General features: G+C 58.7%; 50 protein-coding genes, 4 tRNA genes and 1 riboswitch (1 of these 55 cut by a window edge). Of the genes, 32 read left to right on the forward strand and 22 right to left on the reverse strand.

The window, feature by feature from the left end; all coding sequences use genetic code 11:
* Positions 1–23: 23 nt before the first annotated feature.
* Positions 24–1151, reverse strand: coding sequence for a glycerophosphodiester phosphodiesterase (locus tag ACM6I5_RS13395; RefSeq protein WP_017340249.1), 1128 nt, complete (start codon positions 1149–1151; stop codon positions 24–26).
* Positions 1152–1373: 222 nt separating this feature from the next.
* Between ACM6I5_RS13395 and ACM6I5_RS13400 the strand changes: the two genes are divergently transcribed.
* On the forward strand, positions 1374–1700 hold the full coding sequence (locus ACM6I5_RS13400) for a DUF2025 family protein (protein ID WP_150633922.1): 327 nt from the start codon (positions 1374–1376) through the stop codon (positions 1698–1700).
* A gap of 60 nt (positions 1701–1760) precedes the next feature.
* On the opposite strand, the gene ACM6I5_RS13405 is transcribed toward ACM6I5_RS13400, so the two are convergent.
* Positions 1761–2084 (reverse strand): antibiotic biosynthesis monooxygenase family protein, encoded by a 324-nt coding sequence (locus tag ACM6I5_RS13405; RefSeq protein WP_414884049.1) that lies wholly within the window; start codon positions 2082–2084, stop codon positions 1761–1763.
* Positions 2081–2788, reverse strand: coding sequence for a CTP synthase (locus ACM6I5_RS13410; RefSeq protein WP_414884050.1), 708 nt, complete (start codon positions 2786–2788; stop codon positions 2081–2083). Before ACM6I5_RS13410 ends, ACM6I5_RS13405 begins: the two co-directional genes overlap by 4 nt.
* A gap of 15 nt (positions 2789–2803) precedes the next feature.
* On the opposite strand from ACM6I5_RS13410, the gene ACM6I5_RS13415 reads away from it, so the two are divergent.
* Complete coding sequence (locus ACM6I5_RS13415; RefSeq protein ID WP_414884051.1) at positions 2804–3745, forward strand: LysR family transcriptional regulator; 942 nt, start codon at positions 2804–2806, stop codon at positions 3743–3745.
* Between the two features lie 6 nt (positions 3746–3751).
* Here ACM6I5_RS13415 and ACM6I5_RS13420 read toward each other — a convergent pair whose 3' ends face one another.
* The 3 genes from ACM6I5_RS13420 to ACM6I5_RS13430 all read right to left on the reverse strand — a co-directional run bounded on the left by ACM6I5_RS13420 (position 3752) and on the right by ACM6I5_RS13430 (position 6181).
* Positions 3752–4270 carry a DUF1003 domain-containing protein gene (locus ACM6I5_RS13420; RefSeq protein ID WP_017340244.1) on the reverse strand — a complete coding sequence of 173 codons (519 nt, stop codon included), beginning with the start codon at positions 4268–4270 and terminating at the stop codon, positions 3752–3754.
* Between the two features lie 68 nt (positions 4271–4338).
* Positions 4339–5415: a diguanylate cyclase gene (locus ACM6I5_RS13425; RefSeq protein WP_414884067.1), complete on the reverse strand. Its 1077-nt coding sequence runs from the start codon at positions 5413–5415 to the stop codon at positions 4339–4341.
* A gap of 157 nt (positions 5416–5572) precedes the next feature.
* Positions 5573–6181 (reverse strand): TetR/AcrR family transcriptional regulator, encoded by a 609-nt coding sequence (locus ACM6I5_RS13430; RefSeq protein WP_017340242.1) that lies wholly within the window; start codon positions 6179–6181, stop codon positions 5573–5575.
* Positions 6182–6394: 213 nt separating this feature from the next.
* Here ACM6I5_RS13430 and ACM6I5_RS13435 point away from each other — a divergent pair, with 213 nt between their 5' ends.
* The gene (locus ACM6I5_RS13435) at positions 6395–7435 is read left to right on the forward strand and encodes an MBL fold metallo-hydrolase (RefSeq protein ID WP_414884052.1); all 1041 of its coding nucleotides are present in this window, start codon (positions 6395–6397) and stop codon (positions 7433–7435) included.
* A 136-nt stretch (positions 7436–7571) separates the two neighbouring features.
* Complete coding sequence (locus tag ACM6I5_RS13440) at positions 7572–9050, forward strand: amidase family protein (RefSeq protein WP_414884053.1); 1479 nt, start codon at positions 7572–7574, stop codon at positions 9048–9050.
* Between the two features lie 32 nt (positions 9051–9082).
* Here the strand turns inward: ACM6I5_RS13440 and ACM6I5_RS13445 are convergent, their stop codons facing one another.
* From ACM6I5_RS13445 to ACM6I5_RS13460, 4 genes are all read right to left on the reverse strand, one after another.
* Positions 9083–9403 carry a helix-turn-helix domain-containing protein gene (locus ACM6I5_RS13445; protein WP_414879277.1) on the reverse strand — a complete coding sequence of 107 codons (321 nt, stop codon included), beginning with the start codon at positions 9401–9403 and terminating at the stop codon, positions 9083–9085.
* Positions 9396–9542 carry a type II toxin-antitoxin system RelE/ParE family toxin gene (locus ACM6I5_RS13450; RefSeq protein WP_144425321.1) on the reverse strand — a complete coding sequence of 49 codons (147 nt, stop codon included), beginning with the start codon at positions 9540–9542 and terminating at the stop codon, positions 9396–9398. The genes ACM6I5_RS13445 and ACM6I5_RS13450 overlap by 8 nt, the downstream gene beginning before the upstream one ends.
* Positions 9543–9554: 12 nt before the next feature.
* Positions 9555–9872 (reverse strand): helix-turn-helix domain-containing protein, encoded by a 318-nt coding sequence (locus tag ACM6I5_RS13455; protein ID WP_017340239.1) that lies wholly within the window; start codon positions 9870–9872, stop codon positions 9555–9557.
* 82 nt (positions 9873–9954) lie between these two features.
* The gene (locus tag ACM6I5_RS13460) at positions 9955–10722 is read right to left on the reverse strand and encodes an AraC family transcriptional regulator (RefSeq protein WP_414884054.1); all 768 of its coding nucleotides are present in this window, start codon (positions 10720–10722) and stop codon (positions 9955–9957) included.
* Between the two features lie 112 nt (positions 10723–10834).
* Between ACM6I5_RS13460 and ACM6I5_RS13465 the strand changes: the two genes are divergently transcribed.
* A complete protein-coding gene (locus tag ACM6I5_RS13465) occupies positions 10835–11650 on the forward strand; it encodes a sulfite exporter TauE/SafE family protein (protein WP_414884055.1) in 816 nt (271 codons plus the stop codon).
* Positions 11651–11749: 99 nt separating this feature from the next.
* Positions 11750–12922, forward strand: a complete 1173-nt coding sequence (locus ACM6I5_RS13470; protein ID WP_414884056.1) for a hypothetical protein — start codon at positions 11750–11752, stop codon at positions 12920–12922.
* A 7-nt stretch (positions 12923–12929) separates the two neighbouring features.
* On the opposite strand, the gene ACM6I5_RS13475 is transcribed toward ACM6I5_RS13470, so the two are convergent.
* Positions 12930–13919 carry a hypothetical protein gene (locus ACM6I5_RS13475; protein ID WP_414884057.1) on the reverse strand — a complete coding sequence of 330 codons (990 nt, stop codon included), beginning with the start codon at positions 13917–13919 and terminating at the stop codon, positions 12930–12932.
* A 182-nt stretch (positions 13920–14101) separates the two neighbouring features.
* Here ACM6I5_RS13475 and ACM6I5_RS13480 point away from each other — a divergent pair, with 182 nt between their 5' ends.
* Positions 14102–15202, forward strand: a complete 1101-nt coding sequence (locus ACM6I5_RS13480) for an HNH endonuclease (protein ID WP_414884058.1) — start codon at positions 14102–14104, stop codon at positions 15200–15202.
* Positions 15203–15331: 129 nt separating this feature from the next.
* Here the strand turns inward: ACM6I5_RS13480 and ACM6I5_RS13485 are convergent, their stop codons facing one another.
* From ACM6I5_RS13485 to ACM6I5_RS13500, 4 genes are all read right to left on the reverse strand, one after another.
* Positions 15332–15865 carry a Bro-N domain-containing protein gene (locus ACM6I5_RS13485; RefSeq protein ID WP_414884059.1) on the reverse strand — a complete coding sequence of 178 codons (534 nt, stop codon included), beginning with the start codon at positions 15863–15865 and terminating at the stop codon, positions 15332–15334.
* A 407-nt stretch (positions 15866–16272) separates the two neighbouring features.
* Complete coding sequence (locus ACM6I5_RS13490; RefSeq protein WP_017340233.1) at positions 16273–17523, reverse strand: ribonucleotide-diphosphate reductase subunit beta; 1251 nt, start codon at positions 17521–17523, stop codon at positions 16273–16275.
* Between the two features lie 515 nt (positions 17524–18038).
* Positions 18039–18392 carry a hypothetical protein gene (locus tag ACM6I5_RS13495; RefSeq protein WP_414884060.1) on the reverse strand — a complete coding sequence of 118 codons (354 nt, stop codon included), beginning with the start codon at positions 18390–18392 and terminating at the stop codon, positions 18039–18041.
* A 187-nt stretch (positions 18393–18579) separates the two neighbouring features.
* Positions 18580–18843, reverse strand: coding sequence for a DUF2790 domain-containing protein (locus ACM6I5_RS13500; RefSeq protein ID WP_017340231.1), 264 nt, complete (start codon positions 18841–18843; stop codon positions 18580–18582).
* 455 nt (positions 18844–19298) lie between these two features.
* Between ACM6I5_RS13500 and acs the strand changes: the two genes are divergently transcribed.
* The 7 genes from acs to argR all read left to right on the forward strand — a co-directional run bounded on the left by acs (position 19299) and on the right by argR (position 27378).
* Positions 19299–21254 carry an acetate--CoA ligase gene (acs, locus tag ACM6I5_RS13505; protein ID WP_017340230.1) on the forward strand — a complete coding sequence of 652 codons (1956 nt, stop codon included), beginning with the start codon at positions 19299–19301 and terminating at the stop codon, positions 21252–21254.
* Positions 21255–21996: 742 nt separating this feature from the next.
* A complete protein-coding gene (locus ACM6I5_RS13510; RefSeq protein ID WP_010457256.1) occupies positions 21997–22770 on the forward strand; it encodes an ABC transporter substrate-binding protein in 774 nt (257 codons plus the stop codon).
* A gap of 91 nt (positions 22771–22861) precedes the next feature.
* Complete coding sequence (locus tag ACM6I5_RS13515) at positions 22862–23551, forward strand: ABC transporter permease (RefSeq protein ID WP_017340229.1); 690 nt, start codon at positions 22862–22864, stop codon at positions 23549–23551.
* Positions 23548–24246, forward strand: a complete 699-nt coding sequence (locus ACM6I5_RS13520; RefSeq protein ID WP_017340228.1) for an ABC transporter permease — start codon at positions 23548–23550, stop codon at positions 24244–24246. The genes ACM6I5_RS13515 and ACM6I5_RS13520 overlap by 4 nt, the downstream gene beginning before the upstream one ends.
* A 1-nt stretch (position 24247) precedes the next feature.
* The gene (locus ACM6I5_RS13525) at positions 24248–25360 is read left to right on the forward strand and encodes a M14 family metallopeptidase (RefSeq protein WP_017340227.1); all 1113 of its coding nucleotides are present in this window, start codon (positions 24248–24250) and stop codon (positions 25358–25360) included.
* A 27-nt stretch (positions 25361–25387) separates the two neighbouring features.
* The gene (locus tag ACM6I5_RS13530; RefSeq protein ID WP_008154324.1) at positions 25388–26152 is read left to right on the forward strand and encodes an ABC transporter ATP-binding protein; all 765 of its coding nucleotides are present in this window, start codon (positions 25388–25390) and stop codon (positions 26150–26152) included.
* Between the two features lie 245 nt (positions 26153–26397).
* Positions 26398–27378: a transcriptional regulator ArgR gene (argR, locus tag ACM6I5_RS13535; protein ID WP_017340226.1), complete on the forward strand. Its 981-nt coding sequence runs from the start codon at positions 26398–26400 to the stop codon at positions 27376–27378.
* Between the two features lie 8 nt (positions 27379–27386).
* Here the strand turns inward: argR and ACM6I5_RS13540 are convergent, their stop codons facing one another.
* The gene (locus ACM6I5_RS13540) at positions 27387–32102 is read right to left on the reverse strand and encodes a dermonecrotic toxin domain-containing protein (protein WP_414884061.1); all 4716 of its coding nucleotides are present in this window, start codon (positions 32100–32102) and stop codon (positions 27387–27389) included.
* 287 nt (positions 32103–32389) lie between these two features.
* Between ACM6I5_RS13540 and ACM6I5_RS13545 the strand changes: the two genes are divergently transcribed.
* The 7 genes from ACM6I5_RS13545 (at position 32390) to astE (ending at position 40249) form a co-directional block, all read left to right on the forward strand.
* On the forward strand, positions 32390–33610 hold the full coding sequence (locus ACM6I5_RS13545; RefSeq protein ID WP_017340224.1) for an aspartate aminotransferase family protein: 1221 nt from the start codon (positions 32390–32392) through the stop codon (positions 33608–33610).
* Positions 33611–33839: 229 nt separating this feature from the next.
* Positions 33840–34859: an arginine/ornithine succinyltransferase subunit alpha gene (gene aruF / locus ACM6I5_RS13550; RefSeq protein WP_017340223.1), complete on the forward strand. Its 1020-nt coding sequence runs from the start codon at positions 33840–33842 to the stop codon at positions 34857–34859.
* A gap of 59 nt (positions 34860–34918) precedes the next feature.
* On the forward strand, positions 34919–35944 hold the full coding sequence (gene astA / locus ACM6I5_RS13555; protein ID WP_017340222.1) for an arginine N-succinyltransferase: 1026 nt from the start codon (positions 34919–34921) through the stop codon (positions 35942–35944).
* Positions 35941–37410: a succinylglutamate-semialdehyde dehydrogenase gene (gene astD / locus ACM6I5_RS13560; protein WP_414884068.1), complete on the forward strand. Its 1470-nt coding sequence runs from the start codon at positions 35941–35943 to the stop codon at positions 37408–37410. The genes astA and astD overlap by 4 nt, the downstream gene beginning before the upstream one ends.
* 161 nt (positions 37411–37571) lie before the next feature.
* Positions 37572–38918 carry an N-succinylarginine dihydrolase gene (gene astB / locus ACM6I5_RS13565; RefSeq protein WP_017340220.1) on the forward strand — a complete coding sequence of 449 codons (1347 nt, stop codon included), beginning with the start codon at positions 37572–37574 and terminating at the stop codon, positions 38916–38918.
* A gap of 20 nt (positions 38919–38938) precedes the next feature.
* The gene (locus ACM6I5_RS13570) at positions 38939–39226 is read left to right on the forward strand and encodes a hypothetical protein (protein WP_010457234.1); all 288 of its coding nucleotides are present in this window, start codon (positions 38939–38941) and stop codon (positions 39224–39226) included.
* Positions 39227–39238: 12 nt separating this feature from the next.
* Positions 39239–40249 carry a succinylglutamate desuccinylase gene (astE, locus tag ACM6I5_RS13575; protein WP_414879070.1) on the forward strand — a complete coding sequence of 337 codons (1011 nt, stop codon included), beginning with the start codon at positions 39239–39241 and terminating at the stop codon, positions 40247–40249.
* 121 nt (positions 40250–40370) lie between these two features.
* On the opposite strand, the gene ACM6I5_RS13580 is transcribed toward astE, so the two are convergent.
* Positions 40371–40880 (reverse strand): 6,7-dimethyl-8-ribityllumazine synthase, encoded by a 510-nt coding sequence (locus tag ACM6I5_RS13580; protein ID WP_017340218.1) that lies wholly within the window; start codon positions 40878–40880, stop codon positions 40371–40373.
* 102 nt (positions 40881–40982) lie between these two features.
* Positions 40983–41153, reverse strand: a riboswitch (FMN riboswitch).
* 197 nt (positions 41154–41350) lie between these two features.
* Here ACM6I5_RS13580 and ltaE point away from each other — a divergent pair.
* The 7 genes from ltaE (at position 41351) to ACM6I5_RS13615 (ending at position 47320) form a co-directional block, all read left to right on the forward strand.
* Entirely contained in the window at positions 41351–42355 is a 1005-nt protein-coding gene (gene ltaE / locus ACM6I5_RS13585; RefSeq protein WP_414884062.1) for a low-specificity L-threonine aldolase, read from the forward strand.
* Between the two features lie 146 nt (positions 42356–42501).
* Positions 42502–45126, forward strand: a complete 2625-nt coding sequence (alaS, locus tag ACM6I5_RS13590; RefSeq protein ID WP_017340216.1) for an alanine--tRNA ligase — start codon at positions 42502–42504, stop codon at positions 45124–45126.
* Between the two features lie 91 nt (positions 45127–45217).
* Positions 45218–46459 carry an aspartate kinase gene (locus ACM6I5_RS13595; protein WP_031319071.1) on the forward strand — a complete coding sequence of 414 codons (1242 nt, stop codon included), beginning with the start codon at positions 45218–45220 and terminating at the stop codon, positions 46457–46459.
* Positions 46460–46645: 186 nt separating this feature from the next.
* The gene (gene csrA / locus ACM6I5_RS13600) at positions 46646–46834 is read left to right on the forward strand and encodes a carbon storage regulator CsrA (RefSeq protein WP_002554426.1); all 189 of its coding nucleotides are present in this window, start codon (positions 46646–46648) and stop codon (positions 46832–46834) included.
* 62 nt (positions 46835–46896) lie between these two features.
* Positions 46897–46987, forward strand: a tRNA-Ser gene (locus tag ACM6I5_RS13605).
* Between the two features lie 107 nt (positions 46988–47094).
* Positions 47095–47171: transfer RNA gene (locus ACM6I5_RS13610), tRNA-Arg, on the forward strand.
* Positions 47172–47243: 72 nt separating this feature from the next.
* Positions 47244–47320, forward strand: a tRNA-Arg gene (locus tag ACM6I5_RS13615).
* A gap of 19 nt (positions 47321–47339) precedes the next feature.
* Here ACM6I5_RS13615 and ACM6I5_RS13620 read toward each other — a convergent pair.
* Positions 47340–47858 carry a hypothetical protein gene (locus ACM6I5_RS13620; protein ID WP_017340214.1) on the reverse strand — a complete coding sequence of 173 codons (519 nt, stop codon included), beginning with the start codon at positions 47856–47858 and terminating at the stop codon, positions 47340–47342.
* Between the two features lie 320 nt (positions 47859–48178).
* Between ACM6I5_RS13620 and mgtE the strand changes: the two genes are divergently transcribed.
* Complete coding sequence (gene mgtE / locus ACM6I5_RS13625) at positions 48179–49621, forward strand: magnesium transporter (protein ID WP_017340213.1); 1443 nt, start codon at positions 48179–48181, stop codon at positions 49619–49621.
* 98 nt (positions 49622–49719) lie between these two features.
* Here mgtE and ACM6I5_RS13630 read toward each other — a convergent pair whose 3' ends face one another.
* From ACM6I5_RS13630 to ACM6I5_RS13640, 3 genes are all read right to left on the reverse strand, one after another.
* Complete coding sequence (locus ACM6I5_RS13630; protein WP_003178899.1) at positions 49720–50046, reverse strand: Arc family DNA-binding protein; 327 nt, start codon at positions 50044–50046, stop codon at positions 49720–49722.
* Positions 50047–50595: 549 nt separating this feature from the next.
* The gene (locus ACM6I5_RS13635; RefSeq protein WP_017340212.1) at positions 50596–50775 is read right to left on the reverse strand and encodes a PA3371 family protein; all 180 of its coding nucleotides are present in this window, start codon (positions 50773–50775) and stop codon (positions 50596–50598) included.
* Between the two features lie 23 nt (positions 50776–50798).
* Positions 50799–51032, reverse strand: a complete 234-nt coding sequence (locus tag ACM6I5_RS13640; protein WP_017340211.1) for a hypothetical protein — start codon at positions 51030–51032, stop codon at positions 50799–50801.
* 293 nt (positions 51033–51325) lie between these two features.
* Between ACM6I5_RS13640 and ACM6I5_RS13645 the strand changes: the two genes are divergently transcribed.
* Both ACM6I5_RS13645 and ACM6I5_RS13650 read left to right on the forward strand, forming a co-directional pair.
* A tRNA-Arg gene (locus tag ACM6I5_RS13645) sits at positions 51326–51402 on the forward strand.
* A 148-nt stretch (positions 51403–51550) separates the two neighbouring features.
* Entirely contained in the window at positions 51551–52090 is a 540-nt protein-coding gene (locus tag ACM6I5_RS13650; protein WP_414879074.1) for a hypothetical protein, read from the forward strand.
* A 7-nt stretch (positions 52091–52097) separates the two neighbouring features.
* On the opposite strand, the gene ACM6I5_RS13655 is transcribed toward ACM6I5_RS13650, so the two are convergent.
* Positions 52098–56231, reverse strand: coding sequence for a CheR family methyltransferase (locus ACM6I5_RS13655; RefSeq protein WP_414884063.1), 4134 nt, complete (start codon positions 56229–56231; stop codon positions 52098–52100).
* A 241-nt stretch (positions 56232–56472) separates the two neighbouring features.
* Here ACM6I5_RS13655 and ACM6I5_RS13660 point away from each other — a divergent pair, with 241 nt between their 5' ends.
* Positions 56473–56536, forward strand: partial view of a tetratricopeptide repeat-containing response regulator gene (locus ACM6I5_RS13660; RefSeq protein ID WP_017340208.1) — the 5' portion only. The gene runs 1541 nt beyond the window's last position; only the first 64 of its 1605 coding nucleotides appear in the window; the start codon lies at positions 56473–56475; its stop codon lies off the right edge, out of view.

Raw genomic sequence — 56536 nt, forward strand, 5'->3', positions numbered from 1 at the left:
GATACGGGTGCCTCGGTCCCGGATCAATACCCGTTGTTTGTCAGCAACTGCGCAACACTCGCCGCCGCCGGACGTTTATAGAACTTCAACAGCTCGCTGGCGCGGTTGGTGAAAATACCGTCGACCCCGGCGTCCATGACTTTCTGGTAATCCACCGCATCATCAACGGTGTAGACGTGCACCAACAAACCCTGATCATGGGTGTACTGGTTCATCCACGGTTTCACCAGGTCCGAATAGCTCTGATCGCCACCCTTGGTCAGTGCAGCGGAAGGTCCGGTGCCGATCGCGCCCTGGGCCTTGGCGTATTCGACCCATTGCTGGAATTCGGCTTTGTCCTTCGGCTCCTGCTTGGCGTAGTAAGTCGCTTTATCCTTGTCGCCGGACTCGGCGAACGTCACCTTGGACTTGGGCTCGATGCTGCCTTCACCCACCCACAGCAACAGGATCTTCGGCACCTGCGGCATTTCCTTTTCCAGCAGTTCGAGGCTGCTCTTCTCGAAGGTTTGCAGCACCACCTTGCCTTTGCCCTGGCCAACCGCCAGATTGCTTTTCGCCAGTTTGGAGCCCGCCGGACTCAGCCAGCCGCGATCCTGCAATTTATCCTTGAGGTCGCTTTCGATGCCGGGGAATTGCTTGGGTTCTTTGGTTTCGATGTACAAGCCGGGCTTGTGCAGCGGATTGCCTTGGGCAATGTCGATGATCTCGTCGAGGGTCAGGATTTTCAGGCCCGCGTAGGAGGGACGGGCACGATCCGGGTAAGCGCTGTTGAACCAGCTGCCGGCATCGAGGGTTTTCAGTTCGGCGATGGTGAACGCGTTGGCCGGGCTGTCCTTGCGCTCAGGGAATTTGCTGGCGACGTCGGTGGTGCGTTGCAGATTGTTGTCGTGCAGGGCAAACAGCACGCCGTCCTTGCTGCGTTGCAGGTCCAGTTCGAGGTAGTCGGCGCCCAGGTCGCGCGCCAGTTTATAAGCGGCGGCGGTGGATTCCGGTGCATCGAAAGACGCGCCGCGGTGAGCGATGACCGCCGGATGCGGAATGCCCGAACGGGCTGCCAGTGAGGTCGGGCTTGGTTCGCTGGCGGCCTGTGCCTGGCCGAGGCCCAGCAGCACGCTCAGCAGCAGGGCGCTCTTGGTGAAAGTAACGGGCATGGTCGAGATCCTTTCGCAGAGAGTTTTCAAAGACGTCTCTTTTAACAACTGAGCGCCGCCAGCGCTATCGCGAGACCGACATAAACGTGTTTAAAGGCCATTTTTTCGGCACATTTGTGCGGCTCTTTGCAGTACTCTTGGCCCCGGCAGTTTCCCCGGCAGAGGGAAAAGCCGTTCAATTGCCCTGCGTGTAAACCATCGATCACTTGTGTGAGGTTTATCATGCGCATCACTTCCCAGCTCATCTGCCAGGCCGCCGAACAACTCAAAGGCTTCGTCGGCCTCAACCGCAAGACCGGCCAGTACATCGTGCGTTTCAGCGAAGATTCCTTCGGCATGGACGTGGCGGATGACGGCATCATTCCTGCGAGTGAATTCGTCTGGGCGCCGGGGCCGGAGCAGGCCATGACGCTGAAGCGCGAGCTGATCCAGTTGTTGCTGGATCAGAACATCGATGACCGGATCAACATCACCGAGCCGTTGCGGGTGTACATGAATCGGCGGGAAGTGCCGGAGATTTCGGCGGTGCGGAGTTTGGTGCAGAGCTGAGATTGGCAGTGTTTGTGCTGGCCCCATCGCGCGATGGCAGCCTAAGGAACACCGCATCATCTACTGCTTAAACCCATAAGCCCGCTCAACCCTGCACACCCGCGTATTGCACGCCGAATACCAGGTCGAGCGCCCACGCTCACGAATCGCACTGTGCTCGGGATGAAGTTTCCACGCCAGAATCGCTGCCTCACTGGCCCAATAGGACACCGTAATCCCGAGCCCGTCTTCACCCCGCGCTGATTCCACGCCGAGAAAGCCCGGCTGCTCGCGTGCCAGCTCTACCATGCGCTCGGCGGCTTCGGCGTAACCCTGGTCACCGTCGGTTCGCCGCGAAGTAAAAATGACCGCGTAGTAAGGCGGTTCCGGCGTCCGGGCCATCATGATGTCTGCCTCACGCACGCTTCGATCAACGCACTGACCAGCGGCGGTAACAGACCTTTGAGCGCGGCACGTTCCGGTTGAAACAACGTGGCCACAAAAAACGGATGCCCACGCAATTCCACTGCCCGCAGCTCCCCCGTCGAATCATGTCCTGTGGCGCACAACCGTTCGCTCAGTAACGCCCGCTCGAATTCAGGATTCACACCGTAACGGCAGCGATAGCCTTCGCGAATCTCGGAATGTTCATACGCCTTGGCGATCAACGAACCTTCAACCAGCTGAATGCTGTCGACGGCTTCCACCAACGAACAGGTCAGTGGTGTGAGCAGCGCTCGCGTCGCATCGGGTGCTGTCTCACCGTGCTCGGCATCTTTCCACCCCAGAACGTTGCGGGCGTATTCGAGTACGGCGTGCTGAAAACCGCCACACGTGCCGAGGAAAGGTCGCTGTTGTTCGCGGGCAAAGCGGATCGCTCGCAACGCACCGCCCTCATTACGGTAGGGACTGGCTGGCACGCACCAGAAGCCATCGAAGTCTTCCAGCGGTGTGTCGTTGTCGATGCGATCGGTGGCCAACCACTGGAACTGTACGTCCAGGCCTGCGTGTTCGGCTGCCATGCCGAGGGCGACGGGAATCGCCTGGTGGGCGGTGACTTGCGGGTCGTAATCGCCGATCAGGGCGATGCGGATGACGGTGTTTTCCATGAGTGCTCTCCACGCTTGTTGATTCCTGGAACCCACTATAGATTGGCGTTCACGCACTCAATATTGGCGTTATCCCAAGTGATCAATGCAGCCGCGCACTATCGACTGGAGTACCCCGACCTGTCTCTGATCCTCGCCCTGGTGCGTGGCGGCTCGTTGGCCCGGGCTTCGGCGTTGTTGAAAGTCGACGTCTCGACCGTGTTCCGCGCCGTGCGCCGACTGGAAGCGGCATTGGGTCAGCAATTGTTCGAAAAGAGCCGCGCCGGCTACTTGCCCACCAGCCTGGCGCAGACCTTGGCCGAACAGGCCGAGCGCGCCGAACAGGCGCTGGAGGCCGCGCGCATCGGCGTGGAGCAGGGCGGTGAAGTCATCAGCGGCACCGTGCGCCTGACCTGTACCGATTCGGTCCTGCAAGGTTTGCTGTTGCCGGCGCTGGCGCAATTCATGCCCGGTTACCCGGCGCTGACGCTCGAGCTGAGCACGTCCAATGACTTCGCCAACCTCAGCCGCCGGGATGCGGACATCGCCTTGCGCCTGACCCAGGCGCCACCCGAGCATTTGGTAGGACGACGCCTGGCGCAGGTGTCATACCGTGTGTGTGCGAGTACGGCGTATCTGAAATCGGTCGATGCCCAAGACCTGGCCTCGCTCACGTGGATCGCCCCGGACGACTTCCTCCCCGATCACCCCACTGTCGCCTGGCGGCGCCAGCACTTGCCTGGCGTCACACCGGGTTATCGCTGCAACAGCATGTTGTCGGTCACCGAACTGGTGCGGGCCGGGTTGGGCGTTGCGGCATTGCCGGACTTTCTGATCGGTGACGGGCTGCAGCCGTTGAGCGAGCCGCTGCACGGTTACGACACCGCGTTGTGGTTGCTGACCCGTCCGGATTGTCGCGCCTTGCGTTCGGTGGTGACGTTGTTTGATGAGTTGGGGCTGGCGTTGAAACTGCCTTGAACAGTGTCAGGCCTTGCGCACGAAATGCTGGTGCATTTCCGACGTCAGGACTTCGATGCGTTCCGTGAGGGTTTTGGTCATCTCGGTGAGGCGGGTGTTTTGCTCGAGCAACTCGAGCAATTGCGCGGTGTTCTGCGCCGCCTGGGCCTGACGTTCGCTGTTGGCGACGGCCAGGTCTTCGCGGTGCCGCGCATCGGCCTCGGACTGGGCTTTGTCCCGTGCTGCCTGGCGGGTCTGGGCCAGCAGAATCAACGGTGCGGCGTACGCCGCTTGCAGGCTGAACGCCAGGTTGAGCAGGATGAAGGGGTAGGCATCGAAGTGGGTGATGCCCGCCACGTTGAGAAAAATCCATATTGCGACGATCAGCGTCTGCGCCCCGAGAAACATCGGCGTGCCGAAGAACCGCGCAAAGGCCTCGGCGCGCAGGGCAAACTTGTCAGTGCCGAAGGTCGGCGCCAGGTGAGCGTGAGGACGCTGGAAACGCAAGTGATCGACGGTCGCGGTGGTTTTGGTTTCGGTGGTCATGATGCTCTCTGCAGCGCTGGACTGAGGTCCACTATAGCGCCACTGCCCGGCAAGCCGCGCAGCTTTGGCTAAATCGCCAGCGTGACAGCCGTGTTGCGCTCGGTATCGCGGGTGGCTACACAGATTTTATTGCGACCGGTGTTTTTGGCGGTATAGAGGGCTTTGTCCGCGTCATCGAGCCAGGCGATGGCATCGGTGAAGGACGGGTGAAAAGCGGCCAGGCCGATGCTCAGGCTGACCCGCAGTCCGGGAATCTCCTGATGCCGGTAGTCATGCAGCACCTCACGTAGGCGTTCCATGACATCCCGCGCCTGATGCAACGGCATGCCGGGCAGGATCACGCAGAATTCGTCACCGCCATAGCGCCCGGCCAGATCGCATTCGCGCAGGTTGCGCTTGAGCTCGGCGCTCAACTGGCGCAGCACCGAGTCACCGACGATGTGCCCGTAAGTGTCGTTGATGGGTTTGAAGTGATCGATGTCGATCAAGGCAATCGCGGCGGGTTGTTGGTGTTCGCGACAGTGGTGGAATTGCAGTTGCAGCAGGTCTTTCCAGGCGCCGTGGTTGAGCAGGCCGGTCAGACTGTCAGTGCGGCTCAGGGCACTCAAGGCGCGTTTGTGTTCGGACAGTTTGATCGCCAACCGATAGCAGACCATACCCACCGCCCACGGGTAGAGCGTGAGGATCGGCAGGCACGCCCAAATCTGTACATTGGTGGTCGTTGGGTTGAACATCGCGCCGAACAACAGCCAGGCAATCATGACGCCCGTCGCTTGGGTCAAGGTGCCGAGCATGAACAACCGCAGGCCTCCCGTGGCGACGTTGTTCATCGCCATCATCGCCAGGATGGTCACTGTCGTGAGCGGGTTGAACTGAACCGTCGCCGCCCAGAAACCGCCACACAGCGAATCGAAAAGCAGGTTGCGGCGTTCGGTCTTGTAGGGAAAGTTCGCGCGGATCGACAGTTGATAGGCAACGTGGGGCCAGACAAAGGCGTTCACCAGCATCCACGCCCACATCCAAAACGGCATGTTCAATGGAGACAACGCAGCGGCCACGCTGATGCAACCGACGCCAAGGCCAATGGTTCGGGGCAGGTAAATGCGTCTGGCAAATGACAAGCCCTTGCCGCGTTGGTTTTCCATAGTGTCCTGCGCCAGATTCATTCTGAAACACATTGCCGTGTTTTATTCAGAGCTACCGTTCATCGGTCAATCGCGGACATTGTCATTTATTCCAGCGGGAATAATCAGTGTCCTTCCAAGCCATTTAATAGGGGCCAGGGCGCAGTGAACGCTTGATTCAGAGCTGATAGCAGGCGAGGAACATGTCCAGCGCAGAGTCCACGACGGTGGTCTGCATCTCGGGCGAAAGGCCGGGCAGCCCCATGGAAATCTGCGGCCAGAAGGCAAAGGATTTAAGCATTCCCTGAATCTGTTGGCCGGCAAACCCCGGGTCGACCGGCTTCAAGCGTCCATCGGCCTGAGCGGCACGAATCCACACGGTCAGGCCTTCTTCGCGCTCGCCCATTCGCGCGACCATGTTCTGCGCCCGCTCCGGGGAATGGATGGTGGCTGCGATCGCGACCCGCGCCAGGTCGAGAAAATTGTCATCGCCCATCATCTGCAATTTTGCCATCAGAATCAGGCGCATCTGATCGCGCAGCGGCAGGTCAGGGCGGTAGGACGTTTCTTGTTCGGCCGTCACCCGCGCCCATAACTGATTGAGGATTTCGGCGAACAACTCTTCCTTGCTGGGGAAGTGGTTGTACACCGTGCGCTTCGACACGCCAGCGGTGGCGGCAATCTTGTCCATGCTGGTGATGTCGAAACCGTTGGCACGGAATTCGGCAATCGCCGCTTGGATGATCGCTTCGCGTTTTCGGTCGGTCAGGCGCTGTGGAGCTGTCATAAGTACGCTTCGGCAGAAGAATTCAGGAATTACACTCAGCAGTTTACTTGTGATCGGCTTTGATGCAACCTAGAAACTACACTGTGCAGTGTAATGTTTGGTTAATCCTGCACAGCCAAAAATAGAGTGTTCGGCTGATGCGTGCGTGCCTTGGCCATTTATCGTCCCACCGCAGAAACTGCCGACTGTGCGGTTTCCTGGAGTCATTCCGTCATGGCCAATTCCACCAACGCCTCTGCGCCTGAAGCTTCCCGTCAGGTCGACGGGGCCTTCAAAAACCATGCGCCCGTGCAGCGAGAAGGCTTTCGCAAAATGGTACGCATCATGTGGAGCATGATCTTCCACAAACCGCGCAACACCCGCCCAACCACGGCTGTCCCGGTGCAACGCCTGACCCACGATGCGTTGATCGCCGCGCCTAATCACAGCGTCTATCGCCTCGGCCACTCCACCGTCATGCTCAAGCTGCGGGATAAATTCTGGATCACCGACCCGGTCTTCGCCGACCGCGCTTCACCCGTGCAATGGGCCGGTCCGAAACGCTTTCACCAACCGCCCATCAGCCTCGAAGAATTGCCACCGATCGAAGCGGTGATCCTGTCCCACGATCACTATGACCATCTCGATTATGAGGCCGTGCTCAAACTGGCGGACAAGGCCAAGTACTTCCTTACGCCGCTGGGCGTCGGCGACACCCTGATCAAGTGGGGCATCGAACCCAGCAAAGTGCGCCAGCTCGACTGGTGGCAGGGCACCGAAGTCGACGGCATCCAGTTTATCGCCACCCCGTCGCAACATTTTTCCGGCCGTGGCCTGTTCGATGGCAACAGCACACTGTGGGCCTCGTGGGTGATGATCGACGCCCACACGCGCATCTTCTTCAGCGGCGACAGCGGCTACTTCGACGGCTTCAAACGTATCGGCGAACAGTACGGCCCGTTCGACCTGACGCTGATGGAAACCGGTGCTTACAACGTTGAGTGGCCGCATGTGCACATGCAGCCTGAGCAAACCCTGCAAGCACACATCGATCTCAAAGGCCGCTGGTTACTGCCGATTCACAACGGCACCTTCGATCTGTCGATGCACGCCTGGTTCGAACCGTTTGACCGGATCCTGGCACTGGCCTGGGAGCGCAGCGTGTCGATTACCACGCCGCAGATGGGTGAGGCATTCAACGTGATGTATCCGCAGCGGGGGAGTGTTTGGTGGTCCGAGGTCGAGCAGCAGGTGTATCAGGAGAGTGTTGGCTGAGCGGCTACAGATGGGCGCGAATATTCATACGTGATGCAGTGCCAGGAGATGACGGACATTTCCAGCGGCCTCTGTAGGCTTGAAAAGCGAGTGAGCTTATTCACTCGCTATCAGTCATCACAAGGAGCTTGATCACATGGATGAAACGCTAAACGACGCTACGCAAAGGCTGACACCCCGGTTGGGGCTGGAATATTCAAGTGTCGACGAACTCGGCCAAAGAATGGAGCGCAATCAGCTGAGTGCTGTAGCGCTCGTGCAGCACCTGCTGCACCGGATCGAGGCGCTGGATAAACAGGGACCGGCGATCAACGCGATCATCGAACTCAACCCTGATGCATTGGCCATTGCCGAAGTGCTCGATCAAGAGCGACAACGAGGGCACGTACGGGGCCCTCTGCATGGCATTCCCGTCTTGCTCAAAGACAATATCGACACGTCCGATCAGATGCAGACCAGCGCCGGTTCATTGGCCATGGTCGGTCAGCCGGCCGCTCAAGATGCTTTCATCGTGCAACAGCTCAGAACAGCAGGGGCGGTGATACTCGGGAAAACCAACCTCAGTGAATGGGCGAATTTCCGCGATCCTGCCATCCCCGATGGGTGGAGCAGCCGAGGTGGGCAAACCAAAAACCCGCACGTGTTGAGCGAATCACCTTACGGCTCAAGCTCAGGTTCCGGCGCGGCGGTTGCCGCAGGTTTCGCGCCGCTGGCACTCGGAACGGAAACCGTCGGCTCGATTATCGCCCCGGCGTCCGTCAACGGCGTGGTCGGCCTCAAGCCTACCGTGGGCTTGCTCAGCCGCAGCGGCATCGTCCCGGTGAGTCAAAAAGTCGATACGCCCGGGCCCATGGCGCGCACCGTTCGGGAGGCGGCACTGCTGTTGAATGCCATGTCCGGCAACGACGACGCCGAACCGGTCAAAAAGCCGCACGCCATCAGCGGCGTGGACTATACGGCTTTGCTGGTCCCGAATGCCTTGGTGGGACGGCGCATCGGGTATCCCGTCAAGTTCGAGACCAGCGGCGAGGCCGCACAAAGCGACCCTCAGTTTTCCCGTGCGCTGGAAGTCATGCAGGCCGCAGGGGCGACATTGATTCCGGTGGTGTTCGATGATCCTCAATCCCTGTCGCCGGAGGAGGTGGAAAACGGATTCTGGATGGGTATCAAGCGTGATCTGCCGCGATACCTGGCCACACGAACCGGTCTTGCAATCCAGAGCCTGGAGGATCTCCTGCAATACAACGAGCATTGCCCCGACGCCGAGGCGTATGGGCAAACCACGTTGAGCGCGGCCAACAACGTTGATTTTGACGAGAACACGTACAACGAGTTGTGGCAAAAAATTCAAAGCGAAAATGCGGCTGCCATCGACAACGTGATGCTTGAGCATCAGCTGGATGCCGTAGTGTGGGACGTGGGCTCCCCAGGGTTGAACGTCACTGCGTTGGCAGGTTATCCCGGCGTCATGGTGCCTTCCGGAGCGGACGATCACGGAGTGCCGACCTCGGTGTTCTTCTTCGGGACTCAGTGGAGCGAGGCCCATCTGCTGGCAATTGCTTATGGGTATGAACAAGCTTCCAACGCAAGGCCAACGCCTGCGTTCAAGCTGTAAAGGCTTCTAACGCAAACACTGGGATTTTTACTTCAGGTGAAAACCACCTCAATTCGCCCCTCTTTTCTCGATCGAGGGGCTGACTTGACCACGATCTGCACGTCTCGCCCGAGCAGGGATAAGCATTCCATCATCTTTGCTTCACTAATGCCGCGAAACTTCCCGCGCAACATTTCAGAGAGCTTGGGTTGGGACAGACCCAAAATTTCAGACGCTTGAACCTGAGTCAAATGGCGAGCCTTTATGATTTCGCCAATTTTTGCGGCCAGTTGGGATTTGACGCGCATTTCATTGGCGTTGGGCGCCGAGAGGTCTTCGTAGACGTTGCCGCTGCTTTCTTCGATTTCAATCATGATCTGATCCTTTTGCGTGGTCTTGCGCCGCCTGAAGTCTCTCCTTGATCAAATCGATGTCGGACTGCGTGGTTCTGATACCCGAAGTCGACTTCTTCTGAAAGCAGTGCAGAACATAAATGGCAGAATAATCATCAATCGATGATTTCTTTCACTCGACCATCGCGAAATCAGTGCGCCCCATCGGTTCCGCTGCCGACCCTTTCATATTCATCCCCCGCCCCGGCGCAAACCCCGGGAAGAACACCAACCCCTCCGACTCAAACCGATAAGCCAGCGCCAGTCGATCAGCCTCCGGCACATCACGCCGGGCCTCAAATCGCTCAATCGCGTCGACCGAAACGCCAGACTCCCGCGACAACTCATCAACACTCCAGCCCAGCATCGCCCGGGCCTGGGCGCAGTGAGCGGGGGTGAATTGGAAGAGGGCGATACGTTCCAGGGTGATTTTCATCGCATAAGAGGCCATGGTGTTCTCCGGGCTCAAGAGTGCTTATTCAAAAAGTACTGTGATTTTGTACAGTTGTTTTGCGCCCGGATCAAACTCATTTTTATTTCGCCCCCTCCAACCAGACGGACGGCGCCTGACCCAACACCCGGCGAAACATCGTCGAGAACGCCGCCGGGCTGTCATAGCCAAAATCCAAAGCAATCCGCGTCACCGGCTCACCCACCGCCAACCGCGCGAGGGCCAACACCACACAGGCGCGCTGCCGCCACTGGCTGAAACTCAGGTCGGTCTGCTGGCGAAACAGGCGATTGAACGTGCGCAAACTGATGTGCAACTGATCCGCCCATTGCTGCGGCGACTGATGAGCATCGGGCCGCTGCAAAAAGCCCCGGCACAACGCAAGCAACCGCGCATCGACAGGCAGCGGAATGTGCAACGGCAAGTGAGCACTGCGCGCCAGTTCATGCAGCAGCAAATCAACCAGCGCCCCGTCGCGCCCGACCTCGTCGTACGCCAGCGGAACCTCCACCGCCTCCATCAGCAAATGCCGCATCAACGGCGAAACGCTGATCACCTGACAACGACTCCCCAGATCAACCGCCCCCGGTTCGATGTACAAACTCCGCGTGCTCACCCCCAGCATCAACACCTCATGCGCCACCCCCGGCGGAATCCACACCGCCCGCTGTGGCGGCACCACCCAATTGCCGTCATGCGTGCTGACCTGCATCACCCCGGTCGCGCCGTACAACAACTGCGCCCGTCGGTGCGTATGAAGAGGCAACACCTGACCGTAGGAATAATCCGTACCGATCGCCACCACCGACCGTGGCGTGTCATCCAGCCCATTAATCGAAACATTGCGCATCAAGCGGCTTCCAGCAGTTGGCTTAAACGCAAACAATATTGGCTGACTTGCTGAAGCAGGCCAAGCTGCATCGCTCTATCGTCGACCGCTCCCACCTAATGGACGACGCGCGATGTTCTATCTCTTGCTGGCACTTTTCGGCTGCATGACCGGCGTCACCGCCGTGCTGTTCGGCTTCGGTGGCGGGTTTGTCGTCGTGCCGTTGCTGTACCGCATGCTCATGGCCAGCCATGGTGCAGACGACCCGATTGGTCAATCGGTGATGCACATCGCCGTCGCCACCTCGACCTGTGTGATGATCGTCAACGCACTGGTCGCCACCGGAAAACACCACCGCGCGGGTAATCTGATTCGCCATTACCTGTGGCCGTTGGGTGGGTTTATCGGAGTGGGCGCTGTGGTCGGCGCAGTGGCAGCGATGTGGGTCAGTGGCGAGGTGATTCGGTATGCCTTTATTGCCTACCTGGGCGTAACCATTGTGGATTGCCTGTTCAGACGTGGATTTCTGACGCACACCGATAACGCAATCCCACGGCGATTGGGGAGGGCGGAAGTGTCCGGTGGCGGTGTAGGAATCGGCGCCATCGCCACATTCCTCGGCGTGGGCGGTAGCGTCATGACCGTGCCGTTGTTGCGGCGTTGCGGGTTGAGCATGTCTCAGGCAACGTCCATGGCCAATCCACTAAGCCTGCCCGTGGCGCTGGCCGGGACGGTGACTTACATGGCGATGGCGGGGTTCACTGAGTTTGATCTGGGCGCGTGGTTTGTCGGTTATGTGGATCTGCTGGCGTTTGCGGTTTTGACGATGGGATCGTTGGTGGGCATTCGACTGGCCACGCCGTGGATCGGGCGGATTCCGGATCGGATACATGCGCGGGTTTACATTGGTTTGCTGGTAGTGGTGATGATCAGTATGTGCCTGAGTTGATGGCTATCAAGTCAGCTTTTTATCGATTCTCGCAAGCGGGTTCGCCATAATCCGCCCACTTTTTGCGAGCCAACGCTCGCTGTATTCAAGGATGATTTGATGTTCAAAGGATTGTTTCGTCTCACGGGCATTGTCGTGTTGGTGTGCTCAACGTTTCCTACAGTGTTGTGGGCCGACAGCGGCAAGCAGACCTACACCGGAATGCTGGGCAAAATGCCGATTGTGCTGGAGGTGAGCGCCGACGGCAGTGAGGGGCGGTACTTTTATCAAAAGTACCGCAAGGACTTAGTGCTCAGTGGCACGAAGGAAGGGGAAACGCTGGTGCTCGAAGAGGGTGACCAGCGTTATGGAGAGTACAAACCTTTTCCGACAATTCGCTTACAACCCGAATCCAACGGTTTTTCCGGTGAATGGGTCAGCCCTAAAGGGAAGGTCTTGAAGATCCAGTTGCAGCCAGCAAACCTTCCTCCGGTTCCCGCCGAGACCTTGCCCTATCTCGTCAGACTTCACGACAAGGCGCCTTACGAATACCTGCGCTTACAAGGTATGAAACTCATCCAAGGCAAGACCGAAACCTTCATGGGATACACGCTGCAATGGTGGCGTGAGCCACAATCAAACGCCGAGCTATTTGAAGTGATTTCGGGTTACAGCGCCGAAGAGCGTCAGCAAATCAACCAGCAATTGATGGGCCGTTTGTGGCGAGAAGTCGTGGGGTATTACGGATGTTTCGCCAATTACGCTGACGCCTATTACTCACAGATCAGTCAGCCTCTGTGGATGACGCCGTCCGTGATGAGCGTTCGGGTGTCAACCGAGTACTTCTGTGGCGGTGCTTATCCGGATCAGATCAATGACTCAATCAACTTCGATACCAAAACGGGCAAATCCCTGACGCTTGAAGATGTGCTGTGGGTGGGGCAGGGCAAACCACTGCATTACGAGGAAGACTACGACGTCTATAACTCTTCGTCCGAGTCATCCACTGCTTATTCTGATTACCGCAATAAAGAGCTGGCGCCGTGGCTGGTGGCACAACTGCTTAAGCTCTATCCCACTGAAATGACGACAACGCCAGAGGGCGAGAACGATTGCGGCTACAACGATGATTACCCTTGGCACTATCCGCGCTGGTACTTCACCGAGAAAGGCATCAAGTTAGAGCCATCCTTCCCTCACGTGGCTGCCGTGTGTCAAAACATTGGTTGGGGCGTCCTGCCTTACAAACTCGTCAAACAACACCCCGGCGGCGTCGCGCTGCAGCTGCCCTGAGACGAGTTTACTTATCAGCCAACCCCGGCGCTTCCCGAATAATGAAGTGATCCAGGTTCTCGATATTCGCACTGAACACCCCGAACGTCTGCTCGGGGTTTTTCTTGCTCGGCACCTGCTTCAACTCCGGCGTCACGCCATAAAAGAAGCAATACAACTGCGCCTCGCTGTCGATGGCGTGCTTGATCTCCTCAAGAAACGCTTTGCGCTTGCGGTAGTTCTCGATCAACTTCTTGCTCAGGTAAACGTTGACCGAATAAGGCTTCTTCTTCGCCTCATCCGCCTGCTTGAACCAGACCTTCTGCTCGAAGTCGATGCGAAAGCTCTGGGTGTAATCCTTGATCTCCTTGATCTTGCCCCAGTAAATCAGCCCCTTGTTGTCCGTCAGGTACTCGATCTTCTTGAAGAACGACCCATAAGGCGCCGTGTGCTCGCCAATCTTCAGCGGCATGCGCTTGAGCAGGTCCTTGTCCTCGAAGTTCGACACGAAGCACTCCACCGGGTGAGCGAAGATGCTGGTCTTGTCCGGTGCTGATTCGTGGCTTGGGTGCTCGACGTCACTGGCCTTTGTCGCCGGTTGCAGGTCCGCTCGCATCACATCTGCCGCGACCGCCGGGTTCGACGGCTTACGCACATACTGACGCCGAGTCAGCAACAACTCCGACGGAAAATGCTCCTCACGGCTGTCATCCGTTTCCGCACCGTCCGCGTCCACACCTGACGCCGGCGTCTTGAGACTGACATAAGGACAATCCGCCACATGCCGGGTGCTGGGCGTGTTCTTGAAGTGCGGGGTGCGAACGTAGTTCACGTTCTTGGCGTTGAAGGTCGTCAACACATTCGCCGCATCGAAGGCCAAGCGGCAAGCGTCGTTGGGACACTGGAAGTGTTCCTTGGCGGAATCGAACTCCATGGTTTCGTCGAAATTCAGATCCCGCACGTCATAGATCGACAACTTGTCGTCGAGGCTGAGGCAGTAGGCGAGGTCGAATTTCATGGTGGGCTCGGGTCCTTGAGTGGGGGAGGTATTAATAACGGGTAGCGAGTTATGGCGCACGCACTATTGAGCAATAGCGCTTAGAAATAGTGGCTTTTCGCCCTGTTCCGTATTGAAACCCTTTGGTACTTTGGCTGCGGTAGGAATTTTCCTACGGAAATTGTCGATAAAGGGCAGCGCTCGTGGCGATCAAAGCGGTTTCGAAGGAACGAATAGACAAAGCGATGCTGGAGTTTGATCGTAAGTATCGTAGTAGGCGTGAGTGGCAGGGCTGGGAAAATAACCTAGCTCACCGTTACGCCGTTCACTCGGGTGGTGAACTGTATCCAGCGAAGAAAATCGTCTCTTTGGCGACCGGCATTGCCGTAGGCGAATTCTCCGGTGGGCGCCCGACCAACAGTTACCTAGAAAAGCGAGGCTTCACTATTGTGGAGTTACCGCGTGGGGACGGCGAGCCGCTGTTGCAGTTCACTCCGGGGGCTGTTTACGACCGAAAAACTGAAATCAATGGACCGTTCGGTGGGAGCCTACAAAGCGGCATTGCAGCGTCCGCTACCTACCCTGCGATATTTTTGTTCACGGGCGATAGTGGTGAGCAATACGGGTATGCCGACGATTGGGACAACGGCGCCTACCTTTATACCGGTGAAGGACAACGCGGGCCGATGACTTTGATCCGAGGCAACCGAGCCATCGCTGAGCATGCAGAGGATGGCCGAGCGCTACACTTGTTTAAGTCCCTCGGCAAAGGTAAAGGCAACGCTTACTTGGGCGAGTTTTCTTGCGCCGACATGTTTGAGCGGACCCAGCCGGATGTGAGCGGCCAGGACCGGACTGCGATTGTTTTTCGGTTAGTCCCTGTGGGCATTCCTGGTGAAATAATTGAAGCTGAAGAACAGAATGAAGATGAAGCTGACCTTTCCGAGTCTCTGGCTGCTGCACGGTTGGCTGCGCTGGCTGCATGTAAGCCTACCAACGATGATTTAGGGCAATCCGCTCCGCGTAAGATCTACCAACGCAGCCGTAAGGTTGCGCACTATGTGCTGATGCGCGCCGAGGGTGAATGTGAGAGCTGTGAGAAGCCGGCTCCTTTTATGAAAAAGGATGGCACACCTTACCTAGAGCCTCATCACGTAAACCGGCTTTCCGATGGTGGGTTAGATCACCCACGCTATGTGGGGGCTGTATGCCCAAGTTGCCATCGGGAAATTCATTCTGGTGTGCACGGGGCGTTGGTGAATGAGCGGCTTAAGCAGCGGTTGGAAGCAATTGAAACTGATTGAGCGATGCGCCAAGTTCCATTGGCTTTAATTTCAACGCAGTCCAGTCGCTTTCTTGCTTCTTTACGCTCATAACGTCGCCGAGGGTTAAAAACCCTCGGACGATACGGGGCGGGCGGTCTACGAGAAGCGCTAACCGACCGAATGCTTCGAAGGGTGAAACACCTCTAGGACCCTGCGCCACCAAGGCTTAGCCGCTGAAACGCGCCTTCGTGTTCGATTCAGCAACAGATAAGGCATATCCCGCAGCCGAATCCAGCCTTCATCCTGCCAATGCAGCAGACTCAACGACATCTCCGGCCAATCCAACAAACTCAACATCGGCCGATCTGCATTCTTCGAAGGCCCCGCATCGCGCAACGCCGGGACTACTTGATGAGTCAGCCACTCACGCAATAACCGATTCCCGGGGGCGTAGTGATACACCAGCAACGCATAGGCACCGGATTCACTAAGCATGAGTCGCCGCTCAGATTGTCCGTAGTACTCAATTAACAACGTATGGCGCTGATCCTCGTCCAGTTTGCTGACCACACGATCACTTAGATGGAAACCCATTAGACGACCGAGATCGCGGGCGCAGAACCATGGCTGGTTTTCCAGAAGGAGGGCATGGAGGTGGAGGTTGTGGCGTGCAAAGCGTGTTGGAATGATCGGATCAGGCATGACCGATCTCCGAGAGGGAGGGGGAGCGGAGGGGGCTTTGTGTCGGCATATCCATTACCTCTACGTATGAATGTTGAGAGGGCCAAAACCCGACGTAGAGGACTTAAGGACATCCCAACAAGCATTATCTTCAAACACAAAGTCGTGCGTATGTCCTTTTAGACATGCGCGATCATTGTGTGATTGAGTAGCTTCTACGTTGGGCGTTTCTTAGGCACCTGCAATGGAGCTTAGAAGCGCTTTAATTTTTCATCAATGCAGAAAGATCTGGAGTTGCTGTAGGAGTTTTGGCGGCGAGCGTCAGATAAGTAAGTCTTTTCCTACCCAATAAAAAGCCCCGATCAGATCGGGGCTTTTCGTATTTCGATTTGTCGATTTACATCGTCAAATCACGGCGAGCTCGGGAATCAATCCCAGCTCAACGCCCCACCAGTCTGATACTCAATAACCCGAGTCTCAAAGAAATTCTTCTCTTTCTTCAAGTCCATAATCTCGCTCATCCAAGGGAACGGGTTAGTCGTCCCCGGATACTCTTCCTTCAACCCAATCTGCGACAGACGACGGTTAGCGATGAACTTCAGATAGTCCTCCATCATCGCCGCGTTCATGCCCAACACGCCGCGAGGCATGGTGTCGCGAGCGTATTCGATCTCCAGCTGAGTGCCCTGCAGAATCATCTGCGAAGCTTCTTCCTTCATCTCGGCATCCCACAGGTGTGGGTTTTCGATTTTGATCTGGTTGATCACGTCGATGCCGAAGTTCAGGTGCATGGATTCGTCGCGCAGGATGTACTGGAACTGCTCGGCGACGCCGGTCATTTTGTTGCGGCGGCCCATGGAGAGGATCTGGGTGAAGCCGCAGTAGAAGAAGATGCCTTCCAGAACGCAGTAGTAGGCGATCAGGTTGCGCAGCAGTTCTTTGTCGGTTTCGACGGTGCCGGTTTCGAACTTCGGATCGGAGATCGAGCGGGTGTATTTGAGGCCCCAGGTGGCTTTTTTCGCGACCGATGGGATCTCGTGGTACATGTTGAAGATCTCGCCTTCATCCATGGCCAGCGATTCGATGCAGTACTGGTAGGCGTGGGTGTGGATCGCCTCTTCGAAAGCCTGGCGCAGGATGTACTGGCGGCATTCCGGGTTGGTGATCAGGCGGTACACGGCCAGGACCAGGTTGTTGGCAACCAGGGAGTCGGCGGTGGAGAAGAAGCCGAGGTTGCGCATGACGATGCGGCGCTCGTCGTCGGTCAGGCCTTCCGGGTCTTTCCAGAGGGCGATGTCGGCGGTCATGTTGACTTCTTGCGGCATCCAGTGGTTTGCACAACCGTCCAGATACTTCTGCCAGGCCCAGTCGTACTTGAAAGGCACGAGTTGGTTGAGGTCGGCGCGGCAGTTGATCATGCGCTTTTCGTCAACGGCGACACGGGCGGAGGCGCCTTCGAGTTCGGCGAGGCCTTCAGCGATGTCGAGGTTGTCCAGGGCTGCTTTGGCACGGGCGATAGCGGCAGAGTCGTTCGCGGTTACGGCGCGAGCTTCTTGAGCGGCGACACCACCAGCGGTGTCGAGTCGGTCCATGTTGGCTTCAGTCGCGTGGCCGGCGTTGGCGCCTTTTACCACGGTCTCGCCGCTGTCTTCTTTGTCGAATTCGTCCCAGCTCAGCATGACGTGTCGTCTCCTGCGTGAGGGCCAGATGCCCGTGTGATGGTTTTTCACACGGTCGGTCTGACCGCGTTGGATCTATAGAAATATCGTTTTTTGCAACAGCTATACGCAGGCATCAAACAGAATTTTGTACGGGTATTCCGAAGCCGCTGATGGGCGCAGATAGCGTGAACAGTTCTGCGTGGGCTTCAGACTGGCTTTTGACCCCTGTAAGGGAATATTGCAGGCCCGTTTAAGCCGGCATTATAGGGAAATTTTTACGGCCGTGGTGGGGCGAATCCGCGCATGGAGCGGTCGAGAAGGAGGGTTTTTCGGTCGGAGCGAGGGTTTACAGGGCTTTGGCTGGATATCGCGGGTGAAGATTTTTTTTCTTAAATTTTGACGCACTACTTTTTTGTTCAAAAAATAGCCAGAAAAACGGGTTTTTCACTACATCTTGTGTTTTGAGTCGGTTTTCGGTGGCTGCAGACACAACTAAGCCCGACCGAAGTCGGGCTGTCAGTCACGCTCGATGATCAGCTCAGGCGAGCGGCACCGACGTGGTCTGCACCATCGGAAGCGAGTTTGCCTGCGCCGACGTGGTCGGCACCGTCGGAAGCGAGTTTGCTTGCACCGACGTGGTCTGCACCATCGGAAGCGAGTTTGCTTGCACCGACGTGGTCGGCGCCGTCGGAAGCGAGTTTGCCTGCACCGACGTGATCGGCACCATCGGCGGCGACTTTAGCCGAGCCGGTGTGGTCGTAACCGTCAGAAGCGACAGCCGATGCAGTGGTGAATGCTGCCGAACCGGTGCGGTCGTAACCGTCAGCGGCGAAGGTGTTGGCGGCCAGCACGGACAGGGTCAGGGCGATGATCAGTTTGGCTTTCATGGTAGTGGCTCCAGGTTCGTTGGCGTTGTGTGCCTTGGTGTGGAATTCATACTACGCCGACTAATTTGATTAAAAAGCGCAAATAAACGCTTGAAGCTATCGATATAATCGATCTTTACGGTTCGGCGCTTCATCTGCCTTGTACAGCGGGCGGGTGGGTCGAACCGTTAAAGGGGAGTGCGGGTGATTAGCCGTTGGAGCAGCCGTTACCCATGATGCTGTAGCGCAGAATGTGGCGTTGGCCTTTGGAGTCGTCGTATTCCATTTTCATGGGGACCACTTCGCACACATTGGGGATTTCACTCATGGAGATAACTTTGGCGATGTCCAGGTGAGTGGAGTAAGTGTATTCCTCGATGGCCGGTTGTTGCTGTGCGACATCAGTCGGGACCTCGTCTGCCATGGCGGTTGCGCACAGGCTGGAGAGGGCCAGAACTAATAAAGCTTTCATTTCGGTTTTACCTTTTAGAGGTCGAGTGGGGTCACGCAACCTTTTTGGGGTTGCGTGTGGAACTTGATTACCGGTGTTTTTTGATTAACTGCCTTCGTGGGGGCTGCAACTTGGTTAATCAGGGTTTGCCTTGTTGGCGAGGCTGATTTTAGGCGTGGGGGCGGCGTTCATATAGGTGGGGTTTTGATAAACACCTTTGACAGATTTCGTAACAATCGCGGAATAGCATTCGTAATGGCCGGCTTATTGGTGATCGTTCGACGGGGTTTTTCAGGTAGACCGCGTGATCGTTCTTCGCGGGCAAGCCACGCCCCCACAGGGGTTGCGGTGTGTTCGAGAGGCTTATCACGATAATTTGTAGGGGCTTGTTACTACCATCGTCGAATGGTTCTATAGCCCCGGCCCGGCTACAACTGGGGTCATACAAAAACAACTATTCCACCGAGGTAAGAAAGATGAGTGCGGCTTCCCTGTATCCCGTTCGTCCCGAGGTTCTGGCCAATACGCTGACTGACGAGGCGACCTACAAGGCGATGTACCAGCAGTCCGTCGTCAACCCGGACGGCTTCTGGCGCGAACAAGCCAAGCGCCTCGACTGGATCAAGCCTTTCACCACGGTGAAGCAGACGTCCTTCGACGATCACCATGTCGATATCAAATGGTTCGCCGACGGCACCCTGAACGTTTCCTACAACTGCCTCGACCGTCATCTGGCCGAGCGCGGCGATCAAGTGGCGATCATTTGGGAAGGGGATGACCCTGCCGAAAGCCGCAACATCACCTACCGCGAGCTGCACGAACAAGTCTGCAAGTTCGCCAACGCCTTGCGCGGCCAGGATGTGCACCGCGGCGACGTGGTGACTATCTATATGCCGATGATCCCCGAAGCCGTGGTCGCCATGCTGGCCTGCACCCGGATCGGCGCGATTCACTCGGTGGTGTTCGGTGGTTTCTCGCCGGAAGCCCTGGCCGGTCGCATCATCGACTGCAAATCCAAAGTGGTGATCACCGCTGACGAAGGCATCCGTGCCGGCAAGAAGATCCCGCTCAAGTCCAACGTCGACGACGCGCTGACCAACCCGGAAACCAGCAGCATCCAGAAAGTCATCGTGTGCAAGCGCACCGGTGGCGACATCAAGTGGAACCAGCATCGCGACATCTGGTTTGAAGACCTGATGAAAGTGGCGGGCAGTGTCTGCGCGCCGAAAGAGATGGGCGCCGAAGAAGCGCTGTTCATCCTTTACACCTCCGGCTCCACCGGCAAGCCTAAAGGCGTGCAGCACACCACCGGCGGCTACCTGCTTTACGCGGCCATGACCCATGAGCGCGTGTTCGACTACCGCCCGGGCGAAATCTACTGGTGCACCGCCGACGTCGGCTGGGTCACCGGCCACAGCTATATCGTCTACGGCCCATTGGCCAACGGCGCGACCACGCTGCTGTTCGAAGGCGTGCCGAACTACCCGGACATCACTCGGGTGGCGAAGATCGTCGACAAGCACAAGGTCAACATTCTCTACACGGCGCCAACCGCCATTCGCGCGATGATGGCGTCGGGTCAGGCCGCTGTCGAAGGTGCTGATGGCAGCAGTTTGCGCCTGCTCGGTTCGGTGGGTGAGCCGATCAACCCGGAAGCGTGGGACTGGTACTACAAGAATGTGGGCAAGTCCCGTTGCCCGATCGTCGATACCTGGTGGCAGACCGAAACCGGCGGCAACATGATGAGCCCGCTGCCGGGCGCTCACGCCCTCAAGCCGGGTTCTGCGGCGCGTCCGTTCTTCGGTGTGGTGCCGGCGTTGGTCGACAACCTGGGCAACATCATCGAAGGCGTGGCCGAGGGCAACCTGGTGATTCTCGATTCGTGGCCGGGTCAGGCGCGCACGCTGTACGGCGACCATGACCGCTTCGTCGATACCTACTTCAAGACCTTCCGTGGCATGTACTTCACCGGTGACGGTGCGCGTCGTGACGAAGACGGTTACTACTGGATCACCGGTCGCGTGGACGACGTGCTCAACGTGTCCGGCCACCGTATGGGCACCGCCGAAATCGAAAGCGCGATGGTCGCTCACCCGAAAGTCGCCGAGGCTGCCGTGGTCGGCGTGCCGCACGACATCAAGGGGCAGGGCATTTATGTCTACGTGACGCTGAACGCTGGCGAAGAGACGAGCGAGCAATTGCGTCTGGAACTGAAGAACTGGGTGCGTAAAGAGATCGGCCCGATTGCTTCGCCAGATGTGATTCAGTGGGCGCCGGGGCTGCCGAAAACGCGGTCGGGCAAGATCATGCGCCGGATCCTGCGCAAGATTGCGACGGCCGAATATGATGGGTTGGGGGATATCTCCACCCTGGCGGACCCAGGTGTGGTGCAGCATTTGATTGATACACACAAGACGATGAATGTTGCGTAAGTAACGTTCCGAGTCATCGAAGCCCTGCCAGGTGTTGAGCCTGGTGGGGTTTTTTTTGTCTGCGGATTTTGTATTGCCTGACCGGGCCTCATCGCTAGCAGGCTAGCTCCCACAGGGATCTCCGGTGGATTCACAATGTGCATCGAGCGCAGCTCCTTTGTGGGAGGTGTTGAGCTTGGTGGGGTTTTTACTGCCTGGGTTTTGTGTTGGCAGGTTGGGCCTCTTCGCTAGCCTGCTAGCGATGGCGATCTGTTCAACCAATAATTATCGGCTTCCCCCGTAAGCCATTTCCCACTGTTACCCGCCACCCTTCAAGTAACCGAATGTGTAACCGCTTGCGCCGATACGGGGCATTGAGAAACGCCATAAGCCTGCAACGGTGCGCTTCAGCTCGGCAAAAAAATAAGAACCCACGCTATGCTTGCCGGATTAGAAGGCTTTGCCAATAATAGGCCCGCAATTTGCAATATAGATCGGTTCACTGTCTTTTGCTCTTGCATGAAATTGCAAGGCTGTCAACGTGCCCAAACGGCTTTCTCGGTGCTTCTGTAATTTGTTGTCGCATTGAAGAAATATCGGCTTCGGGCCTGTCGTTAGAATGCCGATCACTCGCTCGTCGTTGCCTGTGTTGAAAATTCGCACAGGCACTGTAGGACGCAGCAACGCTTTCCGGTTCCACTCATTCGCATATTGGGCTGTCGCTCACTCTGCCGTTTTAGCCCTTTACCGATGGAGTCCCAAGATGAAGAAACTCGTGCTGCTTGGCGCCCTGGCACTGTCCGTGCTGTCCCTGCCAACCTTCGCCGATGAAAAGCCTCTGAAAATCGGTATCGAAGCGGCTTACCCTCCGTTCGCTTCCAAGGCACCGGACGGCAGCATCGTTGGTTTCGACTACGACATCGGCAACGCCCTGTGCGAAGAGATGAAGGTCAAGTGCACCTGGGTCGAGCAAGAGTTCGACGGTCTGATCCCGGCACTCAAAGTGCGCAAGATCGACGCGATCCTGTCGTCCATGTCGATCACTGAAGACCGCAAGAAGTCCGTGGACTTCACCAACAAGTACTACAACACCCCGGCTCGCCTGGTCATGAAGGCCGGCACTCAAGTCAGCGAAGGCCTGACCGAGCTCAAGGGCAAGAACATCGGCGTGCAACGTGGTTCGATCCACGAGCGTTTCGCCCGCGAAGTCCTGGCCCCGCTGGGTGCCGAGATCAAGCCGTACGGTTCGCAGAACGAAATCTACCTCGACGTGGCTGCCGGTCGCCTCGACGGCACCGTGGCAGACGCTACGCTGCTGGATGACGGTTTCCTGAAAACCGACGCCGGCAAAGGTTTCGCCTTCGTTGGCCCGGCCTTCACCGACGTCAAGTACTTCGGCGACGGCGTTGGTATCGCGGTTCGCAAGGGTGACGCGCTGAAAGACAAGATCAACACCGCGATCGCCGCCATTCGCGAGAACGGCAAGTACAAGCAGATCCAGGACAAATACTTCGCCTTCGATATCTACGGCAAGTAACACGTCCAGGCGACAAGTCCGAAATGGCGCAAGCAGCAGGATCTCTGAGGTTTGCGCCATTTTTTCATCCCAACTTTCGAGGACCTGAATCATGTTGAAAGGCTACGGGGCTGTCATCCTCGATGGCGCATGGCTGACGCTTCAGCTCGCCTTGTCGTCCATGGCCCTGGCCATCCTTCTGGGGCTGATCGGCGTTGCGCTGCGTCTTTCCCCGGTGCGCTGGCTGGCCTGGCTGGGCGATCTGTATTCCACGGTCATCCGCGGGATTCCCGACCTGGTGCTGATCCTGCTGATTTTCTACGGTGGTCAGGACCTGCTCAATCGCGTCGCGCCGATGCTCGGCTATGACGATTACATCGACCTGAACCCGTTGGCCGCCGGTATCGGCACCCTGGGCTTCATCTTCGGTGCGTACCTGTCGGAAACCTTCCGTGGCGCGTTCATGGCGATCCCGAAGGGGCAGGCAGAAGCTGGCATGGCGTACGGCATGAGCAGTTTTCAGGTGTTCTTCCGGGTGTTGGTGCCGCAGATGATTCGTCTGGCGATTCCGGGCTTCACCAACAACTGGCTGGTGTTGACCAAGGCCACCGCGCTGATTTCGGTGGTGGGACTGCAAGACATGATGTTCAAGGCCAAGCAGGCGGCAGATGCCACCCGCGAGCCTTTCACCTTCTTCCTCGCAGTGGCGGCGATGTACCTGGTGATCACCAGTGTCTCGTTGCTGGCATTGCGTCACCTTGAGAAGCGCTACTCGGTAGGCGTAAGGGCGGCTGATCTATGATCTTCGACTACAACGTCATTTGGGAGGCCTTGCCGCTGTACTTCGGCGGCCTGGTGACCACCCTCAAATTGCTCGCGCTGTCGCTGTTTTTCGGTCTGCTGGCGGCCTTGCCGCTGGGCCTGATGCGCGTCTCGAAGAACGCAGCCGTCAACATGACGGCCTGGCTCTTCACCTACGTGATCCGCGGCACGCCGATGCTGGTGCAGCTGTTTTTGATCTACTACGGGCTGGCGCAATTCGAAGCGGTACGTGAAAGCTTCCTGTGGCCGTGGCTGTCCAGCGCGACGTTCTGTGCGTGCCTGGCCTTCGCGATCAACACCAGTGCCTACACCGCTGAAATCATCGCCGGCAGCCTGCGCGCTACGCCGAACGGTGAAATCGAAGCGGCCAAGGCCATGGGCATGTCGCGCTTCAAGATGTACAAACGCATCCTGCTGCCGTCGGCCCTGCGCCGTGCGCTGCCGCAGTACAGCAACGAAGTGATCATGATGCTGCAGACCACCAGTCTGGCCTCCATCGTGACCCTGATCGACATCACTGGTGCCGCGCGCACGGTCAACGCTCAGTTCTACCTGCCGTTCGAGGCTTACATCACCGCTGGCGTGTTCTACCTGTGCCTGACGTTCATTCTGGTGAAGCTGTTCAAACTGGCCGAGCGCCGCTGGCTGGGCTATCTGGCCCCGCGGAAGCACTGATATGGAACGCATCGATCATCCATTGCCGTGGAGCCACCTCGGAAGCGAACGCCAGATTTCGGTGTTCCGCTTCGGCAGCGGCGAGCGCAAGGCTTACATCCAGGCCAGCCTGCACGCCGATGAACTGCCGGGCATGCGCACCGCCTGGGAGCTGAAAAAGCGCCTGACCGAACTCGAAGCTAAGGGCTTGCTCAACGGCGTGATCGAGCTGGTGCCGGTGGCCAATCCACTGGGCCTCGGTCAGCTGCTGCAAGGCAATCATCAAGGACGTTTCGAAGCGGGCAGCGGCAAGAATTTCAACCGCGATTTCGTCGAGCTGAGCGCGCCGGTGGCCGCCGAGCTGGAAGGGCATCTGGGCGACGATCCGCACGCCAATATCCGCTTGATCCGTCAGGCCATGAGCGATCATCTGGCCGCATTGCCTGAGGCGAGCAGCCAGTTGCAAGGCATGCAGCGCGTGCTGCTCAGCCACGCCTGCACCGCCGACGTCGTGCTGGATCTGCATTGCGACGCCGAAGCTGCGCTGCATATGTACGCCTTGCCGCAACACTGGCCGCAATGGCGTTCGCTCGCCGCGCACCTGAATGTGAAAGTGGGCCTGCTGGCGGAAGATTCCGGCGGCAGTTCCTTCGACGAAGCCTGCTCGTTGCCGTGGCTGCGTCTGTCGCGTCAGTTCCCGGACGCGCAGATTCCGCTGGCCTGTCTGGCGACCACCATTGAACTGGGTGGTCAGGCCGACACCGGTCGCGCTGATGCCGAGGCTTACGCCGAAGGCATTCTGGCGTTCCTCGCCGAGCAAGGCTTGATCAGCGGCGAATGGCCGAAACCGGCGCAAGAAGCTTGCGAAGGCATGCCGTTCGAAGGCACCGAATTGCTGTTCGCGCCGCATCCGGGCGTGATCAGTTTCTTGCGTAAACCCGGTGAGTGGATCGAAGCCGGCGACGAGATTTTCGAAGTGATCGATCCGTTATCGGATCGGGTCAGCACGGTGTGTGCTGGTACGTCCGGGGTGCTGTTTGCCATTGAACGGCTGCGTTATGCCCAACCCGGTTTCTGGCTGGCCAAGGTGGCGGGGCGCGAAGCGCTGCGTCACGGGCGCTTGCTCAACGACTGACTGACTGTTTTTGTGAGAACCGACCGCATGTACAAACTTGAAGTCCAAGACCTGCATAAACGCTATGGCAGTCACGAAGTGCTCAAGGGCGTGTCCCTGAAAGCGGCGGCTGGTGATGTGATCAGCATCATCGGCTCCAGTGGCTCCGGCAAAAGTACTTTCCTGCGCTGCATCAACCTGCTGGAGCAGCCGCACGCGGGCAAAATTCTGCTCAACAACGAAGAGCTGAAACTGGTGGCCAACAAGGACGGCGCGCTGAAGGCCGCCGACCCGAAACAGCTGCAACGCATGCGTTCGCGCCTGTCGATGGTGTTCCAGCATTTCAACCTGTGGTCGCACATGACCGCGCTGGAAAACATCATGGAAGCGCCGGTCCACGTGCTCGGCATGTCCAAGGCCGAAGCCCGCGAGAAAGCCGAGCACTACCTGAACAAGGTCGGCGTGGCGCATCGTAAGGATGCCTACCCGGGCCACATGTCGGGCGGCGAGCAACAGCGCGTGGCGATTGCCCGTGCCCTGGCGATGGAACCCGAGGTGATGCTGTTCGACGAACCGACCTCGGCCCTCGACCCGGAACTGGTCGGCGACGTGCTGAAGGTCATGCAGGCCCTGGCGCTGGAAGGCCGGACCATGGTGGTGGTCACGCACGAAATGGGCTTCGCCCGTGAAGTGTCGAACCAACTGGTGTTCCTGCACAAAGGTGTCGTCGAAGAAAGCGGCAACCCGCGTGAGGTGCTGGTCAATCCACAGTCCGAACGCTTGCAACAATTCCTCTCGGGCAGCCTGAAGTAAACCGAACTCCCGTTGCGCACCGGGATAGTGCATGCTTCGCAACCTGAAGGCCGGCTCCGATCCCTGAGGGAGCTGGCCTGCCAGCGATAGCGGTGGGACAGTTTACATATCTGGCACCGACACGCCGCCATCGCTGGCAGGCCAGCTCCCACAGTTTGATCTGTGCTGGTTTTGAGATATGCGTTCATTTACGGGCTAGCATTGGCCCATGCCTTCATCACTGTTTTCGTTTCGGATTGCCCGCCATGACTGCCCATCGAATTGGTTTCCTGATTTGGCCCAGCACTAAAGCACTGACGCTTGCGCTGGCTGAGGAGGCCTTGCGTGTTGCCCAGCGTGTGCATCCGGACGTGGTCTACGAATTGTCGTTCTTGCAGGCCGAACCGCCGACCGAGGGCGCCTGGCAATTGCCGGGTGAACCCTGGGCCGGCAAGCTCGAACATTTCCAGAAGCTGTTCCTGCTCGCCGATGAGCCGCCGACCGCACTTGCGCCGGCGCTCAGCAGTTCGCTGAAACAATTGGTGCGTGCCGGTTGTGTGATTGGCGGTCTGTCGGCCGGTGTCTACCCATTGGCCCAACTCGGTTTGCTCGACGGTTATCGCGCTGCCGTGCACTGGCGCTGGCAGGACGATTTCGCCGAGCGTTTCCCGAAAGTCATCGCCACCAGTCATCTGTTCGACTGGGATCGCGATCGCCTGACCGCGTGCGGCGGTCTGTCGGTTCTCGATCTGTTGCTGGCCGTGCTGGCCCGTGATCACGGCGCCGAACTCGCTGGCGCCGTGTCGGAGGAGCTGGTGGTCGAGCGCATTCGCGAAGGCGGCGAGCGCCAACGCATTCCGCTGCAGAACCGCCTCGGTTCCAGCCACCCGAAGCTCACCCAAGCGGTGTTGCTGATGGAAGCCAACATCGAAGAACCGCTGACCACCGACGAAATCGCCCAGCATGTGTGCGTGTCCCGTCGGCAGCTGGAGCGCATCTTCAAGCAATACCTCAACCGGGTGCCGAGCCAGTACTACCTGGAACTGCGTTTGAACAAGGCCCGGCAGATGTTGATGCAAACCAGCAAGTCGATCATTCAGATCGGCCTGTCGTGTGGCTTCTCTTCGGGGCCGCATTTCTCCAGTGCCTACCGCAACTTCTTCGGCGCCACGCCGCGGGAAGATCGCAACCAGCGGCGCAGCAGCAGTCCGTTCGAGTTGTCGTCGGTGCCATCGGAACGAGGCTGACGGCGGCCTTACTCGTCGACTTCGGACCCCTCCGTGGATGAAACCTGAATCTCACCTCGATTGATCACTTCTTCCACACCGAAATCCGTGCCTGTGCTCTGGTAGTAGTCGATCAGCCGTAACACGCTTTCCTCGGAAAAAGGATTGCCTCGAAGACTGATGTTCTCTGCCACTTCCACGGGCACTTCCATGATGTCGCTCGGGATGTCGGTGATGGCGTTATCGCTCAGGTCGGCCCAATCCAGTTCCTCCAGCTGCAGCAGGCCTCGGGGCAATTCGGTGATGCCGGTCTCGGCAAGGAGGACGGTGGAGAGCTCCTTCATTTGACTCAGATCGGGTGCTCGACCCAAAGGGTTGAGGCTCAGGTCCAGATAGTCCAGCTGCTCCATTCCCGCCAATGCGTTTGCCGATTCCGCTGACAAAGTGATGCGGCAGTCAGACAGTGACAGTGACCGCAGTCGACCCATCTTGAACACGGCCTCGGGAAGGGTGCCGAGGTCACACTCACGCAGTCTCAGGCTTTTGAGATTGGGGAAGGCGTCGAGAAAGTGGCCGATCCGGGTCACGCCATCGACACTTTGCAGTTCCAGCGTCGAGACATGGCTGAAGTCGGCGCTGAGGGTGGGCAGCTCTCCCGTTATCCGGGAACTGATGATCAGATCAAACGTGGGCTCGAGCGCTTCATTGAAGTCGTCCAGTTCGCTCTGATGCCGCCAGCATTGCTGCAGCGTTTGCATGAATTCATTGCGGTTGGCGTGCTCGACAGACACCTGGAGTTCGTTGAACGGTTCGCCCGTGCGTGGGTGAAGCGGCGGCAGGTCGGTGGTCCATGCCGCCAGGTCGCTGCTCAATTGAGCGAGCTCTGTTTCCAGCCTGGTCAGTTCTACTCGGCCATCCTCCAGGGTTCCCGGCAATTCGTAGACGAAATCGCTGGCCTGCTCGATCTCCATGTTCGGGTATAGCGCCCTGACACGCACGATATCTGCCTCGGGGGCATAGACACCCAGATCGTATGAGGTTTCGAGGTAATGCAGCTTGATGAGATGTCGATCGCTGTCGACGAGCGGATTGTCCGCGAGGTGGATGCCACGCTTGTCGTAGACCTTGCTGTCGAACAACCCGGCAGGCAGCTCGGTGATTCGGTTGTCGATCAGCATGAGCGTGTCGAGCCCGTGGTGCGTGATGGCGCTGGCGGGGAATTCAGTCAGACCTGTTTCGCTCAGGTCCAGGTGCACCAGTTCCGGCATGAACTCGATGCTGGGTGTCGTGGTGAATGGGTTCCGGAACAGGTCCAGCATCACCAGTTTATTCAATGACGTCAGCCTTGTCCAGGTGGCGGCGTCGAACGTGATTGCACAGTCGTTGAGCAGCAACGCATCGAGGTTGGCCATCCGTGGAATCGCCTCGGGCAGGGTGGTCATCGAAAACCGGCGCAAATCGAGGCGACGAAGGTCATTGAAACGTTGCAGAAACCCGTGAATGCCTTGCTCTGCACGACTGCCTTCAAGGGCCAGCAGGGAAACGTGGCTGAAGTCCGCCGTCAGAACCGGCAGGTCACCCAGAATCGGTTCCGCGAACCGCAGTATGTATCGGTCACTGCTGTCCGCAGCGCCCAGGTCCCGGTCTGACTGCCTGCGCCAGCCGCGCTGGATTTCATGGGCCAGCAACCGTCGGTTGTGCTGCTGGGCCTGTTGTTCCAACTCGCTCAATGGAAGCCTGGTTTCGGGGTGGACGGTGGGCGCTTCGTTTATCCAGCGGCCCAGATCCTCGTGCAGCCGTTCCATTTCATTGCGCAGGCGCGAAAGCTCCACGCGAGCACCATCGGGGTGGCGTTGCAAGCGGGCAACGATGGCGCTGATTTCATCCTGGGGCAGGCCTGGATACACCTCGCGAACCCTGTCATTGAGTGTCGGTGTCGGGCGACCGATGCGTTGGTAACCCGCCGTTCCTCCGGGCAGGCGCATGGTCGTCGGGTCATAGAAGGGTTTTCGGTTGGGGTGCTTGGCCAGAAGCGCGCGCAACTCCGGTTTGTGCTGTGCTTGCCGGACAATGCGTTGTTTGAGTATCGGCCCGTCGTCGACAGAAAGGCCCATCGCGTTGCGCTCCGTTTCAGGCAATGCCTGAAGGATGGCCTGATAAAAGTCGCCCGGCAGTTCAGTGTTGTCATGGACCTTGTAAGTGCCGTCCTCGGCGTACACCAATGTCCTGAGGAGGGGCGCGTCGGGTTCGCCGATGCTGTCGCGCAACGTCCCTTCATGGGAAAACTCCCTGACCTCGATGCGCAGGCGAGCGGGCCAGCCGGGCAGTGACTCAAGCGTGTGCAGGGCCAGACGATGGGTATCCGCCGTTTCCATGCCCTCCAGATAAAACCCCTCGTAGGCTCTGGCGACACGCACCGCGTCCAGGGCTTTCAGTGCTACATCCTTGAGCCGTTGCGGCAAGCGCCCGCTGTGCATTTGTTTCAGCTCGGTGCCGGTTGCGTTGCTCACCAGTTCTTGGGCGATATCCGTGGGCAGTCCGCGCACTTCGCCTTGCAGCAGTTGAACATGGCGGTCGTCGGTTTTTTCGAGTTCGCGGTAGCGAGACTGGAACAACGATGAGCGCTGATTCAACGCCTGATAGCGATCGGGATGTTCGCTGCCGGTCTGCTCGACCAGTGCCTGAATGTCGCGGTCGATGTTGAGGCGCTTGATCGTGTCGGTCAGAAGCGAAGGCGGGCGCTGATTCTCGACATGCATCTCGCGCAACACGTTGTCGTGAAAACCGCTGATCTGCAGGATTTGCTCGCGCTCGGCAGTGTTGAACGACTCGACGCTCTGGCCAAGTCGGCGCAGTACGGTTTCCCGGTCCCACGTCAGCGGTCGCTCCAGCAGGGTCTGCCAGGCGCCATGATGGTTGTGGCGCAGAGCGGGCTGATAGGCATCGGCCCGGTTCGGATGTTGAATCTGAAAGCGGCCAGTCTTGCTGTCCAGCTTGACCGAGTAGAGCTTGTCTTCAACGCGAGCCAGGGTTTTGCCCTCGTGTTGATATAAACCGAGATGATCGCGTGGGGCAGGGTCCGGCAAATCAACAGACTGTTCGTAAGGGGTCAGGTCCTGTTTCCAGTATCGGGTTTTGCCTGGGGCTGTTTCGACCGGTTTGAGCGGGGAAATCAGCGTCACCGCCTCGCGAGACATGAGGCCGTTGAACGCATTGGCTGCCATGGCGCCGCCCACCACGAACGTGCCGAGTTCCACCACCGTCTCAACGATCGTCATCAAGTGCCCGAACGCTTCGGTTTTCAGGCCTTCGGCCCAGGCAATGATGCCTTCGAAGGCGTCGTCGAGCACTTGGTAGGCCATGTAGCCCAGCATTATCTCGCCCAGAAACGGCACAAAAGGCAGGGCAGCGAACGACGCCACTTCAAGGATCTTTTTGGCGATATTGCTGAAGGCGTCCCATGCCGCCCACCGTGCCGCTCGGTCGGCACTGGCGGTAGAGACCGCAAGCGTGCGCCCGTCATTGAGGATCTTGTTCAGTTGCTGCTGGTAGAGGTGTGTCCCCAGGTCGTGACTGATCTGACTGACCGAGAACTGCAGGTTGGGCGTGTCGATGGGGGTATCGCGCCAGCTCGGCAGCGGATCACCGCGCTGGTGTTCATGCCAGGTGACCGCGCTGAGACGGCTGTTGAGGTCGGCGAAAAAGTGTCCTCGTTCCTGATGATCGATGAACCGGCTGAAGAACGCCTGATAAGCCGGAGCGCGCAGTTTGCGGGTCAGCTCGGTCATGAACGCCAGGGTGTCGGGGTACTGTTTGAGCGGATGTTCCGGGTCGTCGGGGATGTAGGCGATGATCCGCGAGCGCTGGGCGGTGAGCTCAAGCCTCGGTGCGAAAATGACGATGCCCGTCAGCAATGAAGACATGATTTTCAGGTCGTGGCAGTGCAGTCGCCAGTTGTCCAGCCCCACGTTTTCCCGGCCCTCGAGAATGTCGAGAATCGACTGACAGGCGTCCTGCGGCAGGTCGGCCCGGAGCTGGGCCAGTTGCAGGGCTGAAAGCAGGGCGGCTTTGTGTGTCTTGATCACGCTCGACTTCAACACGGCAGCCGCCACCGGGTTGGTAAATCCCAGGTTTTCCTTGAGGTATGTCTCGTATCGAGCGCCGATATCCAGCTCTCTGCATAACCGGGTGAAGTGCTGAATGGAGAGTTGGCGCTTGATCGCCGGTAACGTCTCGAATTGCCCCGTGGGCGAGGGTTCGGTGATGAACGTCGAGGCTGATTCGTAGGCCTCGGTTTCGGTTTCCGACTCCTGAAAGTTGTGCAGGGCGGCGTCGAGCAGCGATACCGTCCAGGTGCGCGCTGCACCGGTCTTGATCGGGAACCATGGAATGGTCTGCGGGATGTACAGGCGCAGGAAGGTCGTCTTGACGTCCAGTTCCAGTCCGTACCGGGTTCTCAATGCGTCTTGCAGAAGCGGTTCGGCAAAGTCCCGGGCGTTCTGCAATTTATCCAGCATGGATTCCAGGTGGTTGCGCTGGGTCAGGTAGTGCGTGTTGGCTGCTTTCAGTGCCTCATGCTGTTGGCGGGTTGCTGTGGTGTGCCAGCCAGGAATATCCAGCGGTGCGCTCTTGAGCGCGCGCCGGGTGGCGGGCGATGCTGTTATTACCCAATCGGGCAGATTGTGGAATACATGCTGAAAATGCGTGTCTGGCTGAGCCGTGAGCTCGGGGTGATGCTGGGTCATTGCGCTAATCCCTTAGCGTTTGGATGGACGCGCAGCAAAACAGACGATGAAGCATGGCGTGCGGTACATAATTACCGCACCGCTTCACAAGCCTGCCTATAACCTGTGCCGCCGGTTTAAACTGCGCCTTTGCGACGCTATATGTCGCATTGCCGTAAACCCGGCTAAAACCGGGGTTTGCGCTATAAGAAGTTGTCGCTTGGCGGCAAGGCCGGGCTGAAAACTGTCCTTACAATCCCCCCATCGCTCGCCAGTTTCAGGCGAGTGTTCCTTTTCAGGAGACTCCGATGTCCGTTGAGCACGCTGCGGTAGAACGCGCCGATTTCGACCAGGTAATGGTTCCCAACTATGCGCCTGCCGCCTTCATTCCTGTGCGTGGCGCCGGTTCCCGCGTGTGGGACCAGTCTGGCCGCGAGCTGATCGACTTCGCTGGCGGGATTGCCGTTAACGTATTGGGCCATGCGCACCCGGCGCTGGTCAGTGCCTTGACCGAACAGGCGAACAAGCTGTGGCACGTGTCCAACGTGTTCACCAATGAGCCGGCCCTGCGCCTGGCGCATAAGCTGATCAACGCGACCTTTGCCGAGCGTGCGTTCTTCTGCAACTCCGGCGCCGAAGCCAACGAGGCCGCGTTCAAGCTGGCCCGTCGTGTCGGTTTCGACCGGTTCGGCAGCGAGAAGTACGAAATCATCGCCGCGCTCAACAGCTTCCACGGCCGCACCCTGTTCACCGTGAACGTCGGTGGTCAGTCGAAGTACTCCGACGGTTTCGGTCCGAAAATCACCGGCATCACCCACGTGCCGTACAACGATCTGGCCGCGCTGAAAGCCGCCATTTCCGACAAGACCTGCGCCGTGGTCCTGGAGCCGATCCAGGGCGAGAGCGGTGTCATCCCGGCCGAACTCGAATACCTGCAAGGCGCCCGTGACCTCTGCACCGCACACAACGCGCTGCTGATCTTCGACGAAGTGCAGACCGGCATGGGCCGCACCGGCAAGTTGTTCGCCTACCAGCAATACGGCGTGATCCCGGACATCCTGACCAGCGCCAAGAGCCTGGGCGGCGGTTTCCCTATCGCAGCCATGCTGACCACCGAAGACCTGGCCAAACATCTGGTCGTCGGCACCCACGGCACCACCTACGGCGGCAACCCGCTGGCGTGCGCCGTGGCCGAAGCGGTGATTGACGTGATCAACACCCCTGAAGTGCTGGCCGGCGTCAACGCCAAGCACAACAAGTTCAAGGCGCGCCTGGAACAGATCGGCGAGAAATACGGCCTGTTCACCAAGGTCCGCGGCATGGGCCTGTTGATCGGTTGTGTGCTGAGCGATGCCTGGAAAGGCAAGGCCAAGGACATCTTCAACGCTGCCGAGCGCGAAGGCCTGATGGTCCTGCAAGCCGGCCCGGACGTGGTGCGTTTCGCGCCAAGCCTGGTGGTAGAAGATGCTGACATCGATGAAGGCCTGGACCGTTTCGAGCGCGCTGCGGCGAAACTGACGCAAGCCTGATAGACCCTTCGACGCCTGACATTTTCAGGCGTCGAACCAAATTTTTGTTTCGGGCTGGATCAAACGTGTGGGAGCTAGCCTGCTAGCGATGAGGGCCTGATAGCCAACATCATTGTTGCCTGACAGGACGATATCGCCAGCAGGCTAGCTCCCACAGTTGACTCTGAGTTGTTTCAGGGGCAGCCCGGGATTTTTTCTTCTGTAAGTTCTGAGATTAAGGAGTGACACCATGCTGGTGATGCGCCCCGCGCAAATGGCTGATCTGGGCGAGGTACAGCGTCTGGCTGCGGACAGCCCGATTGGTGTCACTTCCTTGCCGGATGACGTTGAACGCCTGAGCGACAAGATCGCCGCGAGCGAAGCTTCGTTCTCCGCCGAAGTCAGCTTCAACGGTGAAGAGAGCTATTTCTTCGTCCTCGAAGACTCCGTCACCGGCAAGCTGGTGGGCTGTTCGGCCATCGTGGCGTCGGCCGGTTATTCGGAGCCGTTCTACAGTTTCCGCAATGAAACCTTCGTGCACGCTTCCCGCGAGCTGAAGATTCATAACAAGATCCACGTGCTCTCCCAGTGCCACGACCTGACCGGCAACAGTTTGCTGACCAGTTTCTACGTGCAGCGCGAGTTGGTGGGTTCGCCGTGGGCCGAGCTCAACTCCCGTGGTCGCTTGCTGTTCGTGGCCAGCCATCCGGAGCGCTTTGCCGATTCCGTGGTGACCGAGATCGTCGGTTACAGCGACGAAAATGGCGACTCACCGTTCTGGGATGCCATCGGCCGTAACTTCTTCGACCTCAACTACGCTGAAGCCGAGCGTCTGTGCGGTCTGAAGAGCCGCACCTTCCTCGCCGAGCTGATGCCGCATTACCCGATCTACGTGCCGTTGCTGCCGGACTCCGCGCAAGAAGCGATGGGCCAGGTGCATCCCCGGGCGCAGATCACTTTCGACATCCTGATGCGCGAAGGCTTCGAGACCGATCACTACATCGACATTTTCGACGGCGGCCCGACCCTGCATGCACGTGTCTCGGGGATCCGTTCGATCGCCCAGAGCCGTGTGGTCCCGGTGAAAATCGGTGAGCCGGTCAAAGGCGCCGGTCGTCAATATCTGGTGGCCAATGCCCAGTTGCAGGATTACCGCGCCGTGTTGCTCGAGCTCGATTACGCGCCGGGCAAACCGGTGACCCTGGACCTGGAAGCAGCCGAAGCCCTGGGCGTCGGTGAAGGTGCCAGCGTGCGCCTTGTAGCGGTTTGATTGCCTAGAAAGCAGCGAAGTTTCGCGGGTGGCGTTGGCGGCCCGTTTGAGGAGATAGCATGATCGTTCGTCCCGTACGCAGCAGCGATTTACCCGCTCTGATCGACCTGGCCCGCAGCACCGGCACCGGCCTGACCACCTTGCCGGCCAACGAAGAGCGTCTGGCCCATCGGGTCGGCTGGGCCGAGAAGACCTTCCGCGGCGAAGCCGGGCGCGGCGATGCGGACTACCTGTTCGTGCTCGAAGATGACAACGGTCGTGTGGTGGGGATTTCCGCCATTGCCGGCGCCGTCGGTCTGCGTGAGCCCTGGTACAACTTCCGGGTGGGCCTGACGGTCAGCGCGTCCCAAGAGCTGAACATCTATCGCGAGATCCCGACGCTGTTCCTGGCCAACGACCTGACCGGCAACTCCGAACTGTGCTCGTTGTTCCTGCACGCCGACTACCGCACGGGCCTCAACGGTCGCATGCTGGCCAAGGCGCGGATGCTGTTCATCGCCGAGTTCCCGCAGCTGTTCGGCAACAAGATCATCGCCGAGATGCGCGGCGTGTCCGACGAAGCCGGGCGTTCGCCGTTCTGGGAAAGCCTGGGCCGACACTTCTTCAAGATGGAATTCAGCCAGGCCGATTACCTGACCGGCGTGGGCAACAAGGCGTTCATCGCCGAACTGATGCCGAAGTTCCCGCTGTACACCTGCTTCCTCTCGCCGGATGCGCGCAACGTGATCGGTCAGGTTCACCCCGACACCGAGCCGGCGCTGTCGATGCTCAAGAGCGAAGGTTTCAGCTACCAGGGCTACGTCGACATCTTCGACGCCGGCCCGGCGGTGGAATGCGAAACCGGCAAGATCCGCGCGGTGCGCGACAGTCAGGCGCTGGTGTTGGCCATTGGCACGCCGGGTGACGACGCCACGCCGTTCCTGATTCACAACCGCAAGCGCGAGGACTGCCGGATCACTGCCGCGCCAGCACGCTTCGCCGCCGGCACGCTGGTCGTCGATCCGCTGACCGCCAAACGTCTTCAACTCAACGCCGGCGATCAGGTTCGCGCCGTTCCGTTGTCTGCTGCTCGGGAGTCGAAATAATGAATTCGCTATACATCGCAGGTGAATGGTTGGCCGGTCAGGGCGAAGCCTTCCAGTCGCTGAACCCGGTGACCCAGCAAGTGCTGTGGGCCGGCGAGGGCGCTACCGCTGCTCAGGTTGAGTCCGCCGTGCAAGCCGCGCGTCAGGCGTTTCCGGGTTGGGCCCGTCGTACCCTGGATGAACGCATCGCCGTGCTGGAGGCTTTTGCCGCCGCGCTGAAAAACAACGCTGACGAACTGGCGCGCTGCATCGGTGAAGAAACCGGTAAACCGCTGTGGGAATCGGCGACTGAAGTGACCAGCATGGTCAACAAGATCGCGATCTCGGTGCAGAGCTACCGTGAACGCACCGGCGAGAAGAGCGGCCCGCTGGGCGACGCCACCGCCGTGTTGCGCCACAAGCCGCATGGCGTGGTCGCGGTGTTCGGTCCTTACAACTTCCCCGGTCACTTGCCCAACGGTCACATCGTACCGGCGCTGCTGGCCGGTAACAGTGTGCTGTTCAAGCCAAGTGAACTGACCCCGAAAGTCGCCGAATTGACGGTCAAGTGCTGGATCGAAGCCGGCCTGCCGGCAGGCGTGTTGAACCTGCTGCAAGGCGCGCGCGAAACCGGTATCGCCCTGGCGGCGAATCCGGGCATCGATGGCTTGTTCTTCACCGGTTCGAGCCGCACCGGCAATCACCTGCACCAGCAGTTCGCCGGTCGTCCGGACAAGATTCTGGCATTGGAGATGGGCGGTAATAACCCGCTGGTGGTCGATGAGGTCGCTGATCTCGATGCTGCCGTTTACACCATCATCCAGTCGGCGTTCATCTCCGCCGGTCAGCGTTGCACCTGTGCGCGCCGCTTGCTGGTGCCGCAGGGCGCCTGGGGCGACACACTGCTGGCGCGCCTGGTGGCGGTCAGCTCGACCATTGAGGTCGGTGCCTTCGATCAGCAACCGGCGCCGTTCATGGGCTCGGTGATTTCTCTCGGTGCGGCGAAAGCGCTGATGGATGCCCAAGAGCATCTGCTGGCCAATGGCGCCGTGGCGCTGCTGGAAATGACTCAGCCTCAGGCGCAAGCCGCGTTGTTGACCCCTGGCATTCTGGATGTATCGGCCGTGGCCGATCGTCCTGACGAAGAGCTGTTCGGCCCGCTGCTGCAAGTGATCCGCTACGCTGATTTTGAAGCGGCGATCGCTGAAGCCAACGACACCGAATACGGTCTGGCCGCCGGTCTGCTGTCGGATTCCGAAGCGCGTTATCAGCAGTTCTGGCTGGAAAGCCGTGCCGGCATCGTCAACTGGAACAAACAGCTGACCGGTGCTGCGAGCAGCGCTCCGTTCGGCGGCATCGGCGCCTCGGGCAACCATCGCGCCAGCGCCTATTACGCGGCAGATTACTGCGCGTACCCGGTGGCTTCGCTCGAAACGCCGAGTCTGGTGTTGCCTGCGGCCCTGACGCCCGGCGTGAAGATGGCGTGATGCCCATCGCCAGCAGGCTGGCTCCCACAGTGATTGGGTCGTACACCAAATGTGTGGACACCCCCGAACCTGTGGGAGCCAGCCTGCTGGCGATGGCTGCGCCTGGGTCTTAAATTTAGTTACTGAAGCCTATAACAACAGATTCTCGTGGAGCCTCGCTGATGAAATCCTATGAAGTCAATTTCGACGGTCTAGTGGGGCCGACCCATAACTACGGCGGCCTGTCCTACGGCAACGTAGCGTCCCAGAGCAACAGCCAGCAGTCTTCGAACCCGAAGGAAGCCGCGCTGCAAGGCCTGGCGAAAATGAAAGCGCTGATGGAAATGGGCTTTCAGCAAGGCGTGCTGGCGCCACAAGAGCGTCCTGACGTGGCCGCCCTGCGTCGCCTGGGCTTCAGCGGCACCGACGCGCAAGTGATCGAGCGAGCTGCCAAAGACGCAATGCCGTTGCTGGTCGCCAGTTGCTCGGCCTCGAGCATGTGGGTGGCCAACGCCGCCACCGTCAGCCCAAGCGCTGATACCGCTGACGGTCGCGTGCATTTCACCGCCGCCAACCTCAACTGCAAATACCACCGCAGCATCGAACACCCGACCACCAGCCGCGTGCTGGGCGCGATGTTCGCGGACCAGAAACACTTCGCTCACCACGCCGCGTTGCCGGCCGTGGCGCAGTTCGGTGATGAAGGCGCGGCCAACCACACCCGTTTCTGCCGTGAATACGGTGAAGCCGGCGTCGAGTTCTTTGTGTTCGGTCGCAGTGCGTTCGATACCCGCTATCCAGCGCCGCAGAAGTACCCGGCGCGCCAGACGCTCGAAGCGTCGCAAGCGGTTGCCCGTCTGCACGGCTTGAGCGACGACGGCGTGGTCTACGGGCAGCAGAACCCTTTGGTGATCGATCAGGGCGTGTTCCACAACGACGTGATCGCGGTGGGTAACGGCGAAGTGCTGTTCTATCACGAGGATGCGTTCCTCGACACCGACCAGATGCTGGCCGAGCTGCAAGGCAAACTGGCCAAGGTCGGCGGGAATTTCCAGTCGATCTGCGTTCCGCGTTCTGCGGTCACCGTGGAAGACGCGGTGCGTTCCTACCTGTTCAACAGCCAGCTGCTGTCGCGTCCTGATGGCTCGATGCTGTTGATCGTGCCGGAAGAGTGCCGTGGCAACGAGCGCGTCTGGCAGTACCTGCAAGGCCTGACCAGCTCTGGCGGCCTGATCCGCGAAGTCAAAGTTTTTGATTTGAAGCAAAGCATGCAGAACGGCGGTGGCCCCGCGTGCCTGCGCCTGCGCGTCGCATTGAATGAAACCGAACTGGCGGCCGTCAACCCAGGGGTTATCATGACGGCACCGTTGTACGGCACGTTGACCGAATGGGTCGACAAGCACTACCGCGACCGCATGACCGAAAACGATCTCGCGGACCCGCAATTGCTGCTTGAGTGCCGGACGGCACTGGATGAACTGACGCAAATCCTTAAACTGGGCGCGGTTTATCCATTCCAGATCAATTGAAAGCCGAGAGCGTAAAACACATGAGCGATACCCTGCAGCTGATCCTTGAAGACACCGACGGCACGCAACTGGAAACTTCCTGCACCCGCGTCGCGGTCCTGTGGCAAGGCAAAGAGCTGTGGATTCAGCAAGATGGCCGCGGCCAACTGCTGATCGGCGTGGACGTCGAAGAAGGTGACGCTGAATACGCCAACCTGCTGCTGCGCCCATTGGCGACTAATCTGGTAAGTCTGCAACTGGAAATGGAACCGGCTGAAGTCGGTGACGAAGACCACGTGCACGGCCCGGATTGCGCACACGACCACTAAGGAAACCGCTCTATGCTCGCCCTCGGCAAACTGCTTGAACTGACCCTCGCCGGCCGCGAACCGGCGGAGAAGACTCAACTGACTGTCGAAGGCGTGCGGATGCGCTGGTTGAGCGAAGGTGCGCTGGAAGTCCGGCCACCTGAAGCTCGGGACAACGGCCTGGACCTGCTGCTGTCAGCCGGGATCCATGGCAACGAAACAGCGCCGATCGAGTTGCTTGATCGCCTGCTGCATGACATCGCCCGCGGCGACTTGAAGCCGCGTGCACGCATTCTGTTCCTGTTCGGCAACCCGGACGCGATTCGCAGAGGCGAGCGTTTTATCGAGCAGGACGTCAACCGGCTGTTCAACGGCCGTCACGAACAAACCAGTGGCTCCGAGGCTTTGCGCGCCTGTGAACTCGAGCGGCTGGCGGCCAGTTTCTTCAGCCTGCCGGATCGTGAGCGACTGCACTACGACCTGCACACGGCGATTCGTGGCTCGAAAATCGAGCAGTTCGCCCTGTATCCATGGAAAGAAGGCCGCCAGCATTCCCGTCAGGAGCTGGCACGCCTGCGCGCCGCCGGTATGGAGGCGGTGCTGCTGCAAAACAAGCCGTCCATCGTTTTCAGTTCCTACACCTACGACAAGCTCGGCGCCGAATCTTTCACCCTGGAGTTGGGCAAGGCGCGGCCGTTCGGGCAGAACGATGGCGTCAACGTCTCATTGCTGGAAACCCGCCTCAAACAGATCATCGAAGGCTCCGAGCCGGAACCGAACGATGCGGCGCTGGATGGGTTGCAGTTATTCAGTGTGGCGCGGGAAATCATCAAGCACAGCGACAGCTTCCGCTTGAACCTGCCAGCGGATATTGAAAACTTTTCGGAACTGGAAGTGGGCTATCTGCTGGCCGAAGACATCGCCCAGACCCGCTGGATCATCGAGGAAGAGGGCGCCCGGATCATCTTCCCGAACCCCAAGGTGAAAAATGGCCTGCGCGCCGGCATCCTGATCGTGCCGACTACCGACGAAAACCTCGCCTGAATTCACCGCAGAACCAATGTGGGAACTAGCCTGCTAGCGATTGCAGTGTGTCAGTCACTCTGGTTGTCGACTGATACACCACTATCGCCAGCAGGCTGGCTCCCACAGTTGTGTCCGGTGTTTAGACCGCTACTGCGCGGTGTTCACTGCGACGCAAGGCTCGCATCTTCTGCAGCGTATCCGCACACGTCTTCGCCGCTTCCTGACCCTTGTGCACAAAGTGATCGAAGAAGAACTTCTGGTGTTCTTCACCGGCGTGGAAGTGATGCGGGGTCAACACCACCGAGAACACCGGCACTTCAGTTTCCAGCTGAACCTGCATCAGCCCGCTGATGACCGACTGGGCGACGAATTCGTGACGGTAGATCCCGCCATCGACCACCAGGCCAGCGGCAACAATGCCGGCATAGCGACCAGATTTGGCCAGCAGTTTGGCGTGCAAAGGAATTTCAAAGGCGCCGCCGACTTCGAAGAAATCGATCTCCGACTCCTGATAACCCTGGGCAATCATTTCGGCGACGAAGCCCTTACGGCTCTGGTCGACGATTTCCTTGTGCCAGCAGGCCTGGATGAACGCAACGCGCTCGCCCTGATGGTTTTTGCTTTTGCTGTCGATTGCGGTGGGTTGCATGTTCTGACTCCTGTTTATGTAAAAAACAGGGCATATGAATCGAATGGGATTTAAGGGTACGCACGCTCGCACGAATGCCGGCGGACGGCCCTTTGGCGCCAATCCCGTTCTCTCTTCATCCGGACTATGACCGTCGGCCCCGGGATCACACCGGGTCTGCTGACCTTGTCGCCAGTCACCGCCAAAGCCGTGCTGTCGCCAAGCGCTCGCGGGCTATGCGCATTGCGCGCAATTACCGCCGGTGGGGAGTTGCACCCCGCCCTGAGAACGTTTTGCCGTCAGATTGTCTGGCGGCGCAGCGTTTTTAACACATATTTCGCCCCTGTGCATTGCGGCTATCTGATGATTGTTATCGACTTTTTCACTCGCTTGAGCGGCCTTTTCCTCGCCCAAGGGTTGATTATTCGTCGTCAAGGCCGCAGTAATTCCCCCCTGAACGGGATTTTCCCCTGCTTACCGAGGCCAGATTCATGAGCGTTATCGATCTTCGCAGCGACACCGTCACCCAGCCGACTCCAGGGATGCTCGACGCGATGGCCAGGGCGGCCACCGGTGACGACGTCTACGGCGAAGATCCGACGGTCAATCGACTGGAAGCCGAGCTTGCCGATCGGTTGGGTTTTGCCGCGGCGCTGTTCGTGCCGACGGGCACCATGAGCAACTTGCTGGGCTTGATGGCGCACTGTGAGCGCGGGGACGAATACATCGTCGGCCAACAGGCTCACACCTATAAGTATGAAGGGGGCGGTGCGGCAGTGCTCGGTTCGATCCAGCCTCAGCCGCTGGAAGTGCAGGCCGATGGCTCGCTGGATCTGGAACAGGTCGCCGCAGCGATCAAGCCGGACGACTTCCATTTCGCTCGTACCCGCTTGCTGGCGCTGGAAAACACCATGCAGGGCAAGGTCTTGCCGCTGGAGTATCTGGCCCGGGCTCGCAGCTTCACCTGTGAACACGGTCTGGCCCTGCACCTGGACGGCGCCCGGCTGTACAACGCAGCGGTGAAACTGGGCGTTGATGCCCGCGAGATCACCCGGCATTTCGATTCAGTGTCGGTCTGCTTGTCCAAAGGCCTGGGCGCGCCGATCGGCTCGGTGTTGTGCGGCTCGGTCGAGTTGATCGGCAAGGCGCGCCGCCTGCGCAAGATGGTCGGCGGCGGGATGCGTCAAGCGGGTCTTCTGGCCGCGGCGGGTTTGTACGCGCTGGATAACAATGTCCAGCGTCTGGCCGACGACCATGCCAACGCGCAATTCCTGGCGGACGGACTTCGTGACGCCGGTTACAACGTCGAACCCGTGCAGACCAACATGGTTTACGTGCAAATGGGCGACAAGGCCGAAGCGATCAAGGCCTTTGCCGCTGAGCGCGGGATCAAGCTCAGCGCCGCCAGTCGTCTTAGAATGGTCACGCACATGGACGTCAGCCGTGCGCAAATCGAGCAAGTCATCGCGACATTCGTCGAGTTTTCGCGCAACTGACCGCGTTAGCCGTCCAATTGACCGTTTCTATCGTATAAACACGCTGTACCCCGCGCGCAGGGCCGATATAATGCGGCCCTTTGCCGTCGCTTCGTCTGTTGACGTTTCGCACAGGCCTTTGGCCGCAGCCTCCGTGGAAGAACCTAATGAAAAGCGCAGAAATCCGTGAAGCCTTCCTTCGCTTCTTCGAAGAGCAAGGCCACACCCGTGTAGCCTCCAGCTCTTTGATTCCGGGCAACGACCCAACCCTGCTGTTCACTAACGCGGGGATGAACCAGTTCAAGGACTGCTTCCTGGGCCAGGAAAAGCGCGCGTACACCCGCGCCGTCTCCAGCCAGAAATGCGTGCGCGCCGGCGGCAAGCACAACGACCTGGAAAACGTCGGTTATACCGCCCGTCACCACACCTTCTTCGAAATGCTGGGTAACTTCAGTTTCGGTGATTACTTCAAGCGCGATGCGATCACCTACGCCTGGAACTTCCTGACCTCCGACAAGTGGCTGAACCTGCCGAAAGAAAAGCTCTGGGTCACCGTCTACGCCAGCGATGACGAGGCCTACGACATCTGGACCAAGGAAATCGGTGTTCCCGCCGAGCGCATGGTTCGCATCGGCGACAACAAAGGCGCGCCATACGCGTCCGACAACTTCTGGACCATGGGCGATACCGGCCCGTGCGGCCCTTGCACTGAGATTTTCTACGATCACGGCGCCGACATCTGGGGTGGCCCGCCGGGCTCGCCGGAAGAGGACGGCGACCGCTACATCGAAATCTGGAACAACGTGTTCATGCAGTTCAACCGCACCGCCGATGGCGTGTTGCACCCGCTGCCAGCACCGTCGGTCGACACCGGCATGGGCCTGGAACGGATCAGTGCCGTGCTGCAGCACGTTCACTCGAACTATGAAATCGACCTGTTCCAGAGCCTGCTGAACGCATCGGCCAAGGCCATCGGTTGCACCAACGACGCACAGGCTTCCCTGAAAGTCGTGGCCGACCACATTCGTTCCTGCGGTTTCCTGATTGCCGACGGCGTGTTGCCGTCCAACGAAGGCCGCGGCTACGTGCTGCGCCGGATCATCCGTCGCGCCTGCCGTCACGGCAACAAGCTGGGCGCCAAGGGCAGCTTCTTCTACCAGATCGTTGCGGCCCTGGTCGCCGAAATGGGCGAAGCGTTCCCTGAGCTGAAATCCCAGCAGGCTCACATCGAGCGCGTGCTGAAAGCCGAAGAAGAGCAATTCTCCAAGACCCTGGAGCATGGCCTGAAAATCCTCGAGCAGGATCTGGCCGAACTCAAAGGCGACGTGGTGCCGGGCGACGTGGTGTTCAAACTCTACGACACCTACGGTTTCCCGATGGACCTGACCGGCGACATCGCTCGCGAGCGCAGCCTGACCATCGACGAAGAAGGCTTCGAGCGCGAAATGGAAGCCCAGCGCGTCCGTGCGCGTTCCGCCAGCTCGTTCGGCATGGACTACAACAGCCTGGTCAAGGTTGACGTGGCCACCGAATTCACCGGTTACAAAGCCACCAGCGGTTCGGCGAAAGTCGTTGCTCTCTATAAAGACGGGCAGTCGGTCGACGTTCTGAGCGAAGGCGAAGAGGGCGTGGTCGTTCTCGATCAGACCCCTTTCTACGCGGAATCCGGTGGTCAGATCGGCGATTGCGGTTACCTGCAATCGAGCAACGGCCGTTTCGACGTGCGCGACACCACCAAAACCGGCGGCGCGTTCCTGCACCACGGCGTACTGGCCTCGGGCAGCCTGTTGATTGGTGCTCCGGTTGAAACCCACGTTGAAGCGGACGTGCGTCACGCCACATCGCTGAACCACTCGGCAACGCACTTGCTGCACGCCGCTTTGCGTAAAGTGCTGGGCGATCACGTTCAGCAGAAAGGCTCGTTGGTCGACAGTCAGCGCCTGCGCTTCGACTTCAGCCATTTCGAAGCCATCAAGCCTGAGCAATTGAAGGCCCTGGAAGACATCGTCAACGCCGAGATTCGCAAGAACTCCGCCGTTGAAACCGAAGAAACCGACATCGAAACCGCCAAGAAGAAAGGCGCCATGGCGCTGTTCGGCGAGAAATACGGCGACAACGTGCGCGTGCTGAGCATGGGCGGCGATTTCTCCGTTGAGCTGTGTGGCGGCATCCACGCCAACCGTACCGGCGACATCGGCCTGCTGAAAATCATCAGCGAAGGCGGCGTGGCTTCTGGCGTGCGTCGTATCGAAGCGGTCACCGGCGCAGCAGCGCTGGCATACTTGAACGCTGCCGAAGAACAACTCAAGGAAGCGGCCAACCTGGTCAAGGGCAGCCGCGACAACCTGATCGACAAGCTGTCGGCTGTGCTGGAGCGCAACCGTCTGCTGGAGAAGCAACTCGAGCAGTTGCAGGCCAAGGCTGCCAGCGCGGCGGGCGACGATCTGTCGGCCTCTGCCCTGGACGTCAAGGGTGTGAAAGTGCTGGCCGTGCGTCTGGACGGTCAGGATGCCAAGGCGCTGCTGGCGCTGGTCGATCAACTGAAAAACAAACTCGGCCGCGCAGTGATCCTGCTCGGCAGTGTCCATGAGGAAAAGGTCGTTCTGGTTGCAGGCGTAACCAAAGACCTGACTGGCCAACTCAAAGCCGGTGATTTGATGAAGCAAGCCGCTGCGGCAGTGGGCGGGAAGGGCGGTGGTCGTCCAGACATGGCGCAGGGCGGTGGTACTGACGCTGGCGCACTGGATGCTGCATTGGCCCTGACCGTTCCATTTGTAGAGCAGGGTCTATAAGGCAGCGTCTCCGGCCCGCAGTCTAGTGGTGGGCCGGAACGCTGTTTGAGTGATTATTTGGGCGCCCTTCATGGGCAGAGGCGGCTTTGAAATGGCTTTGATCGTACAGAAATTTGGAGGCACCTCGGTCGGCACTGTCGAGAGAATCGAGCAGGTCGCCGACAAGGTTAAGAAATTCCGCGATGCCGGCGATGACCTGGTGGTTGTGCTGTCTGCAATGAGCGGCGAAACCAACCGTCTGATCGATCTGGCCAAGCAAATCAGTGGCGACGGCCAGCCGGTTCCGCGTGAGCTGGACGTGATCGTTTCCACCGGTGAGCAGGTGACGATTGCCCTGTTGGCCATGGCGCTGATCAAGCGCGGTGTGCCAGCGGTGTCCTACACCGGCAACCAGGTGCGGATTCTGACGGACAGCGCACACAATAAAGCGCGTATCTTGCAGATTGATGACCAGAAGATTCGCGGTGATCTGAAAGCAGGTCGCGTGGTGGTTGTCGCCGGTTTCCAGGGCGTCGACGAGCACGGCAACATCACCACCCTCGGTCGTGGCGGTTCCGACACCACCGGCGTGGCGCTGGCAGCGGCCTTGAAGGCTGACGAATGCCAGATCTACACCGATGTCGACGGCGTCTACACCACCGACCCGCGTGTGGTGTCCGTGGCTCAGCGCCTGGACAAGATCACCTTCGAAGAGATGCTGGAAATGGCCAGTCTCGGTTCCAAGGTGTTGCAGATCCGTGCGGTCGAGTTCGCCGGCAAGTACAACGTTCCGCTGCGCGTACTGCACAGCTTCAAGGAGGGTCCGGGCACCCTCATTACTATTGATGAAGAGGAAACCATGGAACAGCCGATCATTTCCGGCATCGCTTTCAACCGCGATGAAGCCAAGCTGACCATCCGTGGCGTGCCAGACACCCCGGGCGTTGCATTCAAGATTCTCGGCCCGATCAGCGCCGCGAACATCGAAGTCGACATGATCGTGCAGAACGTTGCGCACGATAACACCACCGACTTCACCTTCACCGTGCACCGCAATGACTTCCAGGCCGCGCAAACCGTGCTGGAAAACACCGCTCGCGAGATCGGTGCCCGTGAAGTGGTTGGCGACATCAAGATCGCCAAGGTCTCGATCGTCGGTGTCGGCATGCGCTCCCACGCAGGCGTGGCCAGCCGCATGTTCGAATCCCTGGCGAAAGAAAGCATCAACATCCAGATGATCTCGACCTCGGAAATCAAAGTCTCCGTGGTGATCGAAGAGAAGTACCTGGAACTGGCTGTGCGCGCTCTGCACACGGCTTTCGAACTGGACGCGCCGGCCCGTCAGGGCGAGTGATGCGTTTGCTGAAGGGCGCGGTCTGACCGCGCCCTTTTGTTTTTTGAATGGTGCGGCTCGAAACTGTTCTTTTGTCCGCGCTAGTCAATACTCAGGCATGTAGGGCTGCGACCGCTCAGGTTGTAGGTCGAGTGCCTTTTTTTTGCAGACTGTTGTCCCTGAAATGAAATGCGTGAGGAGAAAGGTATGCTGATTCTGACTCGTCGGTGCGCAGAAAGCCTGATTATTGGTGATGGCGAAATCACCGTGACCGTGCTCGGCGTTAAAGGAAATCAAGTGCGTATCGGTGTCAACGCCCCGAAAGAGGTTGCGGTCCACCGTGAGGAAATTTACCTGCGTATAAAGAAAGAGAAGGACGAAGAACCAAGCCATTAATTTTTATCGTTTTTTATGTTTGCAAACGGGGAAGAAGCTGGTTAATATACGCCCCGTGTTGCGGAGAGCTGGCCGAGTGGCCGAAGGCGCTCCCCTGCTAAGGGAGTACACCTCAAAAGGGTGTCGGGGGTTCGAATCCCCCGTTCTCCGCCATTATTTGCGTAGTACGTTGTAATCTGGCTTCTTCGGTAAGTTGTTGAAATTACTAGAAAAAGCGCTTTACAAAAAGATTCAACGGCCTATAATGCGCGGCAACAAATGCACTCGTAGCTCAGCTGGATAGAGTACTCGGCTACGAACCGAGCGGTCACAGGTTCGAATCCTGTCGAGTGCACCATTTAAGAGTTGTTTGCAGTAATGTGAGCTACTCTGCTTCAACCAGTTGTGATCTGGTCTAAAAACACAAATTGCACTCGTAGCTCAGCTGGATAGAGTACTCGGCTACGAACCGAGCGGTCACAGGTTCGAATCCTGTCGAGTGCACCAAACACCAAAAAGCCCGCGTTTAACGCGGGCTTTTTGCCGTCCGGGATTTGGCTTTTCCCTTGGTGCATCCTTTCTCATCGAACTCGACCTGAGCACTGCGGCCCCGCTTGGTGTCGTAACGGTAGCTTGTGGTCGAATTGCGAACCGTGATCTTGTCAGGTTTGCCGAGTGCGCTTTCGACATCCTGCTGGCTCATGCCGGCAACCACCCGTTGATTGATGATCGCTTCCCGTCGCTCCCGTGCGTTAATCACGTTCCCGCATTTATCCTCGGTCTGGCCGACGACCGTCGGCTCCCTCCTTTTGATTTTCATACCTGATGTTTCGCGCGTGTCCGCTTCCGGCATAAGGGCCACCGTGCTGCCAGGAGTAAAGGTGCGCACATCCTGGAGCGAAAGGCTGTCATCCGTCGCACAGCCCAATGTGGTGAAGGTAATGCGGCCATTGGCTGCTTCACATCGGTGAACGGTTACAGCAAATGCCTCGAGCGGCAGGCAGAGCAGGGCGGTCAGCAAAAAATACTGTGTACTCAATAGCATCAAACGTCCTCCATGACGGTCTGACTCAAGGGTAGCCGCTACATTTTTCAGTGGTGGTGTGTTTTCTTTTCGGAATGAGTCGTCGCATTTTCATGGATCAGGATGGCGCTCAGGTTTGTCTCGCAAGCGCTTGTTTCAGCCGAGATTTTTTAACGTTTAAAACCGTCGGGCGGTGTATCATTGCGCCCGTCAGCCCCGCCGGGGCTTGTGGAATACCTCCATGGACTTACCCAGTAGTAACTCAGTAAACCGTTTTTCCAATCATGAATTGACTGATTGATCCTTCCGGCGTGCCCCGCTGCTGGGAGTGGAGTTCGCCTATGTCCGAAGTTGAAGTAAAGAAAACGCAAGAAAGCCTGCAGGACCGCCTCGCTCAAGTCGTTGAGCTGTTGCAGCGTCAGCGGGTGGTCGAAGACCTGACTCATCGCCAGGAAGGCCCGCATCATGACCGGGTCGAGAACCTGGTCCACCGGCAAAACCTCGTCGAGCTGCAACGCAAGCTCGATGACCTGCACTCCGCCGACGTCGCCTACATCCTTGAAGCCTTGCCGCTGGACGACCGTCTGACGCTCTGGCAATTGGTCAAGGCTGACCGCGACGGCGACATCCTGCTCGAAGTTTCCGACTCGGTGCGTGAAACCCTGATCGCCGACATGGACGATCACGAACTCCTGGCTGCCGCCAGGGACATGGATGCCGACGAACTCGCTGACCTGGCCTCCGAGCTGCCGCGAGACGTCGTCCACGAGCTGATGGAAACCCTCGATGGTCAGCAGCGTGAGCGCGTTCGCTCCGCGTTGTCCTATGACGAGGAGCAGGTCGGTGCGCTGATGGACTTCGAGATGGTGACGATCCGTGAGGATGTCAGTCTCGAAGTGGTCTTGCGCTACCTGCGCCGCCTCAAAGAGCTGCCAGGCCACACTGACAAACTGTTTGTGGTCGATTACGACGGCGTGCTCAAGGGCGTGTTGCCAATCAAGCGTCTGTTGGTCAACGACCCGGAAAAACAGGTTTCGGAAGTCATGGCCAGTGATCCGGTGAGTTTTCACCCGGACGAAGATGCCTACGATGCCGCACAGGCGTTCGAACGTTACGACTTGATCTCGGCGCCCGTTGTCGACAAGAACGGCAAGCTGATCGGCCGTCTGACCATCGATGAAATGGTCGACCTGATTCGTGAAGAGAGCGAAAACGAAGTTCTCAACATGGCGGGTCTGCGCGAAGAAGAAGATATTTTCGCGTCGGTCTGGAAATCCCTGCGTAACCGCTGGGCCTGGCTGGCGGTGAACCTGATCACCGCGTTCATTGCCTCCCGCGTGATCGGTTTGTTCGAAGGCTCGATCGAGAAGCTGGTGGCGCTGGCGGCATTGATGCCGATCGTGGCGGGCATCGGTGGTAACTCGGGTAACCAGACCATCACCATGATCGTTCGCGCCATGGCGCTGGACCAGGTGAGCACCGGCAACACGTCACGCCTGATGCGCAAAGAGTTGGCCGTCGGCCTGATCAATGGCCTGGTGTGGGGCGGGGTGATCGGTGTTGTCGCCTACATGCTGTATGGCAGCTGGTCGCTTGGTGTGGTGATGACCGCCGCCATGACGCTTAACCTGTTGCTGGCGGCGTTGATGGGAGTGTTGATCCCCATGACCCTTGCGAAGATGGGGCGCGATCCGGCGATGGGCGCCAGCGTGATGATCACCGCCATGACCGACAGTGGCGGCTTCTTCATCTTCCTGGGGCTGGCGACCATCTTCCTGCTCTGATTTCCAGACGTAAAAAAACCCGCCATCGGCGGGTTTTTTTTGCCTGAATTTCAGGCAAAAAAAAGCCAGCAATCAGCTGGCTTGAGCTTTCGGATGAATCAGGAGGCGTCTGCGGCCATTTCGGCGTCATGGGCAATCAGCGAAACAAGTGCGTTTTGCTGACGATGGGAAAGTTGGCGGAAGCGTTGCAGCAGTTCGCGTTCGTGCAGTGACAGCTCCGGGCTGTCCAGGCGCATGCTCAACTCTTCGCCCAGTGCGCCTTCCTGAATAAGACTCTGCTCAAGGCGCGCAATGATTTCGGAGTTCATGCTGCGATGATGATTGCGAGCCACCTCGGCAATGCGTTCACGCATTCCGTCTGGCAGACGTACGACGAACTTGTCAGCCGTACGGCTGGAATAAATTGCCTGTTTCAATGGGCGCATATATTTAACCGGTTAGTTCAGGGGAGCGGTTCTCGGGATTGGCCGCAGATGTCTGATAGGACAAGGACTCTGGCCAAATGTTCAACCTGAATTGATAGAGGCTCGCATCATGCCTCAAAGTAGCCAGTTCATTGGCGTCAATTCTGTGACAAATATTGAACTGGATGCCGGCGTTATGCCAGCACCAATTATCAGAAATGCGGACTGGTTTGAAAAGTCTGCCCCGTCCGTATCGCTGGCCGCGTCCTGTTACCCGACAGGTAATATCAAAGACACCTGAAGGTACATGTCATGCGGAGTCGATCACGATTCCTTACCTTGTACAGGATAGTGGCAAATGGCCGATTTACTAGTGGCATCCACTGCATGGAGGGCTATTTCAGGATGGATGGCAAACTGATTTACCTGGTGGGCCGTACGGGTCCGGCCGGGACAGTCTCATTGAGGTAGCTCAAAGTCGTCTGCACGCTTAATGCTGCGAAGGGGGGGGCGGATGATGAAGAAGGACGGCTTCGCGCTGGCCGGCCCTTGTGTTGAATCTGCTGAGAGTCAGCGCAAGACCGGGTCAAACTTGATCTTGCGGCCAGCGACCAGCGCCAGCAGGAACAGCGTGCTGAAAACGCCGCAGGCGATCAGGGGCAGGGTGACCACCGAGTCCTGGACCAGTGACAAATGAAGAATGCCACTCAGTAGGGCAAGGACGAAAAATCCTGCGGCTGATTTGGACATGCTGTGCTCCTGATGGGGGTTGTTCAAAATACCAGGCGTTCGGAAGACTGCGCCGGCAGCAGGATATTCTCCTGGCTCACTTCCTGACCGACAAAGCCATGCTGATCACTCAGCACCGCCAATTGCGGCGCCCTTTGCACTTGAAGGTAATGGGGCATGCGTTGGGCGACCATCTCGGCGCTGCTCTCGGGGAAAAAGTGAAAACCCAGCAAGACCGCCAGAGCGATCGCATTCGAGAGTAAAAGGGCACGGTTCATGAGGCTGGCCTCCGTTGTTCTTTGAGAACAGCTAAAGCAGCCGACGTGCCAAGAGTCTAACGTCTATTAAATCCTTTAAAAACAATAAATTAGGATATCTGCCAGGGACTCCTTCATTGCAATTTGCAATGATGGCTTTTTGCGGTGATGCAATTTGCACGGTAAACAAATCCCTCGCGTTCAAGGGGCACCTGCCTACACTTAAAAAGCGCTAAGGACGACATGACAAACGCAGACCCGCCCGTTAACATGCACGCCGTCCATCGCGCCGCGTTTTCTCGCGGACGACTTGTGTCTCAGTAGCTCAATTGGATAGAGCATCCCCCTCCTAAGGGGAAGGTTGGCAGTTCGAACCTGCCCTGGGACACCATCCTATTCCAGCCCTTCGGCTGTCAAAAAAGCCCCGCCAGGATCTTGCATCCGGCGGGGCTTTTTCATGGGCAATCACCCGACGATCGACATTGGAAAGGCGCGCGTTGCTGTGCCTTACTCCAGAGACCACTCAAGGAGCGAAATCGATGCGACGCAGAGGCGCCCAGTTCTGGTTATGGACCAACACGAGACTCCCTCTGCACACCCACGAAGAGGTGCTGGGCAATGGCGTGCAAATCGAGGTGCATGCGCGGGTCAGTGTTGAAGGGGTTACCCAGGTTTTTCTAGGTATCTATGGCGCTGATGGCTGGCCGATCTGCGAGGAACATCATGAACGCAGCGTCGGTGAGCATTACTGCGCAGCATTGAAGTGGGGCACCCAGCGGGCGAGGGAGGTTGTGGCGGACACTCAGGCGTTCGTTGCGCCGCACCGTGTGCAGCTGACGTTGAGTCCGGTGATTACCGATGAGTCGGTCATCGCGTTGCGCCGGATGGAGATGACCGAGCGTGAGCGCTTGAAGCTCAGGTCTGATGATGCCTGGTCAGAGTACCTGGCCGCCAAGGAGGCCATGCTCGCATTGATGCGCTCCAACAAGGTCGATCCCGGGGTCTGGGCCGATCACAAGGAACGGCTCAGGCAGGCGATCGACCGGCGCGCCTGTGTGCAGCGCGCCTATCTGAACTGAACGCGACTCAGCGCTGGCGTCGGAGCGTCTCGATGGTGCTGATCAGGTCATCGTAGGACACCGGTTTGCCGATGTGCTGGTCAAAGCCTGATTGCCGCGATTTCTGAATGTCGCTGTTGGCGCCATAGCCGGTCAGGGCAATGGCCGGTACATCCTTCGCGAGCGGCAACTGACGCAGTGCACTCATCAGCTCGTGCCCGTTCATGACCGGCATGCCGAGGTCAGAGATGATCAGGTCGAACCGCGTGCTTTTCGCCGCGTCCAGCGCTGCCACCGGCCGGTCAAAGGCAATCACCTGCGCATCTTCCATCTCCAGCAGCATTTTCAGGGTTTCCAGCACGTCTGCGGAGTCGTCCACCAACAGGATCGTCAAGCCGCTGAGTCTTCCGGAAACATCTTCCGCGCACGCAGCGGGCTGTACTTCGCCATGGGCCCTGGCCAAGGGCAAGTAGACGGTGAACGTACAGCCTGTGCCGCTCCCGCCAGAGCTCACCTCGACCGAGCCGTGTTGCGCCTCGGTCAGCTGACGCACCAGCGACAGGCCAATTCCCAGCCCTTCGCGGTTGTGAGTGATGTGTTGTTTTTCAGCCTGGCTGAACAGGTCAAACACATGCTCGAGGTTTTCCGGGGCGATGCCGGCGCCGTTGTCTTTGATATCGAGCCGCGCCATGTCCCCGGACTGGCTGGCGATCAGTTGCACGCGGCCCTTGGGTGGAGTGAATTTCAGGGCGTTGTTCACCAGGTTCCAGATGATTTGTTCAAGGCGCGTCGGGTCGGCCTGGACCATTAACGCGTCGGACGGCACCAGCAGTTCAACAGTGACGTCATGCTGGTCATTCAGCACGACGGTATGGACATCGCGCAGCACACTGGCGAGGTCGACGGCGACCGGTTGCAGCTTGAGCTTGCCGGTCCGGACCCGGGCGACATCCAGCAGATCGTCGATGATCCGCGCCTGGCTGGTGACCGCGTCGCAAATGGTGTTCACCGCCTTGGCCGCCGGAGCCAGCGACTTGGTCACCGGCAGGCGCCGCAGCAGCTCGGCGTTGAGCTGGATCAGGTTCAGCGGATGCTTGAGTTCGTGGGACATGACCGCGAAGAACTCATCCTTGAGGTAATTGGTGTTGCGGGTTTCCGCCAATTCCTGGCTTTGTGCTTCGTGCTGGCGTTTGTGACCGGTCAGGTCACGGGCAATTTTCACATAGCCCTGAAGGTTGTCGCCCCTGAGCAGGGTCACTTCGCCGCTACAAAAGAAGCGGCTGCCATCCTTGTGTTGATGCCAACGTTCATCTTCGCTGCGGCCATGGGTGCGCACGGCCAGCAATTCGTTTTCCGGCACGCCCGCCGCGCGGTCCTCGGGGGAGAAGATGAAGTCGTAGTAAGCGCCCTCGGCCTCGGCCTTGCTGTAGCCGAAAATCAACTCGGCGCCTTTGTTCCAGCTGGTGATCACGCCCTGTTCATCGAGGGTAATAATCGCGTAGTCGCGGGTGCTTTCGGCGACCAGGCGCATGCGCTCTTCGCCCTGGCGCAACTCTTCCTCGGCCGCTCGACGTTTGGTGATGTCGATGAAGGTCAGCACGGTGCCGTCGATGTGGTCTTCGCTGGAGCGGTAGGGCAACAGACGGGCGATGTACCAGCGGTTGTCGGTACTGCTGACTTCGCGTTCGATCATTTTTAGCGATTCGAACACCTGCGTCGCGTCACTGGCCAGGTTGTCGTAATCCAGGCGATGGGTGATGTCGAGCAGGGAGCGCCCGGTGTCTACCGGCAACATGCTGAAAATGTCGGTGGCGCGCGGGGTGAACCACTTGATGCGCATGGCGCGGTCGACAAACACCGTGGCAATGTCGGTGGAGGCGATCAGGTTGGTCAGGTAGTCGTTGATCTTGTCGGTTTCTTCGACTTTGGTTTTCAGCTCGAAATTGACCGTCAGCAACTCTTCGTTGATCGATTGCAGCTCTTCCTTGCTGGTTTCCAGTTCTTCGGTGGCCGAGCGCAGTTCTTCGTTGATCGCCTGCATTTCCTCGTTGGACGCCTTGAGCTCTTCGCTGGAGACTTCCGACTGTTCGATGGTGTCCTGCAGGTGCAGCTTGGTGCGCTGCAGTTCGCGCTCGAGGTTGGACAGCACCTGGTTTTCGTTCTGCAGCACGGTGGTCGCTGCCAGCTCGGAAGGGTCGACTTCGACCTCTTCGAAAATCACCAGCACGTACTCGCTGTCCGAACCTTCATCCTTGTAGGGATGAGCGACCAGATTGATCAGGTAACGCCGGTCATCACGCTTGATCGGCACCTCACGGGATTTGACCGGCAGCGCGCTTTGCTGGACCTGGAACAGCGTGGTGCGCAGCTCCAGACGCAGGTCCGGCAGGATCAGCGTCAGCAGGTTGCGCGACAGCTCGCCACCGACATGCCGCAGGAAACGCCCGGCACTTTCGCTCATGTGCAGAATGTCGGCGTTGGCATCGACGATCACACTCGGTGGCGCAGACTGCTCTAAGGCGCGTTGATGGATATCAGCGAAAGACAATTTACGCTGCACGCTGTTTTGCGCAGGCTGTTGGGAAATGTTGGTTCGCACGTAGCCGCCACGGGGCATGGTCGGGGTGCGACGGCTGTTGGCCGTGCCGGTCTTGGCACGGAAGATCCGGTTACGCTTGTCCACCGGGGCGAACAGTTCGTGGCAGGCATCTGCGCTCTCGGAGGAGCCGAGAAACAGGAAGCCGCCAGGGCGCAGGGCAAAGTGGAACATCTGCAGGATTTCACGCTGCACTTCGCGATCCAGGTAGATCAACAGGTTGCGGCACACGATCAGGTCGATCTGCGAGAACGGCGGATCGGACAGCAGGCTGTGTTTGGCGAACAGGACTTTTTCGCGGATTTCCTTGCGGATCCGATAGTGGTCATCTTCCTTGAGGAAGTAATGCCGCAGTCGCGTTGGCGGCACGTCGGTCACGATCGCTTGCGGGTACAGGCCGGCCCGACCGACGCTGATGGCGCGTTCATCGATGTCGGTGGCAAACAGCTGCATCGACGCCGCGCTGGCATCGAGTTGCAGCTGATCACTGAGCAACATGGCCAGGCTGTAGGCTTCTTCACCGGTGGAGCAGCCGGCGGACCAGACTCGAATTTCTTCTTTTTCGGGGTGCGCTGACACGGCGGCGCTGACCAGTTGCGGCACGACATCGCGCTCCAGCGCTTCGAAGGCTTCCCGGTCGCGGAAAAAGTTGGTCACGCCGATCAGCATGTCGCCGAGCAAGGCCTTGGTTTCTTCCGGGTTGTCTTGCAGGTAACGGTAGTAGGCGGCCAGGTCCGGCTGGGCCGTGACCTGCATCCGCCGTTCGATCCGGCGCAACACCGTGGCGCGTTTGTAGTGCTTGAAATCATGGCCGGTGCCGGTGCGCAACTGGATGAGAACGTCGTGCAGCAATTGTTCGGCTATCAGCGCTTCACGTTCGGAAACGGCGGCAATGGTCTGAAGTTCGGGGTCGTTGGCGGTGGGCAAGCTGATTTCCTGGGAGTTGCGCCACAGCTCCAGCAGCTTTTGCGGCATTTCAACGACCGGCAAGACCAAGTCCACCATCCCGGTGTCGATGGCGGCGCGGGGCATGCCGTCGAACTCGGCGTCTTGCGGCGCCTGGGCCAGCGTGACGCCGCCCTGTTCCTTGATCCGCGACAGGCCGACAGCACCGTCGGAACCGGTGCCCGACAGCACCACGCAGAAAGCCCGTTCCCGGTGCACATTCGCCAGGTCGCGGAAGAACAGGTCAATCGAGGCATGACGCGATTCCCGGGTCTCGCAGGCACTGACTTCCAGTAAACCGTCGTTCATCGACAGGCGTTGCGCCGGTGAAATGACGTATACGTGGTTTTTCTCGATGGACACCGTTTTGCTGACCTGCAGGACTGGCATCCGCGTCGATTCCTGGATGATCCGGTCAGCGATGCTCTGGTGATCGGGGGACAGATGCAGAATGATCACGAACGCCATGCCGTTGTCCTGCGGCATGTTTTCGAAGAACAACTTGATAGCTTGCAGACCGCCCGCCGACGCGCCAATGCCCACCACCGGAAAGTCCAGGGTGCTGGGACGCGAGGCCTTTTGCTCTTTATGAGATGCCGGGCGATTGGGGGTGGTGGTCATAACTTCTGCCTGTACCAACGACGGGAGCGTCCTGATCCGAAGCGGAGGCTGACGCTATGCAATAAATCAGGATAATCCCGTTTCTCGATATCGCCTTCAATTATTTAGCGCGCCTGCATAAGCCTTTGAGATTTGGACTCCGGGCGCGTAATAGCATTCCCTTTTCTTCAAGTGAATGGCCCTGCTGGCCGATAACCCGGACAGTCATAATCTTCTTCTTAAAATTGCCTGGAAATCTTCGATGCTGTCGTATCACCAAAAGCGTTTTCTGATCGTCGATGATTTCTCCGATTTCCGCAGTTCGG

It is taken from the genome of Pseudomonas sp. IT-P171, assembly GCF_949767765.1.
Taxonomy (GTDB): Bacteria; Pseudomonadota; Gammaproteobacteria; order Pseudomonadales; family Pseudomonadaceae; genus Aquipseudomonas; species Aquipseudomonas fluorescens_B.

Coding starts and splice junctions, on each gene's coding strand:
- ACM6I5_RS13395 (WP_017340249.1), bottom strand. CDS start 1,151: ATGCCCGTTACTTTCACCAAGAGCGCCCTGCTGCTGAGCGTGCTGCTG.
- ACM6I5_RS13400 (WP_150633922.1), top strand. CDS start 1,374: ATGCGCATCACTTCCCAGCTCATCTGCCAGGCCGCCGAACAACTCAAA.
- ACM6I5_RS13405 (WP_414884049.1), bottom strand. CDS start 2,084: ATGATGGCCCGGACGCCGGAACCGCCTTACTACGCGGTCATTTTTACT.
- ACM6I5_RS13410 (WP_414884050.1), bottom strand. CDS start 2,788: ATGGAAAACACCGTCATCCGCATCGCCCTGATCGGCGATTACGACCCG.
- ACM6I5_RS13420 (WP_017340244.1), bottom strand. CDS start 4,270: ATGACCACCGAAACCAAAACCACCGCGACCGTCGATCACTTGCGTTTC.
- ACM6I5_RS13425 (WP_414884067.1), bottom strand. CDS start 5,415: ATGGAAAACCAACGCGGCAAGGGCTTGTCATTTGCCAGACGCATTTAC.
- ACM6I5_RS13430 (WP_017340242.1), bottom strand. CDS start 6,181: ATGACAGCTCCACAGCGCCTGACCGACCGAAAACGCGAAGCGATCATC.
- ACM6I5_RS13435 (WP_414884052.1), top strand. CDS start 6,395: ATGGCCAATTCCACCAACGCCTCTGCGCCTGAAGCTTCCCGTCAGGTC.
- ACM6I5_RS13440 (WP_414884053.1), top strand. CDS start 7,572: ATGGATGAAACGCTAAACGACGCTACGCAAAGGCTGACACCCCGGTTG.
- ACM6I5_RS13445 (WP_414879277.1), bottom strand. CDS start 9,403: ATGATTGAAATCGAAGAAAGCAGCGGCAACGTCTACGAAGACCTCTCG.
- ACM6I5_RS13455 (WP_017340239.1), bottom strand. CDS start 9,872: ATGGCCTCTTATGCGATGAAAATCACCCTGGAACGTATCGCCCTCTTC.
- ACM6I5_RS13460 (WP_414884054.1), bottom strand. CDS start 10,722: ATGCGCAATGTTTCGATTAATGGGCTGGATGACACGCCACGGTCGGTG.
- ACM6I5_RS13465 (WP_414884055.1), top strand. CDS start 10,835: ATGTTCTATCTCTTGCTGGCACTTTTCGGCTGCATGACCGGCGTCACC.
- ACM6I5_RS13470 (WP_414884056.1), top strand. CDS start 11,750: ATGTTCAAAGGATTGTTTCGTCTCACGGGCATTGTCGTGTTGGTGTGC.
- ACM6I5_RS13475 (WP_414884057.1), bottom strand. CDS start 13,919: ATGAAATTCGACCTCGCCTACTGCCTCAGCCTCGACGACAAGTTGTCG.
- ACM6I5_RS13485 (WP_414884059.1), bottom strand. CDS start 15,865: ATGCCTGATCCGATCATTCCAACACGCTTTGCACGCCACAACCTCCAC.
- ACM6I5_RS13490 (WP_017340233.1), bottom strand. CDS start 17,523: ATGCTGAGCTGGGACGAATTCGACAAAGAAGACAGCGGCGAGACCGTG.
- ACM6I5_RS13495 (WP_414884060.1), bottom strand. CDS start 18,392: ATGAAAGCCAAACTGATCATCGCCCTGACCCTGTCCGTGCTGGCCGCC.
- ACM6I5_RS13500 (WP_017340231.1), bottom strand. CDS start 18,843: ATGAAAGCTTTATTAGTTCTGGCCCTCTCCAGCCTGTGCGCAACCGCC.
- acs (WP_017340230.1), top strand. CDS start 19,299: ATGAGTGCGGCTTCCCTGTATCCCGTTCGTCCCGAGGTTCTGGCCAAT.
- ACM6I5_RS13510 (WP_010457256.1), top strand. CDS start 21,997: ATGAAGAAACTCGTGCTGCTTGGCGCCCTGGCACTGTCCGTGCTGTCC.
- ACM6I5_RS13515 (WP_017340229.1), top strand. CDS start 22,862: ATGTTGAAAGGCTACGGGGCTGTCATCCTCGATGGCGCATGGCTGACG.
- ACM6I5_RS13520 (WP_017340228.1), top strand. CDS start 23,548: ATGATCTTCGACTACAACGTCATTTGGGAGGCCTTGCCGCTGTACTTC.
- ACM6I5_RS13525 (WP_017340227.1), top strand. CDS start 24,248: ATGGAACGCATCGATCATCCATTGCCGTGGAGCCACCTCGGAAGCGAA.
- ACM6I5_RS13530 (WP_008154324.1), top strand. CDS start 25,388: ATGTACAAACTTGAAGTCCAAGACCTGCATAAACGCTATGGCAGTCAC.
- argR (WP_017340226.1), top strand. CDS start 26,398: ATGACTGCCCATCGAATTGGTTTCCTGATTTGGCCCAGCACTAAAGCA.
- ACM6I5_RS13540 (WP_414884061.1), bottom strand. CDS start 32,102: ATGACCCAGCATCACCCCGAGCTCACGGCTCAGCCAGACACGCATTTT.
- ACM6I5_RS13545 (WP_017340224.1), top strand. CDS start 32,390: ATGTCCGTTGAGCACGCTGCGGTAGAACGCGCCGATTTCGACCAGGTA.
- aruF (WP_017340223.1), top strand. CDS start 33,840: ATGCTGGTGATGCGCCCCGCGCAAATGGCTGATCTGGGCGAGGTACAG.
- astA (WP_017340222.1), top strand. CDS start 34,919: ATGATCGTTCGTCCCGTACGCAGCAGCGATTTACCCGCTCTGATCGAC.
- astB (WP_017340220.1), top strand. CDS start 37,572: ATGAAATCCTATGAAGTCAATTTCGACGGTCTAGTGGGGCCGACCCAT.
- ACM6I5_RS13570 (WP_010457234.1), top strand. CDS start 38,939: ATGAGCGATACCCTGCAGCTGATCCTTGAAGACACCGACGGCACGCAA.
- astE (WP_414879070.1), top strand. CDS start 39,239: ATGCTCGCCCTCGGCAAACTGCTTGAACTGACCCTCGCCGGCCGCGAA.
- ACM6I5_RS13580 (WP_017340218.1), bottom strand. CDS start 40,880: ATGCAACCCACCGCAATCGACAGCAAAAGCAAAAACCATCAGGGCGAG.
- ltaE (WP_414884062.1), top strand. CDS start 41,351: ATGAGCGTTATCGATCTTCGCAGCGACACCGTCACCCAGCCGACTCCA.
- alaS (WP_017340216.1), top strand. CDS start 42,502: ATGAAAAGCGCAGAAATCCGTGAAGCCTTCCTTCGCTTCTTCGAAGAG.
- ACM6I5_RS13595 (WP_031319071.1), top strand. CDS start 45,218: ATGGCTTTGATCGTACAGAAATTTGGAGGCACCTCGGTCGGCACTGTC.
- csrA (WP_002554426.1), top strand. CDS start 46,646: ATGCTGATTCTGACTCGTCGGTGCGCAGAAAGCCTGATTATTGGTGAT.
- ACM6I5_RS13620 (WP_017340214.1), bottom strand. CDS start 47,858: ATGCTATTGAGTACACAGTATTTTTTGCTGACCGCCCTGCTCTGCCTG.
- mgtE (WP_017340213.1), top strand. CDS start 48,179: ATGTCCGAAGTTGAAGTAAAGAAAACGCAAGAAAGCCTGCAGGACCGC.
- ACM6I5_RS13630 (WP_003178899.1), bottom strand. CDS start 50,046: ATGCGCCCATTGAAACAGGCAATTTATTCCAGCCGTACGGCTGACAAG.
- ACM6I5_RS13635 (WP_017340212.1), bottom strand. CDS start 50,775: ATGTCCAAATCAGCCGCAGGATTTTTCGTCCTTGCCCTACTGAGTGGC.
- ACM6I5_RS13640 (WP_017340211.1), bottom strand. CDS start 51,032: ATGAACCGTGCCCTTTTACTCTCGAATGCGATCGCTCTGGCGGTCTTG.
- ACM6I5_RS13650 (WP_414879074.1), top strand. CDS start 51,551: ATGCGACGCAGAGGCGCCCAGTTCTGGTTATGGACCAACACGAGACTC.
- ACM6I5_RS13655 (WP_414884063.1), bottom strand. CDS start 56,231: ATGACCACCACCCCCAATCGCCCGGCATCTCATAAAGAGCAAAAGGCC.